Source organism: Thalassolituus alkanivorans (genome assembly GCF_020447205.1).
Classification (GTDB): Bacteria; Pseudomonadota; Gammaproteobacteria; order Pseudomonadales; family Oceanobacteraceae; genus Venatoribacter; species Venatoribacter alkanivorans.
In genome coordinates this window covers 57,672-102,450 of the sequence record NZ_JAJAEL010000039.1, presented here as the reverse complement: position 1 = coordinate 102,450, position 44,779 = coordinate 57,672, and the positions used below count along the sequence as shown (strand labels likewise).

The following is a 44,779-nucleotide window of genomic DNA, read 5'->3' as shown; positions in this document are numbered from 1 at the left end:
GCCCGCACGAGAGGATTCGAACCTCTGACCTCTGCCTCCGGAGGGCACAGCCTTAACAGTCATTAAATCACATCTAATTGATTTTAAAAGGTTTTATTTTTATTTCTTACAAAAAGTATCTTCATACTTATGCATATTTACAAAACTTATGGTCACAAAAGTTGGCACCATAAAATGAGTTTTTTGACCACTACCCTCACCTGGCCTATGCACTTTCTATCAGTTCTCATCAATTTTATGTTCCCGATTATGAAATCCTCCCTGGGGGATAAGCTTGCCTTTATCCTCTAGGGAGGATATTCCAATCTTTATCCTTTATAGAGGATATTCCTGATGAAGATCACATCGCCACGTGGATTGGCAAATGCGCTCCAGTAAGCCCGTAAACAGCAGGCCATAGGTGAACTGGCGGGCATCAAGCAGAGCACAGCGTGCTGCTTTTGAAACCTCGCCTGAAGATGCCAAGATCGAAACACTGTTTAAGTTGCTGTCGGCGCTTAATCTGGAATTGGTTCTGGAACCCAGAAGGATCGCTGTTGGCTGATGAAATTGCCGCAGGAGGATTTTTGCCAGGCGCTTTGCGCATCGCCCGTCCTGAAATACGAGAATCATGGCGGCCCAGGAATAAAAGAAGGTATGGAGTTGTTACGCGGCTCCCAACAGGCAATTCATGACCGTGAAACCTTCTTTAAATTGCAGATAGTGTTCTGGATGCTGGCGGCTATTGATAGCCACGCCAAAAACTTCAGCCTCTTCATTGAACCGGAATCCGCTTTCCGCATGACGCCGATTTACGATGTGCTCTCTGCCTATCCGCTGATGCAGGCAAAGTCGCTGCGAGTAGGATACACCGATCTTTAAAACCGGTGATTTCACGCCGTTCACGGATCTTTCACTTTCAGATATCGGCCGGACATAGTCCGTGAAAGATGCGTGAAAGATGAATACCCATGCGGGTGAATTTTCGTTACTGATAATCAGAGATCGCAAGCAGATAAAAACGTGCGGTGAAAGTCTTTCACTGCTGTGAAAGGTCGTGAAAGAGCTCAAAACACTACGTATACGTCGCCCGGCTTGTAGCGGTTCAATAAATCCGGACACCCGCTAAAGGCGTTACGTCCGGATACTTAACGTTCAGAATGATTTCAGACCAGCGGATCAGTAAGCCGGTCTAACCATTGAGTGCCATGGATGGGATTCATATCCCAGGCAAAAGCTGCCCTGCTGGGTTGGTTTTCCACCAGATGTTTGATGATGTACTGACGGGTTGGCTCTGCTGATCCGTCAGCTATTTCAATCCCCAGAAGTTCAGCGGAAGCCATGTCCTCATCCCAGTCGCAACGTTCCATGTGCCCATCCTCGTAAAGACAGCTGAGGACTGAGGGGATTTTGGCGTAATTCTGCAGAATGTAGCCGATGTCTGCAGCGTCCTTCTTTCTTAGCTCGCGGTCCCGCTCCGTCCATGCGACCATTTTAAGAATGATCATGGCGACAGGATTTGCAACCTTAACCAGGCACTCAGGGGCCTGCGTGATCTTTACTTGCCATGCCTGGAGCAGTGCTTCCGGAAAGCCCAGTGTCGACATTTTAAACTCGCCATCCGGTGGCCAGCTGATGTCGTGATGCGCATCGACCACGTTGCCGAAAGGCAGAATGTCCAATTCCCAGGGCAAGCTGTCTGAATCGACGAAGCCCAGCCGATAGGCCAGCTTCTGATCCACGGAAAGCCCCTGGGCAGACAGTGCTTCTTTTAATGTATTGAATTCCTGCCATGAGGCCACCCGGATCGCAAAGTCCACATCCCGGGTTCCGCGCTCAATATGTGCGCCGAATCCATGGTGCATAACCAGGTCCCGTGCCATAGCTCCGACAATCAGGTAATCAATGCCCAGACCTTTGGCGCAGATATCAACCTTCCGATACATCTCGACCAGACCGCGTGGCAGCTTACCGGTCACATCAATCAAGGTATTCATTCATTACCCTTCTGGCTGCATCCACATTTCTGGGGTCGCTCGTTGACAACAAATCGCTGACGACTATCAGTTCAGGCGCAATATGCTTTGCGCTATCCACTTTCCAGAAGGGTCGGTAGATATCAATGATGAATTCTGGCTTTTCATCGGTTTTCAATTGCCGTAACCGACCGGCTTTCATAAGGGCAGGCAACTGAGCGTCTTCAGCGTAGAGGATGCCGTCTTTTGGGTTCAGGTATCCGGTGAGTTTGAGTGCAGCAATCTCGCCGCTGATCTGATAATCCACATCCGTCGGCAATGCCTGCCACCAATCTAGGTCCTGAGCCGTGAAGCGGCCGATATGAGCCTTATCCCGAATGCTATAGGGGTAGAGTTCTGTCCAACGGTTAGCCAGTTGGCTGGTGTTGATCAGCTCCTGCTGATTCCCGCTGCCCACCAGATACTCGTGGGCAGTCAGATCTTTGATGATGGCACTGACCGATCCCAACGATACTCCAGCCCGTTCAGCAATGGTCCGCATCGAAGCTCTTGCCAGCTCATGGTCGGCCAGCAACGCAAAAACAACTTTCAAACCAGCCGGCTGAAAAGCCTTTCCGGTTTTGATCTCGGCCGGCAGCTGTTTTCTGTTCGATGCAGCGGTCGCGCGCTTCTTTCCAATCACAACGATGTGCAGGCCGTGCTGATGAATAAAGGCATTGCCGGAAGCATCCAGATACTGGATACCCGCTTCCCTCAACTTCGTCGCCTGTGCAGGTGATATGTGATCCATAAAGACAACCCGATGCGCACCATCCCGGCTGAGTAGCTCACCAAACTCCGCTTTGTCAGCTTCCTGAACCAAAGAGAACAGCGGTATGGCTGGTGCTGTTCCGATACTGATACCCAAGCCGTTATTGGACAACGGACTGTTAAGCCCAACGATCTCTACCGGGAGCTGAACGGCTGTGGCCAGAGAATGGATACCATCGTTGAGTGAATCTGAGTGGGGCATTGCCAGCTCCAAATGTTCAATAAAAATGAACGTTCAATGATATTGAACATACTGCAGCACTGCTTAGGTTGCAAGCTGTATATATTCGAGGTGGGGTTCTACCCCACAAACAAAATCTTGCGGCCACCAAACGGGCGGAAGTAATGCACTCCTTCTAACAAAACAGAGTCCTTCAGCTGGTTGCGGATAGTGCGCGGGTCGTACTTGATGCGGGCGGCCAGTTCTTCTGTGGTTAAGTAGGTCTGTGACATAAAGGTCATCCTCTAGTAAAGTAATTCCAACTCATGGAAACCAAAATGATCTCCTGAAGATCATGCTAACCCACAAAAGATCTCCTGCAAGCCATTTTGTTCTGCAGGAGGTAAAAAGGTTCACTGAAGATGATTAAGTGCCATTTGTCTCGCATCATGGGCGAGAAAAAGTTGAAGATTGCTGATGTGGCTCGTGATACTGGTATCAATAGGGGTACTATTACTCGGTTGTATCAGGAAACGGCTGTGCGTGTAGAGTTCGATGTACTGGAAGTTCTGTGTAAATACCTTAACTGCGACATCGCCCAATTACTTGAGATCACAGAAGATCCGGCAGAAGGATTGAGCGAGTGAACGCTGTAGAAATTGAAATTGCGGTATCCAATCTGGCGCAGGAGCCGTTTGACCGGGAAAACTTCCCCTACGAGTTTCTGCGGGCTTTTGGTAACAAAGACACCACCATTAAAAAGCTGAAATCCGGTGAAACCAATAAATCGGATGTTGGCGGTGTACTGCAACGCAATAACATTCATTTGCTGGTCACTGAGTTGGGCGGTGTAACCGTTTCGCTTGATGCATTGCGTAACAGCCCGGCGACTGAAAAGAACAAAGTTAAATATATTCTCGCAACCGATGGTGAAACGTTTGAAGCCGAAGAGCTCAACAGCGGCGAAACGCTGGCCTGCGCTTACAATAAGTTTCCCGATCATTTTGGTTTCTTTTTAACGCTGGCGGGTATCAGCACCGTTAAGCAGATTCGCGACAGCTCGTTTGATATCCGCGCCACCAGTCGGTTAAACCGCTTATATATCGAATTATTAAAAGACAACCCGGATTGGAGCCGGGCCGATCAACGCCACGAAATGAACCATTTTATGGCGCGGCTGATCTTCTGCTTCTTTGCAGAAGATACCGACATCTTCCACGGCACCGATCTGTTCACCGCCACCATTGAACAGATGAGCGCCCGCGACAGTTCTAATACCCACGAAGTCATCAGCGAAATGTTCCGGGCGATGAACACCAAGATCGCCGACCGGGAAAGCTCAGGCCTACGCCCCTGGGCTAACCAATTTCCCTATGTGAACGGTGGCCTGTTTTCGGGCAGTACCGATGTGCCCCGTTTCAGCAAAATCGCCCGCTCCTACCTGCTGCACATTGGCAACCTCGACTGGACTCAGATCAACCCGGATATCTTTGGCTCCATGATTCAGGCCGTCGCCGACGACGAAGAACGTGGCGAACTGGGCATGCACTACACCAGCGTTCCCAATATCCTGAAAGTGCTGAATCCGCTGTTTTTGGATGACCTGCGTAGCAAACTCGAAGACGCCGGTAGCAATCCGCGCAAACTGCTGAACCTGCGCAAACGCATGGCGCGTATCCGCGTGTTTGATCCGGCCTGCGGTTCGGGCAATTTTCTTGTGATTGCCTACAAGCAAATGCGCGAGATTGAACACAGCATTAACGAACGCCGCGGCGAAGCCGGGCGTAAAAGCGATATTCCGCTGAATAACTTTCGTGGTATCGAACTGCGGGATTTTTCTGCCGAAATTGCCCGCCTTGCGCTGATCATTGCCGAATACCAATGCGATGTAGGCTATCGCGGGCAAAAAGAAGCGTTGGTGGAATTTTTACCTCTGAATAACCAGAACTGGATCACCAGCGGCAACGCCCTGCAACTTGACTGGGAACTGGCCTGCCCGGCAGAGGGCACAAGCGTAAAGCTGCTCGCCGATGACCTGTTCGACACCCCACTGGACCAAAGCGAAATCGACTTCGACAACGAAGGTGGAGAAGTCTATATCTGCGGCAACCCACCGTATCTGGGCAGCAAATGGCAATCGAAAGAACAGAAAGCCGACCTAGAAACAATTTTTGCCAAACGGGTAAAAAGCTGGAAGTCGCTGGACTACGTGGCCGGTTGGTTTATGAAAGCCGCCGACTATTGTTCGCGCCATACTGCCAGCGCGGCTTTTGTATCCACCAACTCCATTTGTCAGGGGCAGCAAGTCCCGATTTTATGGCCTGAAATCTTTGCAACCGGCTGCCAGATTGAATTTGCTCATACCTCCTTTAAGTGGGCCAACCTCGCTGCGAATAACGCGGGGGTAACGGTGGCCATTATTGGCATCTCAAACGAGCCTAAAACATCGCGTCGATTATTCTCAATCGCGGAAGATGGGGAAACTATTGAGAAGCAGTGTGAAAATATTAATGCTTATTTGGTTTCTTCCAGTGATGTATCTATTACACCTGAAAGTCGGTCACTTTTTCAGTTAGGGAAAATGCAATTTGGTAATCATCCTTATTATGGTAGTGGGTTAATCTTCTCATATGAAGAGGGAAGGGAGTTATCCTGCAGGTCAAATCAGATTAGTTCTTATATCCGACCTCTGTTTGGTGGGAAGGAGTTTATATCTGGTTCACCAAGAGCGTGCTTGTGGATTTCGGATGATGAAGCAAGCAAGGCGTGTAAAATAATTGAGATTGCTGAAAAAGTTGAATGCGTAAGGCTTGCTAGAAAAGCGGCTAAAAATGATCAGGCAGCCCAGAAGCTAGCGGAAACACCCTGGCGTTTTCGAGATCAAACTACAGCTTGTGAACATATTTTGCTAATGCCGAGGGTAAGCTCTGAAAATAGAGACTACTTGCCTGTAGGTATCGTTTCGAAAGAGGCTATAGTTCAGGATCAAGTACTTGCGCTCTTCGACGCACCTCTCTGGAATATGGCCTTAATCGCTTCCCGAATTCATTTGGTCTGGATCGGTACGGTGTGCGGAAAAATGAAAACAGATTTCCGTTACTCCAATACGATGGGCTGGAACACCTTCCCCGTACCAACGCTGACCGAAAAAAACAAAGAAGACCTGACCCGCTGCGCCGAAGATATTCTGCTCGCCCGTGAGCGGCATTTTCCGGCGACCATCGCCGACCTCTACAAACCTGAAGCTATGCCTGCTGACTTGCGCGCCGCCCATGATCGCAACGACGAAGTGCTCGAGCGTATCTACATAGGCCGCCGCTTCCGCAACGACACCGAACGGCTGGAAAAGCTGTTTGAGATGTACAGCAAGATGACGTCTAAAAAATAAGGAAGTGAACCATGACTGAGAAGTGGGAAAACCAAGCCGTTTTTTCTGAGTTTGACATTGGCTTGAATGATCAGAGCGTTTCACTTTACTCTGGAAATGCCGTGCTATGGGTGGGAGGTTCTAAATTTGATGTTAGTTGTGAATGCTACCTTAAATTAATACCCGAGCCTATCATACAGATAAGTGTTACTAAAGGCATTGGGTATAGACCGATAGAGTTTAATGATGAATTGCGGATGTCTTTTGAAGAAAACCTAGATTTTGAGTTGCTACCTATCCGCCATTGGTATGATTCTGTTTCTGGAGAGAAGAATATCATTGGGGTTTTACGAAATGAACCATCTCTGGTATCAGCAGTTCAACCCAATGCAGATAGAGTGGAATTTCATTTATTCGACTTTGTTAAATTTTGCCGATCTGGCTGTATGTCTATAAGTGACATGGGCAGCCTGAGTCGTATGAAACTTAAATCTGAAAACTATGAGATAACCCTAAACTCGCTCGATAATACTGAAGAAAATATAAAAGCGACAAAGGAAGATGGCGTTGTACGGCTAACCCATATGGGAGTTCTCTGTAAAAATGATGGATCAAATCTTACGTTTGATGAATACATGTCTTTGCAGCTTGAGCTATCTTCTTTTCTCACGTTTCTCAAGGGCGGTCGTACTTGGCCTTGCCTGATTACCGGTTATTCTGGAGGCACATCTGCATTTCGTGCATTATCTGCACCGATTGCCAGCAAAAATGGTCAGTCATGGTTTGATCCATATAGTGCTAGTGATGCGGAGAATTTATATCCACTTTTCAGTTCGCTATGGGCTAAGTCAGTTGAATGGAAATCATGCTTGACAGGTGTCATATATTGGTATGCGCAGAGTAATACCAGGGGCGGAAATCCAGGTATCGATGCTTGTATTATTCTGGCACAGACAGCGGTTGAGAAGTTAGCCTACCAATATCTTGTTGTTGATAGGAATATAATTTCTCCTAATGGATTTGATAAGCTTATGGCTTCCGATAAAATCCGGATGATAGGTTCTTGTTTGGGTATTCCCCTGCATATTCAACCTGTTACCGAGAATATTTATCGCGAGTCAACCGTTACTAAATGGTGTGATATTCCGCATGCATTAACAGATATTCGTAACTCTCTTGTTCATCCTAAAAATAAGAAATATCAGGACTCCATTCAAGAATGTTATTTAGAGGCTCTGAGACTTTTTATGTGGTTACTTGATCTAAGCGTGTTGGCTGTATGTGGATATATGGGGCAATACAAAAATCGATTAGAGGTTCCGTATTGCCCTAGAACCCCTGTGCCTTGGGTTGCTAAGGAGTACTAAAGCGGTGACTACTCTACCGATTATCCCAATCAGCGAATCCCTCACGGTCGAATTTAAAAGCGACCGCAAGCGCCTGTCAGATGATGAACTGGTACAGGCTTTGGTGTGCTTAGCCAATACCGAGGGCGGTGAGTTGTGGCTGGGAGTCGAGGATGACGCCACGCCAACGGGCCTGCATCCAGCCCATGCGAACTTAACTGGATTACCTGGGTTAATCGCAGCGCGTACGTCACCTGCGCTGCAGGTGACAGTTGAGTCGTTTGATGTGAGTGGTGTGACAGTTGCCCGTATTCTGGTGCCTAAGGCAACACACTCTGAGGTGGCCACTACCTCAGGCCAGTACCTGCATCGCCGCATTAAACAGGATGGCACGCCTGAATGTGTCGCTATGCTGCCGCATGAGCGCACCAGTCGATCTTCAAGCATCGGTATTTTTGATGCTTCAGCTCAGGTTGTGGCAGGGGCAACCGTTGCCGATTTTGACCCGATTGAACGCGAGCGTCTGCGCCAGGCGGTGCAGTATTACGGTGGCGATCGGGTATTGCTCGAATTGGATGATGATCAATTAGATGCCGCGCTTGGGTTTACTGCCCGGTCGGCCTCCGGTGAGCGCCTGCCAACTCTGACCGGCTTATTGGTCATTGGTCGTGAAGCGGCGATTCGGGATTTTGTGCCAACCCATGAGCTGGCGTTTCAGGTGCTTGAGCAGGAAGACGTTCGGTTTAACGAGTTCCGGCGGTTTCCTTTATTGAAAGCACTTGAGTGGTTAGAGACTAACTTCCGCCCTTATAACCCTGAGCGTGAAATCCAGGTGGGCCTGTTCCGAGTACCTGTACCTATGGTGGACTTGGGTGCATTCCGCGAAGCTGTAGCGAATGCATTGGTGCATCGTGATTATCATCGCCTTGGGGCTGTGCATGTGCGCTTAAACGATAGCAGCCTGACGATCAGTAACCCCGGTGGGCTGGTGGATGGCGTCACTATCGGGAATCTTCTGAGTACTGAGCCACGTCCGCGCAACCCCAGACTGGCCGATGTCATGAAACGTATTGGTGTGGTTGAGCGCTCGGGTCGTGGGGTCGACAAGATCTATCGGGGCATGCTGCGCTTTGGTCGCCCGCAACCTGACTACAGCCGGACGGATTACAGTAACGTGATACTGCGTCTGGAAACGGTGGAGGCTGATGAAGTCTTTCTGCGTTTAGTGATAGAGCAAGAAAGCCAGCGAGGCAGCCTACCGGTAGATAGCCTGATCGTGCTGTCTGCGCTGCAAGGCCTGAAGCGTATGAACGCGGAAGAGCTGGCAGAGCTTGTTCAGCAGGATGTCGCGGTTGCCAAACGCACCGTCGAGTCACTGGTTGAAGCGGGACTGGTCGAGGCGCATGGAAAGACCCGGGGACGAACCTATACCTTATCAGCGGCCATCTATCAGGCGAAAGGAGATAAGGTTGGATACACCCGTCAGGCAGGTTTCACACGGCTTCAGAATGAGCAGATGATTCTGAGTCATGTTCAACATCATGGTCAGATTCAACGCTCAGAGGTAATGGAGCTATGTCACCTGAACAAAGATCAGGCTAACCGCCTTCTGAAGTCCCTACGTGAGGATGGAAGGCTTGAAATGCATGGCACAACCCGTGCAGCCTATTACACCGCAGGTAGTAGAGATACATGATTGGTTAGCGCGGTATTGCGCGGTATTGCGCGGTATTGCGCGGTATTGCGCGGTATTGCGCGGTATTGCGCGGTTGAGAGTGGTTTCGCTCAGTCAACGTGACCGCTCAGATACAAACACACATTGCGGGCACGAGGCCCGGTTTATCAGCCAAGGTAACTTTTAAGAATTCAGGCGAAACGTATGAATAAACATGTTCCTTCTGTGTCGGTGTCTTACGCACAGAGCGGTAAGACGAATAAATCCAACGAGCTGGGTATGCGCCCGATGCAGGAGCGCGCCTATGAGTACCGGGGCGAGCAGTATCTGCTGATCAAGTCGCCACCGGCGTCGGGCAAGAGTCGCGCGCTGATGTTTATCGCGCTGGATAAACTGCATAACCAGCGGTTGCGTAAGGCGATTATTACCGTGCCGGAGAAGTCTATTGGCTCCAGCTTTGCCGATGAACCACTGACGAAGTTCGGCTTCTGGGCAGACTGGCATGTCGAGCCTAAATGGAACTTGTGTAACAGCCCCGGCGAAGGCAGTAAAGCCGATTCGGTAGGCAGTTTTCTGGCCGGAGACGATCAGATATTGGTGTGTCCCCACGCGACCTTCCGTAATGCGGTTGAGAAATTTGGCATTGAAGCCTTTGATGACTGCCTGATTGCAGTGGATGAGTTTCATCATGTATCGGCCAATCCGGAAAATCGCCTGGGTTCACAATTAGCCGAACTGATGGCCCGTGATAAGGTGCATATTGTCGCTATGACTGGCTCGTATTTCCGCGGCGATGCCGAAGCCGTACTCGCCCCCGAAGACGAAGCTCGCTTTGAATCGGTTACGTACACTTACTACGAACAGCTCAATGGTTATGAGCACCTGAAGACGCTGGATATTGGTTACTTTTTTTATGCAGGACCTTACGCGGATGACTTACTGAAAGTGCTCGACCCGGATGAGAAAACTATTATTCATATTCCGAGCGTTAATTCCCGCGAGAGCACCAAAGATAAAATCCGCGAAGTGGAACATATCATTGAAGAGCTGGGGGAATGGCAAGGCACGGACGATAAAACTGGTTTTCAGTTGGTAAAAACAAAGTCGGGCCGCATCTTAAAAATCGCCGATCTGGTTGATGATGCTCCGGGACAACAGGCAAGAATACAGGCGAGTCTGCGAGCCCCTGCTATGAAGCAGGACCGTGACTATGTCGATATTATTATCGCGCTGGGCATGGCGAAAGAAGGCTTTGACTGGATATGGTGTGAACACGCCCTCACTGTGGGTTATCGCTCCAGCCTGACTGAGGTAGTACAGATTATTGGCCGTGCCACCCGAGATGCTCCGGGCAAAACCAAGGCTCGATTTACCAATCTGATTGCCGAACCAGATGCCAGTGAAGAGGCGGTGACCGAGGCGATTAATGATACGTTAAAAGCGATTTCGGCGAGCCTGTTGATGGAGCAGGTGTTGGCTCCACGCTTTGAGTTCCGCCCTAAGAACCCTACCAACGAACCAGCGCCCGGATTCGATTACGGAGATGGCGGTTATGATCCTGAGAAAACTAACGTCGGCTTCAATCACGATACTGGTCAGTTCCAGATAGAGATTAACGGTCTTGCGATGCCAAAAAGTGACGAGGCAACACGTATTTGCCGCGAAGATCTGAACGAGGTGATTGCGACCTTTGTACAGGATAAGCCGACCATCGAGCGCGGCCTGTTTGACGACGAAGCTGTACCGCAAGAGCTGACTCAGGTTCGTATGAGCAAGATCATCAAAGAGCGCTATCCAGAACTTGATGATGAAGATCAGGAGGCTGTACGCCAACATGCGATTACCGCGTTAAACCTGATTCAGCAGGGTAAACAGGTTGCGCTGGATATCGCCGGGCAGGACGACGTGCTGATTGACCCGGTAGCACCTGGAGAGCCGTCTCCGAATACGGCGCTGATTCAGGGTATTCGTAAGTTTTCGATGGACGTGCGTGAGCTGGATATTGACCTGATCGATAGTATCAACCCATTCAGCGAGGCGTATTCGATTCTGTCGATCGCCATGAATGAAGACACGTTAAAGCAGGTCGCAGCGGCGATTGCGGCAAAGAAGACCCGCCTGACCCCAGAAGAAGCGAAAGAGTTGGCTGTGCGGGCAATAAAATTCAAGAAGGAGCGCGGACGGTTGCCGTCTATCAGTGCGCAGGATGCCTGGGAAAGAACAATGGCCGAAGGCGCAGCTGCCTTCGTACGATTTAAAGATGAGGGTCGCTACGATGGATCTTGATGATCTGCGTGCAGAGCTTGATGAGTATGCAAAACCAGAGAAAAAACAAACGCTGTCAGCGAAAGAGCAGCGTATTGTTGCTGGCTTTGAGGATATTCAACGCTTTTACGATGAGCACAACCGTATTCCGCAACATGGTGAAGGTGGCGATATTTTTGAGCGTTTATATGCCACGCGTTTAGATCGTTTGCGTGCATTACCAGAATGCGCGGAGTTATTAGCGCCTCTGGATCACCAGGGGATACTGAACGGAACTGCTGAATCGACTTCGTTGGATGCTACGACCAGCGTAAGAGAAGAACCACCGGGTTATGGTAATGATGAATCTTCTGACCCCAGCGATGATGAGCTGCTGGCTGAGCTGGGTGAGATTGCTGGTGGTCCATTAACCGAGCTTAAGCATGTGCGCAGTGCGGCGCAAAAGCGCGAAGTTGACGAAGTTGCAACGCGTGAAGCCTGTGAAGATTTTGACAATTTTCAGCCGATTTTTGAACGGGTGGAGCGCGAGATTAAAAATGGATTACGCGTGGCCCGGCGATTTAAAGAAGATGCCAGCATTGAGCAAAGCAATCTGTTTATTCTGGGTGGTCAGATGGCGTATGTCGCAAAAGTCGGCGAGACCATTAAAGCACCAAACGGAGACAATGATGCCCGCTTACGCGTGATTTACTCCAATGGCACTGAGAGCAATATTCTGCGTCGGTCGCTACAGCGTGCGTTGTATAAAGACGATACTGGCCGCCGTGTGACCGAGCCTGATGCAGGCCCTTTGTTCAGCGACCAGTGGGAAGATAAAGACGTTGAAAGCGGAACGATTTATGTGTTGCGCAGTCAGTCAGATCATCCGACTGTTGCCAGCCATCGTGACCTGATTCATAAGATAGGTGTTACCGGTAGTAAGGTAGAAGTCCGTATCGCCAATGCCGAAAACGATGCGACTTACCTGCTGGCTAAGGTTGATGTTGTTGCGACTTATAAACTCGTTGGTATTAACCGCACTAAACTCGAAAATCTGCTGCACCGAATATTTGCACCGGCCCAGTTAGATCTGGTTATTCCTGATCGTTTTGGCAAGCCAGTTAAGCCTCGGGAGTGGTTTTTAGTTCCGTTAACGGTGATTGACGAAGCGGTTGAACGAATCAGATCCGGTCGGATAGATGGCGTGGTGTACGATCCAGAGAAGGCCGAACTGCGGGATCTGAGTTAACCAGCATAGGCAAAGGAGGCCAGATGCAGGACAACTCTGCACGACAACTCGCCAGGAAATATATCAGCGCGCGTCATAACCATGCAGCCTGGCGGTTGCTTGCTTCGCCGCGCGCGCCACTGATTGCCGGATGCTTGTCCATTCTTTTTGCTGGGGCCCAGGATGGTGTCGCGGAAGAAGATGCCTTGCAGGCCCTGTCAGATATGCTGGCGTCCTTTGCTACTCAGGATGAGTTTAATATCGATGCGGAAGATGTGTTGCAGCAGGCCGGTCGTGAGCTGCGGGAATGGATCAAACGCGGACTGGTTATTGAGCGTGGGCAGCGTATTTATGAGACCGATGCAATGCGCAGTGCGATGCATTTTATTGAGTCTCTCGATAACCGCATCATGACTTCTACCGCCTCCCGCTTGTCGGTTGTTCAGCAGCAGATTGAGCAGCTTGAAACTGGTATGAACCCCGACCCTGCCAGTCGTGTCGCGTCGATTAAGCGCAAAATCCGTCAACTTGAATTTGAATTGGCCGATGCCGAGGCAGGTAATATTCCCGTTTTCTCGGAAGCTCAGGCTATTGAAGCAATACGGGAAGTATTTGCACTTGCAACAGGTTTAAGTGCTGATTTTCGCCGGGTTGAAGATTCCTGGCGAGAGGCTGATATGCAGTTGCGACAAAAAGTGGTGGCTGAAGGCACACACCGAGGAGACATATTGGACCGGCTTCTTGATAGTCAGGAAGCTCTTCTTAACACATCCGAAGGGCAAGTCTTTGACGCATTTCTGCGCCAGCTGCGTGAAACGATCCGACTTGAAGAAATGAATCATCGCCTGCGTACGATACTTGCACACCCCGCTGCGCGTAAGGCTCTCAGCAGGAGCCAGATAACGGACCTGAAATGGCTACGTCTTAAACTGACTCAGGAAAGCCGCACTGTTATCGCAGCGAGATCACGCAGCGAGCAGGATGTCCGTAGTTTTATTAAAACCGGATTGGCCAGTGAACATCACCGCGTCGGTATTTTATTGGCAGAGGTTTTTAAAGCTGCACAGGCCATGGATTGGAATAAACAAAAAGTCAGGCGGCAGGTGTCTGCGTTACCCGCGCTTGGATTTACCGCCGGAAACCTTCCGGTGATAGAACGCCTGCGCTATCGGGCAGCACCACGCGGTGATGACCCGGCACTGGATTTCTCGCCAGCCGAAGTTGGCCTTGAAGGTATTGATGACGAGTTCTGGACAGCATTGGATGGCTTGGACCGTGAGGCGTTAATTGTCAGTACGCTTGAGCGTATCCGGGCTGCAGGTAAGCCTGTGACTTTTTCAGAATTACTTGATCTGCTACCGCCAGCTCATGACCTTGAGACGCTTGCCTTGTGGATAAGCATGGCCAGAGAGGCAGACATTAAAATTCTTGCTGAAGATACGGAGCGTTTTGAGCTAACTGATGAAGAAGGCCGGCACTGGGAGTATAAGGTGCCCAGAGTCTTGATGGACGAGCAATCGTTAGCTGGAGTGGATTGGGATCTCTGATGAAAAGCATATTTGATGAACTGACCGCGGCAGATCATGAAACGTCTGAAGAGGCTGTCGATCATGTGGCCACTCAAACGCCAGACATAGACCCGGATCGTACTGCTTCGTCGCTGCGCGATGCTGCTAAGCAGTTGCTGGCGGCGGGCTTGATTGAGGCAGCAACTGCTGGTCGTTTATACCAGCAGTTGCTGACTTCGATTGCGGATGTTAACCAGATTCTGGAGCCATTGGATCTGTGCGCCCGAGCCGATGATGTGCGTGGTCTGGTGTATCTTGCCGTGCGTAAAGAACAGGATGATGGCGGAGATGAATGGTCTCATCCATTGGTTCGTCGTCAGCGTCTGACGCTGGAGCAATCTTTGCTGGTGGCGATTTTGCGCCAATATTTTATCAGCTACGAACAGGATAGCGGTATTGGCCGGGGCGAAGCACGGGTAACGCTGGATGAGCTGATGGCCCAGTTGCAGGTGTACCTTGGTGATCCAGGCAGTGAAAGCAAAGAGCGCAAGCGCCTTGGTAATCTTCTTGATCAGTTAAAAGGTCATGGTCTTGTAGGCATTCCGGATGCGCATGGTCGGGTAGAGATTCGGCCTATGATTGCGCACGTTGCCAATCCTGAAAATCTAAAATCATTACTGGCTGACTTTATTTCCATGAGCAAAGAGGGCCAGACTGCTGACGAGATAGATACCGACACAGATAGCGGAGAGCACAGATGAGCACACAGGAAGTCATGCCCGGATTTGAAGTGACCTATCGCCTGTCGAAGCTTGAACTGTACAACTGGGGTGGATTTCCTGGCTCGCAGGAGGTTGAATTTGACCCGCTGGGCACAGCTATTGTGGGGCCGACGGGCAGCGGTAAAACCACACTGATTGATGCTTTGATGACGCTGCTGACAGTCAACCCTAAATACAACCTTGCTTCAACGGGCGGGCACGAAAGCGATCGTGATCTTGTTTCTTATGTGAGAGGTGTGTCCGGGGCTGGTAATGGCTCGGTGTCTCAGGAACACGTTTTACGTCAGGGGAAGGTAATTTCTGGCCTGTGTGCGACTCTGGATAATGGTGCAAAAACCGTAAAACTTGGTGCGGTGTTTTCAATAGATGATACGAGTTTTTCGGCACAGGATCTGAAAAAGTACTGGATATTTTCTCAATCAGAATCTGTTAATGAGAAGGCTCCTGAATCAGATAGCTTGATAACCCTTCGTCAGTGGCTTGAAATCTATGATCAGGGCGGCAGCAAAGCGTTAACGCGAGAAGGCAAAATAAGTTCAAGCCTTACCGTTTTTACCGCTAAGAAAAATTATCTTGCCAGAGTGCGGGATTACTTTGAGGTTGGCCAGAATGCATTTGACCTGCTGAATCGTGCTGCAGGGCTAAAACAACTCAACAGCATTGATGAGATATTCAGAACATTGGTGCTGGATGATGAATCACAGTTTAGGCAGGCTGCCGAAGTTGCCAACAGCTTTGATGATCTGAAAATTATTTACGAGGAACTGGAGCTTGCCCGGCGTCAGATTGCTTCTCTTGAACCCGTAAAAAAATACTGGCACCAGTATGAGCAAGCCAATAGTAACCGTAATGATATGCGACATTTACTCGCCGTATTTCCCGTATGGTTTGCTGAAGGTATGCATAAACGCTGGAAAGAAGAAGCAGGTCGTTTGAAGCGTCTTTCTTCAGAGTGTGCGGCCAGAAAAGCAGAGTTGGATGAAATATACCAGTTAAAATCAGCAGAAAAAGACGAACTTCATGCTCGTTATTTACGTTCTGGTGGTAATGATCTTCAGACCATTGAAGAACATATTAGGCTGCTTGAAAAAGACCTTTATGGCTGTCGGGGGCGTGCGGATGTATATCTGAAAAAAGTGCAGGCTCTGGCTTTGAACGAGGACCTGACCCGAGTAGCCTTTGAGCGCAATCAGGCACGTCTGGATGACATTGTCGCGAAACTTGATCAGGATCTTACTCAGGCAGAGCATAATCATTTTACCTCTGGCTCCGAGTTAAAGGGGGTAGAGAAACAGTACGTTGAGCTAAAAGAAGAGATACAAGAAGCGGAGAATGCACCGGGTTCCAATATTCCAGGGCAGTTCCTGCGATTCCGGTCTGCGCTCGCCGAAGGTTTGGACTTGCCGGAGTCGGAGTTACCCTTCGTTGCCGAGATGATTCAGGTAAAACCGGATGCAGCAGACTGGCATGGTGCTATCGAACGGGCCATTGGTAGTCACCGCTTACGTATCATGGTGCCTGAAAGCAATATTAGGTTTGCTTTGCGCTGGGTGAATCAACGCAACAACCAGTTGCATGTCCGGTTGTATGAGGTGAAAGCTGCCTCCGGTCAGTCTGCCTTTTACGAAGATGGTTTTACCCGGAAACTAGACTACAAAGTACACCCGTACAGAGAGGCCGTAAAAGAGCTTCTTGCGGGTATCGACCGGCATTGTGTATCAACCGCTGAGGAATTACAGCACACGCCTCATGCCCTGACCCGGGAAGGGATGATGTCGGGTAAGGCGCGTTTCTTTGAAAAACAGGACCAGAGACGTCTGACAGATGACTGGATGACTGGATTCGATAATACGATTCGTCTTATGCAGTTAAAAAGACGTTCAGAAACTCTGGCAGACCAGCTTGCAGAACTTCAGGCGGTAGAAAGAAAAAAGCGTTCAGATAAAGAAGAATGCCAAAGACAGTTGGCATTTGCACAAACGCTTAAAGACGTCACCTTCGACAGCATTAATTTTGAATTATTAGAAACGCAGATCAGATTGCAGAAGGAGCGTCTGGAGCATCTGATATCACCAGGCTCGGATGTCGCACAGATGAAGGTGCAGTATGACAGGGTTAAGCAGGAATGTGCCGATATCGAACAGCAGCGAAATACACTGATATCCGAACAAGGGTGGACTGATAATCAACTTAGTACGGTTGAGGCGGAGGTATCAAGGTTATTTATGCTGGCCGAGTCTGGACTGAAAAATGATGATCGTGAAGTTATCGATCGTTATTTTAAGACGATTGCGAAAGTAGGTAATGATCTTATTGCTACGGCTGAACTGCATAATATGAAGTCTTTGGAAGAGACAAGTCTTCTTGATGTGCGTCAGCGTCAGGAAAAGCTGGACAGGCAGGTTGAGGATCTTTCGAAACAATTAGTCAGGGCGATGGAAGTTGCCAAACGCGAGGACCGGGGCGCCTTGGTCGAGGCTGGCTCTGATGTAGAAGATGTCTCTGCTTATCTTGAACGTCTGCATACATTGACTGAAGAAGCCTTGCCGGAAAAACAGAAGCGTTTCCGCGAGTACCTGAATCGTTCATCCGACGATAGTGTCACTACCTTACTTGAAGGCCTGGAAGGGGGCGTGGCAAAAATCCGCGACAAACTGGAAGATGTTAACTACACCTTGCGGCAAGTTGACTTTCAGCCGGGGCATTATTTGCAGCTTATTGCCAATGATGTTGTTCACGAAAGTATCAGAACCTTTTCCCGCCAGATGAGAGAGTTACGTGCAGCTCAGCTGGCTGCTGATGATGGTGAAAGTCATTATCAAACATTGCAGGTCGTGGTAGCTTCATTGCGTAATCATTATGAGAAGAGCCACACTGCCGCAGCAAAGGCGTTACTGGACCCTCGCTTCAGGTTGGAATTTAAAGTGAATGTTATTTCCCGCAGTAGCGGTAAAATTCTGCATACCTTAAGTGGCTCTCAGGGCGGTAGTGGCGGCGAAAAGGAAATTATTGCTTCCTATGTTCTCACCGCGTCACTCTCTTATGCGCTTTGTCCTGATGGCAGCAGCAAGCCGCTGTTTGGCACCATTGTTCTTGATGAGGCTTTTTCCCGTAGCTCGCATGCGGTAGCCGGAAGAATTATCAGTGCATTAACTGAGTTTGGTCTGAGCGCGTTGTTTGTGACACCAAATAAAGAAATGCGTTTGCTAAGAAGTCATACCCGCTCGGCGATTGTTGTGCACCGTAAGGGGAACCATTCAAGTTTAACGACATTAACCTGGAAAGAACTGGAACAGGCTGCTAATCAGCGCCGGGCAGAAGGAGAGCGCCGGGATGTTATCTCCTGAAACTCTGATTGTGAAACTTTCGAAACAGTGGCATCAAGCGGATATTAGGGAGGCTCGCTTGCTGTCGTCTTCTGGCTGGCCTATTGAGCTTAACATTGGTAAGCCGACCGCTCAGATGGCGGTAAAGAATACGGCGAAAGTAAGGCACCATATCGAGCGCTGGAGAAGCATTCAAGTCGGCGAAGTAATCAGTACTGAAGTTAAATACCGTGATTTTTCTGAGCCTGTTGTTGTTCCTGTGTTCTGGCGGTTAAGGCAGCCCAGTGAATGGATATCTGCGATTAATGACCCGGAAATTACCGCTGAATTTCAAAAGCTAAGTCATATTATATCGGCCGCTGATCCAGAGTATCACCGAATCCTGATCCGTCAGCGTGCCCTGTGGCTAAACAAAACAGCCAAAGAAGTGACTGCTGTTTTGCAGTTGGTTGATAAATTGAGTCCTGGAATGGCTTCAGGTCGCCCTTTGCGGTTGTTGTCCGGGCTGGGGGTCGATACAAAGTTCTTTGAACGACATTTTACCCTGATTGAGAAGCTTCTTGATGTTCGTTACACCGGAGCTGTAGCAGAAGTTGGGTTGCAGGCATTTCTTGGAGCCCCTCCGGAAAAAGACCATTGGCTTTTGGTTAAACCTCTTTCTTCAGGAATCCTTCCTTTCAAGCGTATCCGGCTAACTTCGAAGGAGTTGGAGACCTTGGATCTTCCAGCGCATCGAATTCTTCTGGTCGAAAATGAACAGTGTGAGCATTTGTTGCCTGATATTCATGACTGCATTGCGATACTGGGAGCGGGCTTGGATTTGGGATGGCTAGCTGGAGACGCCTGGCAAAGTAAAAAACTTCTGTACTGGGGAGACATTGATACCTGGGGGCTTTTGATGCTCTCACGCGCTCGGGAAGCTCAGCCAGGGCTGCGCAGCATTTTGATGAATCCTGCTGTTTATGACAGCAATAAAGACCATGCGGTATCAGAACCAGTGAAAGCTCAGGATAGTAGTCCTCCGAACCTGACTACTGAGGAGAAGGTCTTGTATGAGCGACTTGTGAATTCCGATAAGGGGCGCCTGGAACAAGAGTTTATTTCAGAAGACCTGATTAAGGATGCTCTTAGTGGCTTATAAAATAGTAGGGCAACAGTCATAGTCGCAAGGCCGTTTAACTGCCACGAGTCAGTGTGGGCACAAAATAGCCACATTTTGGACACAAGCAGGATTTTGTTAGTAACTACTATTGCCAGAACGGCCTAAGGAATGGCCCGCCCGAGAGGATTCGAACCTCTGACCTCTGCCTCCGGAGGGCAGCGCTCTATCCAGCTGAGCTACGGGCGGTTTACGTATGAGCAACTTGAGGCTCAGGTCGTAAGTGCCCGCATTGTATACGTTTTTTTCGGGCGGCTCCATAGGTGGAGCTGGTGCGGCAAAACAAGCGGCAGAGCGGCGGTTGTCAGCGCTCTGCCGCGGTCATTACAGCGCCTTCATTACAGCACCGGGTTACCGCAGTCGGCCGGGATGGTAAGGGTCTTGCCATCCAGCTGAATACGGCAGTCGCTGCTTACGTTGTCTGCAGCCTGCATGGCTGGCAGGTTGGCTGTGGTCAGCAGGTCGGCAGCATCAGCCCGTGGTGTGGTGGCAACCACCTGATTACCGGGCAGCGGACCGCCGTTACGCAGGTGGGCATACATCTGGTCGAGTGCCTGGCCAAAGTAATAATGCAGGCCGACGTAGCGGGTTTTATAACCCGGAAACAGGCCATTCAGCAGGTCGAGGTGGTGGGCATTGAGCACTTCGACATAGCGCAGGTCGTTATTGGCTTTGCTGCCCTGACTCTGGTTAATGGCGAAGTACGGCCGTGATGAATGATTCAGCGGAATAATGGCATCGGCACGCCCATGCACAATGACCGTCGGTACGTTCAGCTTACGCGGGTCAGCGCTTACTTCGGCGATACCAGCCGCTACACGCTGGGCTTTGGTCTGATCAGTAGCGTTAGCTCCTGAAGCCAGGTCGCGCAGGCACAGGTGTCCGGCGAGGTTCTGGTCGGTGCTGGCGGCGCGATCTTCGCTGCCGGTTTTATTGTCGATCAGCACGATACCGCCGGTTGGTGGAATACCGTTGCCTGAGGCAAACAGGTCGGCCAGCTGGGTGGTGGTGGCGGAAGTCGGCGCCAGGGGCCCAAATGCCATTGAGAAGTCGCACAGATTATCGCTTACACCAAAGCGGCCATAAGCATTGGCGTAGGTAACGGCAATGGATTGCGGCACTTTGATGGTGCTGTTGGCGTGCTGGGTAAAATCCTGTTCCGGCACCAGGCCGTAATCGCGCAGCTGCTGCTGTGCATCGGCTGCCAGTTCGGCATCGTTGGCACCGCTGATCAGACCGGCGCTCTGCAGCGCATGGCAACGGGCAGCGCTGCCACTGCCCACGGCGGCAGCATCGGCACCCACACTGGCGCAGGGCTGCAGCACACTGAGCAGGCTGGTGTAGTCGTACAGGCTGCGGCCAAGCTGATTCCACTGATAACTGCCCTGCTGCACACTGTAACCGGTAGCCAACGCCTGAGCTGGCTGTACATTAGGTTCCGATACCACCACAGCATCAATCAGGCCGCTGCTGTCGAGTTCTGCGGCACGCAGTGAAGCGCCACCACCGTTGGATACACTGGCGGCAATCACCAGCGTGTTGTTGCGGCGCAACACCTGCAGGTTTTTACCGGCATCATTTTCACGGCCGAAATTCTCCGGCAGATTCAGCACATACATCGCGGCTTTAGCCGCCTGCAGCACAAACAATCCCCAGTCTTTTTCCGGGTTGGCACCAGAGTGCGCGTGTTTATAAGCCACACGGGCAGGATAAGTGGCACTGAAATCATCCAGCCCGGCATCGCTGGCGGTAAAGTGCGAGGCCGTACCAGCTGCCGTTGCGCTGGCCAGAGTACCGTCGGCCAGTATCACGGTATCGGAATCCAGATCGTGTGCGCCGTTACCGGTGCCTTTATCGGTCAGCGCTACCGCGCAGCCGTTATTCAGACCCCATTCGGCCGAGGTGCCGATGGCTCCGTATACCCCGCGCGAACCGGATGAAGCGCCCACCACCAGACAGGCATTATGCGGATCAAAGCTGGCAGGAATCTGCACGGCAACGGTCACGTTACGCTGCACACCGCCGCCACTGTCGGTGAGGAAAACGTATTCTTTACCGGCGATTTTTCCGCCGTGGGCCTGCACTTCTCCCCGGTAAATATTAGGGCCGTACAATCGCCCGAAGCCGCCTTCGGTGGTCGTATCAAGCAGCGCGCGGTAATTGCTGTAAATGGCTTTACGGCGCAGCTCTGCGGCCGTCGGATGTTGCGCGTCGGCATAGGCCGGTGCAGCACCCTGTAAACCACTGACGCCAAGGCCGGCAGTCAGCAGATCATCACTGACGCCATCGTATTCCACCGCCGTCAGTGTGCCCTGAATAAAATCCGGGCGGATATTAAATGGGGTGTTATTGTCATCGCCGCCACAGGAGGCCAGCAGAACAGCACCGGTGAGGGTCAGCAGGTGAATGGGGTATCGGGCAAACATAGGCAATCTCCGTTGTGTTTATTGTTTTCCGGATACCCGCCGGGACAGCACCTCCGCCGGGTATAAACGGTACGGCGAAATCAGAGGCGCAAACCGCCATCAACCTCGACAATGCGGCCACTGATATATTCATTTTCCAGCAGGTATTGCAGCGTGTGGGCAATATCATCAGCCTCGCCCATGCGCTGCAGCGGAATCTGACGGGTCATTTTTTCCAGCGCTTCCGGTTTCATATGCGCGGTCATATCGGTGGCAATAAAACCCGGTGCAATAGCGCAGACACGCACGTTGTAACGGGCCAGTTCTTTCGCCCATACCACCGTCATCGACGCCAGTCCGGCCTTGGCCGCCGAGTAATTCGATTGCCCCATATTGCCGGCCATGGAAATACTGCAGATATTAACGATGCAGCCGCCCCGCTTCTGGCCAACCATCTGTGTGGCCGCCGCACGGGTGCAGAGAAAAGGCGCGGTCAGATTAACGTCAATAACCGTCTGCCACTGGCTGAGACTAAGGCGTTCCGTTACTTCGCCATCACGTACTTTCAGCAGCAGACCATCGCGCAATACGCCGGCGTTGTTCACCAGTGCATCCAGCTGACCAAAGTCGCGCACGATAGCGGCAAAGGTATTTTCCACCTGTTGTTCGTCCGCCACATTGCACGGATACGCCGCACAAAAATCCGTGCTGTAACCATGTTCCTGCGCGGCTGCCGCACAATGGGTAAGCGCTTCGTTAAGCTTGTCGGCATTTACGTCCAGCAATGCGACACGGGCACCGCGGGCAACAAGACGGCAGGCCATCGCCAGACCGAGTCCCTGGGCGCCGCCGGTAATAGCAACCACTGCATTGGCAATATTCATGAGCTCTCCTTTATCGGTAATAATTAACTGCGTACTGCTGGCCGCAGCTGCAGACGCATAGGCTGCGAACGGAAAATCGCTGCGGGCATCGGTCGCAGGTCATCAGCAATTAATGGGGTAAATGGCAGAAAACGCAGCACATCGCGTTCGAGATCAACGCCCGGTGCCAGCTCACATAATTCCAGCCGCGCTGTACCATCGGTTGCACGCTGCAGGCGGAATACACAGCGCTCGGTGATATACAGCACACGCTGATTACGGCTCAGTGCATAAGCACCGTTAAAGGTCAGGTGTTGTACCTGGCTGACAAACTTGCCCAGCCCTTCACTGCGCTGGCAATCAACCTCGCCATGATGAATCTGCGGTTGCACACCGCCGGCAAAAAAACTACCGAGGAAAAACACTTCGCGGGTGTTCTGGCTGATATTAATAAAGCCGCCGGCACCCGCCAGGCGTGAGCCAAAACGACTGACATTTACGTTGCCGCAGGCATCGGCTTCGGCCAGACCAAGAAACGCCTGATCCAGACCTCCGCCATCATAAAAATCAAACTGCGCCGGCTGATCAACCACCGCCTCAGCATTGGCGACCGCACCAAAACTTAAACCGCCGGCGGGCAGGCCACCGATACCACCGGGCTCAATGGTGAGCGTCAGCTGGTTTAAAACCTTTTCTTCGCTGGCTACCCGCACCACACTTTCCGGCATACCAATGCCCAGATTCACCACTGCCTGATCACGTAATTCCAGTGCCGCGCGACGGGCAATAATTTTGCGGATACTGAGTTCATCGCTGGGCAGATGATCCGACACACGCACGTCACCGCTGTAGGCCGGATTATAAAATTCAGCAAAGGTCTGAAAATGCTGATCGCCACTGGCGAGCACAATGTGATCGACCAGAATACCGGGAATAACCACCTGCGACGGATGCAGCCGGTGCTGCGATGTCAGACGCTCAACCTGCACAATCACTTTGCCACCGCTGTTACGTACGGCCTGTGCCAGCGCCAGACTTTCCAATGGCAGCGCTTCTTTTTCCATGGTGATATTGCCGCGCGCATCGGCAGTGGTGCCGCGTAAAAATGCAACAGTGATAGGAAAGCTTTTATAAAACAGAAATTCTTCTTCACCGATGCAGTGCAGCTGCACCAGAGATTCCGGACTATTGGCATTAATACGTCCGCCATCATGACGCGGATCGACAAAGGTATGCAGACCAACCCGGCTCAGCAGGCCAGGTTTTCCGGCAGCGATATCACGGTATAAATGCGAAATAATGCCCTGTGGTAAATTGTAAGCCTCTATTTTTCCTTCCACCGCCAGTTTTCCCAGCGCCGGAACCAGCCCCCAGTGACCACCAATAACCCGCCGGACCAATCCTTCGTGGGCAAAATGGTTCAGCCCTTTTTCTTTACCATCCCCCTGTCCTGCGGCATAGACCAGCGTCAGCAACTGAGGGGAGTGCTCCTGCAAAAAACGTTTTTCCAGAGCGATGGCAAGTTTCTCCGGAAAACCGATACCCACAAAACCGGAGGTCGCCAGCGTATCGCCATCCTGCACAAGAGCAGCCGCTTCAGTGGCACTGATAAGTTTCGGAAAATCCTGATAGGACACAATAAAGACTCCGGAAAACTGAAAAATGGCAGAAAAATAACGCTCTGCAACATCACTGAATTCTAGTTTCCGGCAATACTGATAAATACCGTACTTTGGTACGACCAGCGAAAATAAATGAAAAATAAAATCATAAAAAAGCCGGACATATTACTGCCCGGCCTTTTTTATTATGAAAAATTAATTACAACGGCCAGCCTGATACACACCAGTGCTGCCTGATTTAACCCAGGTGTACACGCCGGATACCGCTCCCAGAGAATCATTCCCGCCAGTGCTGTAATACCCCATGCTGTAATACGCACGCCCGGCCTGCTGGTGTGCAAGGTTGGTGCTGTACCAGTCATTGCAGGTATCGGGTTGCGGATCGGGGTCAGACGTACCATTACAGGCTGCCGGTTTTTGGGCATACCAAAGCCCCGCTTCACCTTCGGTCAGGGTAACACTGCCCCAGCTGTCGTAAGCGTAACCAATATCCTGCTGGTCACCATTACTGACAGCCCGCAAGCTGAAACTTCCGCCTGCAACCGCACGTCCGGCACTGATATGCGCAGCCGGACTGGCGCTTATTTCGCTGCAGGTTTCCAGAGGTGCATCAGGGTCAATCACTGTAATAATGCGGCGTACCGATTTACTGCCCGCGTTGTTTTCTGCACTGTAATCGCAGTGGTATTCGCCAACAACGGCGGTATTTACATTACAGGTGGCAGTAACCGTTAATGTACCACTGGCATCACTGCAGCCGGCACCGGCATCACTGAATACGGCTCCCAAATTCAGTTGTTGTGGATTATCGCCATAAATAACACATACCGGCTTACCTGTAGTGCCACCGCCATTACCTGTCTGGCGGTTAAAGAAATCCCAGATAATATCCGGATAGCTGGGGCCAACCCGTACCGACCACTTACCATTATTCCCGTCTTCACCACCAACCCAGTAATGGCCATGATCGGTATCCTGAGTGTTGGGCGTAGCCGCCGGGCCATTCAGAAAAACCGTTTCAACTACCGATGCACTGCCGCTGCTGCCATCCAGTGTGTAGGTATTGTGTACACAGCCATAATTATTCTGGTAATACGGCGAACAGTCCTGGCTATCTGCCAAGGCTGCCGTCGGATTAGTAAAACCGCTGGCACCAAATACCTGCAGGTGGGCATCGCGGATATTACGCCCGGCCTGTGCCAGTACGGTGCAGTCATTTTCATTTTGCAGCACCATCAGAGGAATAATCCGGTTACTGTCTATTTCGTTGCGCATATCCTCAGCCACCCGTGCAACCGAGTGAAAAGTGGCATAACCCGGACACTGGCCACTGAGCGATACCGAAGCAGAATCTTCACCATAAGGCAGACCGGCAACCGTTGCTGCGGCAGTCCAGTATTCGTTATGTGCCGTTGCTGCGACAACGGTCATGGCACCACCGGAAGAAAGACCGGTAATAAAACGGCGCTGCGGATCAATGCTGTAATCCGCTTCAACACTTTCTGCAATACGTTTTAAATCTTCTACTTCACCACCACCCTGATGGCGTTCGTTATCGAACCAGAAACCCCAGCAGTTTTCATTACGCAGGCCGTCGTAACGGGTAATAAAAGGAGTAACCAGAATAAAACCATAACGGTCGGCAGCTTCCGTCAGCCCCCAGTCGTTCAGTACATCATTCTGATTCTGTTTGCAGCCATGCAATGCCATTACCATCGGCGCAGCACTGCTCAGGCCATCCGGCTGATACACACTGTACTGACGATTTTTGGAACCACTGTAGCTTTCAGCGGAAAAGGTATAATCGGTTCTGGTTCCGGCTTCAGCCAGCATACTGCCTCCCAGTAACAGGGCGGCGGTATAAAACCAGGTTATTTTTTTAATCATGATTCTGCTCCATCGTTATATTTATTGGTGCGCACACAAAGAAAGCTTTGGTGTAACTTCATACTAGGAAGCGATGGCAGCAGGCACATCTTACTTTGGTAGGTTCTCCTCCGGTCATATCCGGCGAACAACACAGTAAAAAAAAGCCCCTGGCGAATAAGGAAGGAGAGCTGACACAAACAATGCCAGGGGATGCGACGGGCGCGAAAAATCTGAGCCGGGGGAGACAAATCCCCGGCTCAGTAAAGAACATCAGAATGCCAGTTTGGCGAACAGATGCAGACGACTGAGTTTGCGGTCTTCAGTCAGGGCATTACCTTCAGCCTTGGCCTTGGTCGCAGAAATAATTTCGGCACCATAGCTTAATGGCTTGTATGGGTTGTAAATCAGGTTGGCATGTACCGAGCTGAAATCACCCATGTCTTTACCGTCAATTTCGCTGCTGGTCTGGGCATAGCGCAGGGTAGAACGCAGGGTATCGGTAAATACATGCTGGTAGGCGACTTTAAAGCCGGTCTGTTCCGACAGTTCAATGCTATCGCCAGAGAAATCATAGGCTGCTACATCACCAAAGTTCATATAGCCACCAAGCCCCTGACCGGAGATGACTGCAAATTTAACGTTATCTCCTCCCAGATTAACCCGTCCGGAAAAACGCGCCGCAAGGGCCATCGCAGAATCGTCTTTAACGCCGGTATCGTCATTCAGTTGCTGTGCTAAAACACCGGCAGACAGATGTCCAAAAGAAGTTTTCATGGTGTATTTAGCCACCAGATCCGGCATTACCGGGTCTGCGGAGTTTTTCGGTTTTTCTGCTGCCAGATCAAGAGTCGCATCACCCATCTGGACGCTGTAACGGATCAGGGGCTGACGGGTAAAAATACGTGCTGCCGGGCCACCAAAATCAGCTGTTTCGGCCAGCGCGCCCAGATCCATAAAGGTGGACCAGGTCTGACCGATGGTCAGGTTATTATGCTGCATATAGGCATGACGCAGGTTAAACACATTCTGGCTCGGGCCCGAATACATATCGCCTTCGATCACTGCTTTCAGATCACCCACCGGAGTACCGGTGCTTTTTGAGGTGAAATTCAGGCGTGATTCCCAGGCTGACATATACAGATCGCCTTCTTCATCATCGGCTTCATCGGCATTCAGTGTCAGCAGTGCCTGCTCCCGCAAGCCACCCGTGGCGTCATTTTCAGAATTAAACAGCATGTCTGCTTTTACATAGCCGCTGAAGGTATTTTCAGTTTTAACTTCCGCCTGTGCGGCAACCGCACCAAACAGAGCTGCAGTACATACCGCCAGCGCCAGACGGTTGGCCTTATTGTTATTTTGCATCATGTCTTCCTACCCTTTAGATGATGTGAAATTACGGATCACAAACAACCAGTCTGTATCCGCACAGTGCAGGTAATTCCTGCGGAGCACGATTAATATAGGGCGGGGAAAGTAACGGGTATCCCGTAAAATAGTAGGGACTGTTGTGGTTTATGAGCAGAAAATGCCAATCTGCGCCAGACCGTACTTATCATTGAAAATTCGTTACCAAAACAACCTACTTTAGTAGGTAGAGGGGGTGTTAGTGTATTGCCTGCAGGTCAGGACGACGGTTAGAGTCATAGCCGGATAACGATAAAAACAAGGCGGGCCCATGTATCAGATACTTATTGCGGACGATCATCCGCTGTTCCGTACAGCGTTGCGTGGTGCGCTTGCCGAGCTGAAAGAACCCTGCAACATCAGCGAATGTGAGACTTTCGATCAGGTTCAGGAAAACCTGCGCTCAAGCGATACCGATCTGTTGCTACTCGATTTAAAAATGCCCGGCAACAATGGCCTTATGGGGTTAATGCGTATACGCAGTGAGCACCCGCAACTGGCGGTTGCTGTTGTCAGCGCCAGCGAAGACCAGTCTGTTATCGGCAGTATCCGCAGCATGGGGGCGCTGGGATTTATTCCCAAGGCATCATCACCAGTGGAGATCCGCGCTGCCGTTGAGCATATTTTTTCAGGTGGTATCAGCTTTCCCGAATTCAGCCATACAAAATCTGATCTGGCCGAAAAACTGCGCCAGCTCACACCGCAGCAATTACGCGTATTACAGTTTATTGCCGAGGGTGCACTGAACAAACAGATTGCCTATGCCCTGAATATCAAAGAAACCACGGTTAAATCCCATATCAGCGATATTTTCCGCAAACTGAATATTAATAACCGCACTCAGGCCGCGCTGATTGTGCAGGAGCTGGCGATTCCTGACTGAAAACCCGATCCCTCTAAGCGTAATCTGGTCTATGGAAAGAGCTTCCTGTATCTAAACCCAATGCCGAGTAGCATTGCTCCAATCAAAATAATACCATCTGTGTGGATATGGCCTTCCCGTTCAAAGGCGGAGTTGGCGCTGATCTGATGATTTCTTATTTCAGGCTGAAACACCTGATGAACTTTTCTGATGCCAGGATGCGTATGACGATACTTAAAGAAGAATCCGCTCTGTTTGAGCGTTGGAAGGGAAGCAGAAAGGGGTTTGTCGCCGATGGCGTTGTATGCGAAGAGGATTACTTAAGCGCGCCCCTTAAACTTTGCTTTGTGCTAAAAGAGGTTAACGACCTTAGTGGTGGAGGCTGGGATTTGCGAGAATTTATTCGCAACGGAGCCCGTCCGCAAAGTTGGGATAATATTACACGCTGGATTCGCTGCATTGAAAGCTCCGGGCTGGATATTCACTGGAAGGATCTGAAATCCGTGACAGAAGATCAGCGGAAGTCAGTCCTGACGCGTATATGCGCGATGAATATGAAAAAATCACCAGGTGGACACACGACTGAGCGGGCGAGCTTTCAAGCAGTGGTTGCCGAAGATCGTGAATGCATACGCGAACAGTATGCCTTGTATCAAGCGGATCTTACGATTTGTTGCGGAACTGGATGGGATTTACGTTGGGCTCTGGGACTCGATGATGTGGAGGTTCTGGAAACCACGAGAGGTATCAAATGGTTCCTTAACGCGGAGCAAAAACCAGTCATTATGTATTCGCACCCCGAGGCCCGTGTACAAAATTCGCTTCTGGTGTATGGCTTAGTAGATGCCGTACGAGAAGTTTTTCGTAACCAGAGTGTCGGTCAGATACCTGCACATTAGTTGTCCGTTAAATCTCGCGGATGTAGATCGGCAAGAAAGCAGACCCCTTCTTCGACGAATTACTCCCTATACCCCATTATCTGATTTAACACCGCACGCAACGCCATCGCCTTAACCGGTTTTTTCAGCAGCTGATAATCCAGCGCCTGAATGCGTTCTTTTACTTCGTCGGTATAGTCGGCGGTAATGACCAGACAAGGTACCGGCTGCTGCCAGTGTGGTTGCAGTGCGGCCATAGCGTCCAGTCCGGTTTTACCGAAGTCCAGATGATAATCAACAATCGCCAATGCCGGAGTACGCCCCTGAAGCTTCTGTAACGCTTCTTCGTCGTTAATTGCCGCCACAACCTGATAACCCCAATCAGAGAGCAGCTCGCTCATACCTTCGGTAATCTGCCGCTCGTTATCAATACACAGAATCAGCTGATCCGTCGATAAACTGACCTGTGCTGCGGCAGGAGTTTCCGGCTCAGGCAGCTGCTCAGTAATAGGAATAGCCATTGTGAAGACACTGCCACGGCCAAGTTCAGACTGCGCCTGAATCGGGTGCTGTAACAGTTTGCACATACGCTGCACAATCGACAGCCCCAGACCCAGCCCCTTACTGCCATTATCCCCCTGACTTTCGACCCGGTGAAATTCTTCAAAAATCATATGCAGGTCATCCGGCGGAATACCACGACCACTGTCCAGTACCTGCAGGCGCACATGATCACGACTGCGGCGAACGCCGATCAGTACACGGCCACGGTCGGTATAGCGCAATGCGTTGGCCAGCAGGTTCTGCAGAATACGGCGTAACAGAACAGGATCTGACTCGACCATCAGCTGGCAATCAATAAAACGTAACTCAATACCTTTGCGCTGAAATAACGGCCGGAATTCTTCAACCAACGAGCGTAAGACAGAAGACAGGCGGAATATCTGCACATTCGCACGCACAATATCGGCATCCAGTTTGGATATTTCCAGCAGTTCATTCAGCAGCGATTCGGCAGAGCTGAGTGAGTGTTCCATATTCTGTGCTACCGGCAGAATATCGGTGCTGAGTTCCGGACAGCGGCTTGCGGCTTTCTGTAACTTATTGATGATGGATGCAGAAAATAACGACGCCGAATTCAGCGGCTGTACCAGATCGTGACCGGCTGCGGCCAGAAAGCGGGTTTTATTACGGTTGGCACGCTGCAGGTCAGCATTAAGAGCCGTCAGTTCCTGCGTCCGTTCCTCAACCCGGTCTTCCAGAATTTCGTTGGCCTTACGCAACTCATCTTCAATATTGCGGTATTCGGTAATATCACTGTATACCGTGATATACAGGTTGGTTGAGATCGGATTGCCGATTAATTCAATATAACGGCGATCGGCGGCGCGGCGTACATAATGCAGCGACATTCGGTTTTCAATCTCGCTCATGCGCATCTGCACCTGAGCTTCCACATCACCTTCACCATAACCACCGGAGCGGGCAATAAAGCGCACCACCATTTCTGCAGAAAGCCCTACGTATAAATAACCCGGGGGAAAATCATAAAGATTGGCAAAGCGCTGATTCCAGGCCACCAGGTTATGATTTTCATCGACGACGGTAATACCCTGTACCAGACTGTGCAGTACGGAGTTAAGCAGGTCGCGGTTAAACAGTACAACTTCGCTCACCTCTTCCATCAGGCTGTTAAGGTGGGCGAATTGCGGCGATTTATCATCCACCAGATTGTGCAACAGCAAATCGGAACCACGCCGACCAAGCACAGAACTGAGTAAGCGGTCGGCCGCTTTCAGCATCGATTCGCTGACCACGCCACGGGTAATCAGCCGCCCGGTTACCGGATTGGAAAAGTCTTTAAACAGGGCATCGATTTTTGCCGGATTAATAAAGCGCTGTAGCAGTGCTTTAAGATCATCGGTACGGATTGCATAACGCCGTGGAGCAGCACTGCGCTGGCCCGGCGATGGTTCTACAAAACGCTGTGCCTGTTCAATGTCGGAAAAACCCGGTTTGTAATACAGCGAGAATATTACCAGAGCCAGGGTATTGGCCATCAGACTCCAGAATGTGCCATGCACCACCGGGTTCATATTATCAAAGCCAAGCAATGCCTGGGGACGTAAAAACTCAAGCCCGAAAGGGCCATCCATAAAACCGCTGTGAACCCAGCCTGCATTAGCTAATACAGGTAAGAACAAACAGTAGAACCACAACAGAAATCCACTCAGCAAACCGGCATAAGCGCCCATGCGGTTCGCTCCCTGCCATATCAGACCAATCAGAATCGGAGGGGCAAACTGAGCAATAGCGGTAAACGACAGAAGACCGATTTCCGACAGGCTATGGAACTGCGACAGCATACGGTAATAAACAAAAGCAAAAGCCATAACAATAACAATGGCAATGCGGCGGATATTCAGTACACGTTCTTTAATATCCCGCGAGTCGCCCTGCAGACGCAGCTTGATCAGCAATGGAATAATGATTTCGTTACAGATCATGGTGGCCAGGGTGATAGAGGCAATAATCACCATCGAGGTTCCGGCCGACAAGCCACCAACGTAGGCAAAGGTGGCCAGCTCAGTCTGACCAAATGCCAGTGGCAGCTGTAAAGTAATAAAGTTAAAGGATTCCAGCACATCGCCGTGCATAAATGCAGCCAGTGCCAGCGGCAGCAGAAACAGGTTAATCAGCAACAAATACAGCGGAAACATCCAGCGTGCTGTTTTTAAATCCTGCTCACTGCGGTACTCCACCACAGCGACGTGAAACTGGCGCGGCAAAGCAATAATCGCAATACCACCGATAAGGGCATGGGTAAGATAAACGCTTGGGTTCTCGTAGGTAGTCAGTACTTTGTGCAGGTGTTCATTGGCTAATGCTTTGCTGAACAGATCGCCGAAGCCATCATACAAACCATAAACGGCAAAAATACCCACGGCACTCAGGGCAAATAATTTCACCAGCGATTCAAAGGCAATAGCCAGCATCATGCCCTGATGGCTTTCACTCGAGTCCACTGTGCGGGTACCAAACAGAATACTGAAAATGGCCATAACGGCGGCAATAAACAGTGTCGGATCGCTGTACCAGCTGAGCTGAACAGAGGTGGTGTCAGTAATAATCTGAAAGCTTCCCGATACCGCCTTAAGCTGCAGGGCAATATAAGGCACTATACCAAGAATACTGAGTACCGAAATCAGTACAGCCAGTCCACGGCTATGACCAAAGCGTGCTGAAATAAAATCCGATATGGTGGTGCTGTTTTCCTGCCGACGGTAATTAAAACAATCGCGCCCAGGTAGGTTGGTGCCAGCAGCCAGCCATGCCGAACGGTCTGCTCAACCGTTCCATAGAAGGCCCAGGTGGTACAGAATATTGCCAGAGTCAGGCTGTATACATAGGGCTGCCATGAAGACTTCCGGATACGGTCACCCAGAATAGCCAGAACAAACAGAAAACCCACATAAGCCAAAGAAATAAGACCAACCAGCCATATACTGCTCAGATAATCGATCAAGTGGCACCTCATCTTATTCTTTCAGTCCGCTCCTGCACCATATAACAGGCCAGGCGTTTCGTCACAGCTATAGTGACAATTATGGCTGACTATTTCCGTATTTTTTGTGCATGGCGATATCTGACTGTCCGCCACCTACTTTAGTAGGTATTGCACTTATTTTAATTGTCCCTACCAAAGAAGGATGGAGTGAAAGCCAACCGGTTCATATAGTTTTTTTAATCCTGATCTGTCAGATAACTGACTTTTCAGATTAAAGGAAAATAATAAATCCGGAGTCTGATATGAAAACCATGATCAAGCCATTACTGACGGCTTCCGCTCTTGTACTCTGTGCCGCTGCGGTTCATGCAAAACCTGTATTACTGAAAACACCCATTGCTTTCGGCTCCAACCTGCCGGCCCTTGGAACCCCGATCACCTGGGTATCTGAGCAGCTGCCTCTGGTATCCGGCGGTCAGATTAAAATGAAAATTTACGAGCCGGGAAAACTGGTTGCGCCACTGGAGATTCTGGATGCAGTGTCCAGCGGTAAAGTGAACTCCGGTTATTCTATTGCCGGTTACTGGGCAGGAAAAATGCCGGCTGCTGCAATCTTTTCTACCATTCCGTTCGGCCCTGAAGCTCCGGAGTTTGCCGCGTGGATGTATTACGGCAATGGCCTGAAGCTGTACCAGAAAATGTACGATGACGGCGGCTACAACGTACACGTTGAGCCCTGTGCCCTGATCAGTCCGGAAACATCCGGCTGGTTTAAAAAACCGGTAAACAGCGTCGATGATCTTAAAGGCCTGAATATGCGTTTCTACGGCCTTGGCGGCGAAGTTATGCAGAAACTGGGAGTATCCACCTCTCTGATTCCGGGTGGTGAAATTTTTGGTGCTCTGGAAAAAGGCGCAATTGATGCCACCGAATTCTCACAGCCAGCCATCGACGAAAAGCTGGGCTTCTATAAAGTGGCCAAATATAACTACTTCCCTGGCTGGCATCAGCAGGCCACAGTATTCGAACTGCTGATCAACAAAGATACCTGGAACGGCATGAGCGACAGCCAGCGCGCACAGATTTCCACAACCTGTAAGGCATCCGTAACTAACTCCGTAGCGGAATCTGAGTACATTCAGTTTGAAGCCATGAAGAAAAATGCCGAAGTCCGTGGTGTAGAAATCCGTACCTGGCCAAAGGAAATGATGGATCAGTTCCGTTCAGCATGGGAAGAGGTGGTTCAGGAACAGCGTAAAGATCCGACCTTTGCCGTGGTTTATGACGATCTGAAAAACTTCCGCGACAACTACAAACTCTGGTCAAGCCGCGCCTTTATCAACCGCGACTGAATCCTGCCTTAAACCGGTACAGAACCCTGTGCCGGTATTTCTGTTTTTAAACGGGTAATGTTATGAATAATGATCTCCGGCCACCTTCGACCGTGCTGCTGGCAGATGCGGTCGATCGTGTATTACGTAAAAGCTGCGAATACCTGTCCTGGGTATACGCCATTCTTATTGCCGTTATTCTGTTGCAGATAACCCTGCGCCGTGGTTTCAGCGCTGGTCTGATTGCACTGGAAGAACTGCAATGGCACCTGTATGCCATTGGCGTACTCTTTGGTGTTATTTACGCACAGGCGACCAACAGTCATGTACGGGTAGATGTCCTGCAGGCACGCTTTTCTGCCAGAGCGAAAAGCATGACTGAAATAGCCGGAATTCTGTTACTGGCGATGCCTTTTCTGTTCGTCGTGTTTATTCACAGTCTGGATTTTGTTGCCGAATCCTGGCGCATCAATGAGCGCTCTCTCGCCCCTGCCGGTCTGCCCTGGCGCTGGCTGATCAAGTCGATGATCCCTGTTTCAGTCGGCCTGATGATGCTTACCTTTATCAACCATCTGTATCGCGAGTCTGTATTACTGATACGGGGTAATAACCATGGAAATTAATGAAATTCTGATAGTGGCGATGTTCGCCAGCTTTATCCTTCTGCTCTTTTCCGGATTTCCTATTGCCTGGGTTCTGGGTGGTGTCGGCACATTGTTTGCCGCTCTGGCGTATATGAGCGACATGTATCTCGATACCATGATAGGTATCGACTTTAATTCCATCGGCCTGGTCGTCAGCCGTATTTATAAGATCATGGACAACTGGATTCTGGTTGCGCTACCCATGTTTATTTTTATGGGAAATATGCTGGATAAATCCGGCGCGGCAGAAAACCTGATGCAGTCCTTTCAGGAATTATTTGGCCGGGTACGTGGCGGTCTGGCTATTACTGTTATTCTGATCGGGATTATTCTGGCCGCCTCTACCGGTATTGTCGGTGCTTCTGTTGTGCTGCTGGGGGTAATGTCACTACCCGCCATGCTCAAACAGGGCTACTGTAAAACCGTTGCCGTTGGTACCGTTGCCAGCGCTGGTACACTGGGCATTCTGATTCCGCCCAGCATTATGCTGGTTATTATGGCGGATCAGCTGGCACTGTCTGTCGGCGATCTGTTTATGGGAGCCGTCGTCCCCGGTCTTCTGCTGGGCGTGCTGTATATTGTCTATGTGCTGGGCTGGGGCATCATCCGCCCGCATTCCATGCCACTGGCAGAAGATGTACAGCCGGTAACATGGAGAGTCTGGGTTAACGTTATGCGTTCCGTGCTCCCCACACTGCTGATGATTATTGCGGTGCTGGGCAGTATTTTTACCGGTATAGCAACGCCAACCGAAGCGTCTGCTGTTGGTGCCGCCGCCGCGATTCTTCTGGCCTGGCATAACGGCCGCCTGAATATCAATGTGGTGCGTGAATGCCTGCACAATACTTTCAGCGTCAGTGGTTATATTTTTGCGATCTTTATCGGTGCAACCATGTTTGCGCTGGTGCTGCGCGAGCTGGGTGGTGATGAGTACATTGAATCTTTCCTGACCTCTTTGCCCTTTGGCCCTTATGGCATCATTCTGTTTGTGCTGGGCATTGTTTTTCTTCTGGGTTTTGTACTCGACTGGATTGAAATTACACTGATCGTATTACCGCTGGTCGCTCCGGTAATTAATGCTCTGGAAATTTCTATTAATGGCTATGGTGTGATTGATCAGCCGATTATGGTGTGGTTTGTCATGCTGGTTGCCGTGACGTTGCAGACATCCTTCCTGACACCACCGGTTGGCTTTGCACTGTTTTATCTGAAGGGTGTATGCCCGCCAGAAATCAAACTCGGTACAATTTACCGTGGTGTTATTCCGTTTATCGTACTGCAGTTACTGGGCCTGACACTGCTGATTATGTTCCCGTCACTGGTGAACTGGTTCCCGGCCATGGTTTACGGTCAGTAAGCCGTTGCTGCTATCCCCGGAAGCCTTTGGCTTCCGGGGATATACCAATCTTTTAAATCTTTCCTTCCGGAAAAATACAGGCAATCAGCAACAGACGCTGCTGCCCATTCCATGATATTTACTTTCCTGCGGGCGCACATTACCGTCATGCATTTACTGTCCCGACAGTGAGTATTATATGCGCAGGAGTCTGTTATGCCGGAAATAGCCCAAACCCCCGAGCCACCCTACTACGCTGTTATTTTCAGCAGTCACCGCACCGAAGGAGATAACGGTTACGCTGAGATGGCTGCACGCATGATTGAGGCAGCAGCAAGACAGCCGGGGTTTCTTGGTATTGAATCAGCAAGGGAAGGTCTGGGTATTACGGTATCGTACTGGGACAGTCTTGAGGCTATCCATCGCTGGAAGAACGACGCCGATCATAAAGAAGCACAACGCCTTGGCCGCGGGCAATGGTATTCTGGATTTCGGGTGCGGATAGCAAGAGTGGAACGAGAATACGGAATGTAATGCGGCATCAGGTAACAGTAAAAATGTTCACTCTGAGCCGCTCAGCGGAAACATGCCGGATTTATTCAATAAAGGTGGTCTGCGAAGCCGTCAGCGACGACAGATGAATGTTCCAGTGCTGCATACCTTTACGGCTGTAAACATAATGGCCGCTGAGTGAATTCAGAGGCTTAATACTGGATATCGGAGTGCCGTTAAGAATCATCATTGCCAGACGTGAAGCAGTAACGCCTTCCTGATAAGCCGAGACGGTAAAGCCACCGGCGGCTTTATGCTCACCAACAAAAATATCCCACAGTGAAAAAATCGGCACCTCCGCCTGTCCCCAGGCTTCATTCATCAGCGCCTCCGGGCTGACATGCTGCCCGTTATGATCGTGAATGGTGTGATGGGTGCCGACAATAACAGCATCAATACCGCGCTCAGAAGCAGAGCTTATTGCATGCAGCCATTGCTCGCGGTTATTGGTCATCAGCACATCGACCTGCGTACCATGAATAACCATCGTACGGGCATCACCAAAAAACTCACCGATGGCATTATTCATGGTCGGTGAGTCATCGGTAAGAATCAGAAAATGTTTGTCGCGTTTCAGAACCTTACGCATATGGCGGACGTTCTGCACAAAGAATGGCCGCTCCAGTACACCGGTAATTAACGGGTTATCGATAAACGGATACTGGGCGCGGCCGCCATTAACACCAAGAAAGACCACTGGTATACCCATTCCGGCAATGCTTTCAGCCATCAGCGAGAATGCATTATCGTCACCGATGATCACCAGTTCCGGAGCCAGGCGACGTATGCTTTGCTGTATTTCGGCAGCTTTTTCCGGCCAGTCACTTTTAGCCAGCTGCTTGGTGTCCATTGAATATGCCGTCAGCTGACATTTCTCGCCCATATTATCCTGCAGTGCCTGCAGATACTGCGCATCCCAATTATATTGCGGATGATAACTCTGAATAACGGCCACCTGTTGCAGTGGCCCGGCATTGCTGCTTGCACAGCCAATACAGAGTGCCAGCAGCATATAACGGCTTACTGTTCTTATTGCCATAGTATTCTCTCCGGCAGAAATTAACTCCGGAGTTAACCATGTGGCTGCTGGCCTCAGTATCCTGATTTAGTAGGTGAAGGAGGGGTTAATTGAAGGTAAAGAAAGCGGCCCGGGAATCTGAATTATTTCAGACCATTATCCAACGCCAGCCGACAGATCTGCACCGGCCCGGCGGCGGATTCGGCGCGACAGACTGTCGATCAGAATATTAAGTGCGGCGGCGACCACAATCAGGAAGAAGGCCTTATCGTAACGGATTTCTTCAAACGCAGAATCAATATAAAAACCCAGGGTGGCAATACCGAGAATTCCCATCATCGCGCTTTCGCGCAGGATGACTTCCCAGCGATAAAATAAAAAGGCAAGAAACCCAGGATATAAGCGTGGCGTATGCAGATACAGGTAACGGTTAATCCCCTTCGGATCATCGGCACGCTGTGGCTGCTGTTCGCTGTGGTTGGCGAGCAGGAACGCAATTAAACCACCGTTATGTAATGCCAGCGCCAGCACCGCCGGTAAGCCGGAAGGCCCGAGCAGTAACAGCAGAATAAAGGCGATCATCATTTCCGGCGTAGAGCGCATAATCAGCAGTAATAACCGCCCCGGCCAGCGCATGGCCCTGCCACTGATCGCCTGACTGGCCAGCGGGTAACACAGCAGCGCAATTACACCGGTCAGCACCAGTGCAATCTGGGTAAGGTACAGCGTCTGCAATAATGCCGGCCAGGCCACCTGACTGAATTCGAGCCAGTACCAGGCCGCAGCCGCGCTCAGATCACCCTGCTGTAATGCCCGTGGCCAGATATCCTGACTGATAAACTGCCACGCATAGCTGCTGCCCAGTGGCGGCGACTGGGGTAACAACCAGAGCGCCAATGCCGCATAGACAGGTAACAACCAGCCACGTAACCAGAAGCGGATACTGGCAATTAATATAAAAAACACCCAGAGCAAAGCTGCGGCTTCGCTGTACTGCCCCTGTTTAAAAGCGGTTTCCAGATGAAAGCCAAGTGTTGGCAAACCAATAAAACCAAGAATGGCGCTGGAGCGTAAGGCACACTCAAAGCGATAGCGGCAGTAGCTGCGCATCTCGCCCAAGCTCTGTGGAATTAAGGTGTAGGCATAGCGGCTGATGCGGCTGCTGAAAGGTGAAACAGCCAGCGCAGGCTCTGGCGCCTGGCGATCAAACATTTCAGCAAATACTTTGGCAAACACACCGGTATAAGGAATTAAAATCGCCAGCAAGCCGGTGGTGGCACTGAGGCCATAGAGCTGCATAAATAACAGCCCCCAGAATATTTCGTGTACCGAACGTACCGCCGCCGCCAGCATACGCACCGGCCGCCAGTGATAAAACACCGCCAGCATTAAGCCCAGCGGTACTGAAATGATCAGTGCCAGTAAGGCAAAGGCAACGGTCTGGCCCAGCGCACTGAACAGCGTACTGCTGTCAGCCCAGTACGGGGTAATAAAGCCCCAGCCAATACGTCCGAGTTCACGCCATGGGTCAGTCGGATAAAGCGCCAGATCGGCCAGAAATATACAAGCCAGGGCAATCGCAATAAATAACAGGGAAATACGGCGCAAACGACGACCGCTGCTGTGCGCCGGGCGCACGCCGGGCAAACGGTTCAGCAGCATTAAAGCGTCGTTATCAGGCCGCATAAAAAGCGTCCAGATCGTTGCTGCTTAACGCTGCGGCCGGGCCATCGTAAACCAGTTCACCCGCGCGCAACGCCAGCACTCGATCAAAATGGGCAAGTGCCAGACGGCGGTTATGCAGGCTGACCAGCAGGGTGTTATGACGTTTGATTAATAACTGCAGAATATTTTCGGCCTGCAGCGGGTCGAGGGCAGAGACCGGTTCATCGCCAAGAAATACCGGCTGCTTACGATACAGCGCGCGACCAACGGCCACCCGCTGACGTTGCCCACCGGATAACCGGTCTGGCGAATGCCAGAGTTTATCTTCTAACCCAAGCTCGTTACACAGCTGCTGAATTTCGGCACGTGGGGTATTAAATGAGCGGATTAAATTCAGCAGATTATAAACACTGCTGTGGCGCTCCAGCCCGCCCATAAAAATATTGTTATACACCGACAGCATATCCACCAGCCCGCCCTGTTGTGGGCAGAGGGCAATCTGCTGTGGCTGCTGGCGGTACAGAACATCCAGCAGGCTGGATTTACCGGCACCGGAGGGGCCGATAATGGCTATTTTTTCGCCCTGACGAACAGTCAGGTTAATGTCATGAAGAACGCGGTGCTTACCCAGCGTCAGATCAAACTGCTGTAACTGAAACAGGATAGCGGCATCCGCGTTCACACTCATGGTTATCAGTCTTCCAGCAGGCCAATCGCACGGGCGGTATTTTCAATCGGCGCGTAATCGTCGTTACTGGCCGGTACAAAAGATTCACGCGGGAAGCTGGCGAGCAGATCTTTATCTTTCATTTCCAGCAGGGCTTTACGCATTTTTTCTTTAAAGCCTTTACCGAAACGGGCATCCACATCACCACGGATAGTCCACTGATAATCCGGATAGGTTGGTGTGGTCCAGATCACCTGAATTTTTTCCGGGTCGATATTGCCGGCCGCCAGCTCGTTATCCCAGACGGTGTAATTAACCGCACCGACCTGATAAGCACCGGACTGCACCTGAGCAATGGTACGGCTGTGATCGCCGGAGAAACCAACGCGCGAGAAGATATCCTCTGGTGCCGCGTTAAATTGTTCGCGCAGATAAAACTCCGGCATTAAACGGCCGGAAGTAGAACCTTTGGAACCAAAGGTAAAGGTTTTGCCTTTCAGTGCTGCGGAGAGTGTTTCTTCTGCACTCAGGCCCGCGCTTTTATTGGCAATAAAATAGGTTTTAAAGAACTGATCTTCATAGCCCTGAGCAATGGCTTCAGAACCGGCCACCAGCTTGCGCGCCTGCACGCCGGATAAACCACCAAACCAGGCCAGCTGTACCTGATCGTTACGGAATGCGGTAATAGCGGCGGCGTAGGATTTTACCGGAATGTACTTCACCTCAGCGCCGGTCTGTGCCGAAAGATAATCGGCCACTTTATTAAAGCGTTGCTGTAAGCGCGATTCATCTTCATCCGGAATGGCGGTAAATACGAAGGTATCGGCGAATGCGGAAAAGGCACTGAGCAGCAGGCCTGCTGCTGCGGCAAACTTAAAGGTCTTTTTCATGGGGTTACTCATTATTTTTCAGGTAGTCGTTAATCTCAGCAGCTGAACCACGGAATTCGACCGGGCCTTTTTTCTGCGTCAGCTGGTATTCGTACATCGGGTCGTAATAGTCGCTGAGCATAATGCGGATCCACTCGCGGTGCAGGCTGTTATCGCCCGTTTGCTCGTGTTCGTTCAGTGCCTGTTGCAATAAATCATCAAGCTGCTGATAGCGCACACCACCAAGGCGACGCTGAATTTTCTGCAGCGATTTGGTCAGATCGTCACGGAAAGCCGCAAAGCCAGCCTCTTCGCCTTCAGCCAGCTGCCACTCCTGCAGTTTATGCAGAATATAATTACGGAAGCTGTGCTCAACCCGCTGTTCCAGCGAGGCTTCAACAATAATCAGTGGCGCGGCCAGCATACGCAGACGCAGACATTCCGGAATCGCACAGCGGCCAATCAGCATGCTTTCGTCTTCGAGCAGAATACGACGCCCCGGATGCGCATGATCCTGACGCAATAACGCCACCGCGAGTTTGTTTTCAAAATCAATCTGCGATGGTTGCCCGGCCGGGCGTTTGCCAAAAGTGCTGCCGCGATGATGAGCAATACCTTCAAGGTCAATACTGTGCGGCAAAGCATTTAATAAATCGGTTTTAGCGCAGCCGGTATGACCCGCCAGTACGCGGAACTGGCCATCGGCCGCAATACGCTCCAGCGTATCAATTAAAAAACGCCGCATGGCTTTGTAGCCACCGGTAATGCGCGGGTAATCACAGCCGGCTTCTTTCAGCCACTGCTGTACGATCTGACTGCGCAGGCCGCCACGGAAACAATAGAGATAACCATCAGGATGCTGACGGGCAAATGCCAGCCATTGCTCCAGCCGCTGTTGTTTTACCTTGCCGCCCACCAGCTGATGGCCCAGCACAATAGCGGCATCCTGACCCTGCTGTTTATAACAGGTCCCGACTTTCGCCCGTTCGGCGTCGGTCATCAGCGGCAGGCTGACGGTATGCGGAAATGCGCCCTTTTTAAATTCCAGCGGCGCACGGGTATCCATCATCGGCGTGTCGGTTAGAAACAGGCGGATAAAATCCTGTGTATCGGGACGGCTCATGCCTGAACCTCAACACGGTAATCGCTGCGTGCGGCGGTTAATTCACCAATGCACTGTGCGTATACCCCGGCGGCTGTTAATACCTGTTCCAGCGCTGCGGCTTGCTCTGGCTGTACGGCAATTAATAAACCGCCGCTGGTTTGCGGATCGCAGAACAACGCTTTCTGTTCAGCGGTTAACGGCGCCAGTTTATCGCCATAGGAATCAAAATTACGCGTGGTGCCGCCGGGCAGACAACCCTGGGCAATATAATCGCGCACCGGTGGCAGCAGCGGAATATGTTGCTCGTACAACACGGCATTCACACCACTGCCTTCGCACACTTCCAGCAGGTGCCCCATTAAACCAAAACCGGTAACGTCGGTAATGGCTTCCACACCCTCAAGCTGTGCGACGTCGGCGCCGACTTTATTCATCTGGCACATCACGTCACGGGCAAGGAATTCATGCTCCGGGCGCAGTTTTTTCTGCTTCTGCGCGGTGGTCAGAATGCCCACACCCAGTGGCTTGCTCAGATAGAGTTTGCAGCCTGCGGTTGCGGTGTTGTTCTGCTTCAGTTTGTCTTTCTGTACCAGACCGGTCACTGCCAGACCAAAAATCGGTTCCGGCGAATCAATACTGTGACCACCGGCCAGCATAATGCCGGCATCGGCGCAGGCCTGACGGCCACCGTCGACCACGCGCTGCGCGACTTCCGGTGGCAGCACATTTACCGGCCAGCCAAGAATCGCAATCGCCATTAACGGTTTGCCACCCATGGCGTAGATATCGCTGATGGCATTGGTCGCGGCGATACGGCCAAAATCGAAGGGATCATCGGCAATGGGCATAAAGAAATCGGTGGTGCTTAAAATCACCTGACCATTACCGATATCGTAAGCGGCAGCGTCGTCTTTGCTGCTGTTACCCACCAGCAGATTGGCATCGGTGGGCAATGTCAGCTGCGAGGCAAGAATGCTGTCGAGCACTTTAGGTGATATTTTGCAGCCGCATCCGGCGCCATGGCTGTATTCGGTCAGACGGATATTGTCGGCAGAAACCTGTGAACTCATATTGCCCCCGGTAAAGAAAACTGGGGCCGAATGATACGTTAATGTACCGTTCAGGCACAGGGAGTATGATCCGCCGCCTTTGCCTTTACCGGTCTGCAAACCACGATGAATTTCCAACGCCCTACGCTTCTTTTGCCAATCCTCAGTCTGGCAGTGATAACGCTCAGTGCATGTTCTGTCGCACCACTGACAACCCCGACCAGCGCCCGCTCACTGGGCAAAGGTAATGTCCAGCTCAGCGCCTATGTCGCACCGGCAACCTCTGTCAGTTTCGCAGCGGCTTTGGGGGAGAACACTGACGCCGGTGTCGCCATTGAACAGCAGATCACCATAAACCAATCCATATGGATTAAGCACAGTCTGTTAAATCAGGCACAGGGCTGGTCAGTAGCCGGATTGGCCGGGCTGTTCAGTGCCACCGATCTGGCGAACAGCAAGGGCTTTTATCTGGGGCCATTGTTCAGCTACAGCAAAGGTAAGGCGGAGTGGTACGGTAATCTGCGCTATAACCGGGTTTACTGGGATGGGCCAGACAACCTGTCGAGCGAAGATAAAGACGATCTGTGGTTCGACATTGTTTCAGACAGCAGCGTTTACGCGTACTGGCAAGCCGACGTCGGCATGAAAATACACCGCAAGCGGATCACCTTTAATCTTGGTGCCACCTGCCTCGAATTGGGTGGCAGCTCCGCTTGCATGCCGATTATGGGTGCTGGCCTGACCTACTGAGCGCTGGCCGTTTTCATCAGTGCCTTTACCTGCGCGGGCATCTCGCCCGCCTGCCATTTGTCGTACAGCGCCTGCAGCTCACCACTGGCGATCAGCTCGGGAATACGGCGGTTATATTCGCTGATCAGATACTCCGACACCGGCCCTTCAGCAAAGGCGACATACACATCGCGGCCGTAGGGCACATCCTGTACCTCGAAATAATCCATGCCCACACCGGCCTCTTCCAGCGCCAGCTGAATGGCATCCCATTCATCGACCAGCAGATCAATTTTACCCTGCTGTAACCATTGCAGCCCTTCAGCAGTGGTGCGGAATTCACGCAGTTTAAAATTACGCTGTTTGGCGGGAATCACGTCATAACCTTTCAGCCACCCCACGGTTTTGTCTTTTAACGTATCAAGCCCCTTCCAGGTTATGCGGGCCTTGAGTGGGTAAACAACCGACAGGTATTCCACATCGATGGCATAACGGGGATAAAGCAGTGGTTCACTGCTGTTGCGGGTCTCTCCGATGATGGCGTTATACACCCGGTATTCGGTCACCATCTTCAGCGCCCGGTTCCAGGGTACCGTTGCCGGTTTAACACGGATACCAGCAGGCTCGTACACCGCGCGCAAAATATCCCAGTACAGGCCGGTGCCATCTTTATTGGTAAACTCCGGCCATTCCGGTGCCACCACGTTTACCATTTTGATATGACTGGCCGTAAAACCAGCCACAGAATCGGCGCCGGCGTTAAGCGCCAGCCCAAGCAAGACACAAAAACACCACGCACGCATAACCACCTCCTGTTATATACAGGTCGACAGACCAATCCAT

35 protein-coding genes and 1 tRNA gene are annotated in these 44,779 nt (G+C 51.0%); 18 read left to right on the top strand and 18 right to left on the bottom strand.

Features of this window, described 5'->3' with window-relative positions; translation table 11 throughout:
* Positions 1-507 precede the first annotated feature (507 nt).
* Complete coding sequence (locus LGT44_RS15800; protein WP_408033936.1) at positions 508-861, top strand: HipA domain-containing protein; 354 nt, start codon at positions 508-510, stop codon at positions 859-861.
* Positions 862-1,145: 284 nt separating this feature from the next.
* On the opposite strand, the gene LGT44_RS15795 is transcribed toward LGT44_RS15800, so the two are convergent.
* The 3 genes from LGT44_RS15795 to LGT44_RS15785 all read right to left on the bottom strand — a co-directional run bounded on the left by LGT44_RS15795 (position 1,146) and on the right by LGT44_RS15785 (position 3,218).
* The gene (locus LGT44_RS15795) at positions 1,146-1,976 is read right to left on the bottom strand and encodes a nucleotidyl transferase AbiEii/AbiGii toxin family protein (RefSeq protein ID WP_230330390.1); all 831 of its coding nucleotides are present in this window, start codon (positions 1,974-1,976) and stop codon (positions 1,146-1,148) included.
* Positions 1,960-2,967 (bottom strand): type IV toxin-antitoxin system AbiEi family antitoxin, encoded by a 1,008-nt coding sequence (locus tag LGT44_RS15790; protein ID WP_230330389.1) that lies wholly within the window; start codon positions 2,965-2,967, stop codon positions 1,960-1,962. The genes LGT44_RS15795 and LGT44_RS15790 overlap by 17 nt, the downstream gene beginning before the upstream one ends.
* A gap of 98 nt (positions 2,968-3,065) precedes the next feature.
* On the bottom strand, positions 3,066-3,218 hold the full coding sequence (locus LGT44_RS15785; protein ID WP_230330388.1) for a hypothetical protein: 153 nt from the start codon (positions 3,216-3,218) through the stop codon (positions 3,066-3,068).
* A gap of 129 nt (positions 3,219-3,347) precedes the next feature.
* Between LGT44_RS15785 and LGT44_RS15780 the strand changes: the two genes are divergently transcribed.
* From LGT44_RS15780 to LGT44_RS15735, 10 genes are all read left to right on the top strand, one after another.
* Entirely contained in the window at positions 3,348-3,572 is a 225-nt protein-coding gene (locus LGT44_RS15780; protein WP_230330387.1) for a helix-turn-helix domain-containing protein, read from the top strand.
* Positions 3,569-6,313, top strand: a complete 2,745-nt coding sequence (locus LGT44_RS15775; protein WP_230330386.1) for a class I SAM-dependent DNA methyltransferase — start codon at positions 3,569-3,571, stop codon at positions 6,311-6,313. Before LGT44_RS15780 ends, LGT44_RS15775 begins: the two co-directional genes overlap by 4 nt.
* A gap of 11 nt (positions 6,314-6,324) precedes the next feature.
* Positions 6,325-7,659, top strand: a complete 1,335-nt coding sequence (locus tag LGT44_RS15770) for a hypothetical protein (protein WP_230330385.1) — start codon at positions 6,325-6,327, stop codon at positions 7,657-7,659.
* 4 nt (positions 7,660-7,663) lie between these two features.
* Positions 7,664-9,334 (top strand): ATP-binding protein, encoded by a 1,671-nt coding sequence (locus LGT44_RS15765; protein WP_230330384.1) that lies wholly within the window; start codon positions 7,664-7,666, stop codon positions 9,332-9,334.
* Positions 9,335-9,517: 183 nt separating this feature from the next.
* On the top strand, positions 9,518-11,599 hold the full coding sequence (locus LGT44_RS15760; protein ID WP_230330383.1) for a DEAD/DEAH box helicase: 2,082 nt from the start codon (positions 9,518-9,520) through the stop codon (positions 11,597-11,599).
* Complete coding sequence (locus LGT44_RS15755; RefSeq protein WP_230330382.1) at positions 11,589-12,806, top strand: GIY-YIG nuclease family protein; 1,218 nt, start codon at positions 11,589-11,591, stop codon at positions 12,804-12,806. Before LGT44_RS15760 ends, LGT44_RS15755 begins: the two co-directional genes overlap by 11 nt.
* A 23-nt stretch (positions 12,807-12,829) precedes the next feature.
* Positions 12,830-14,332, top strand: a complete 1,503-nt coding sequence (locus tag LGT44_RS15750; protein WP_230330381.1) for a DUF3375 domain-containing protein — start codon at positions 12,830-12,832, stop codon at positions 14,330-14,332.
* Positions 14,332-15,054: a DUF4194 domain-containing protein gene (locus tag LGT44_RS15745; RefSeq protein ID WP_230330380.1), complete on the top strand. Its 723-nt coding sequence runs from the start codon at positions 14,332-14,334 to the stop codon at positions 15,052-15,054. The genes LGT44_RS15750 and LGT44_RS15745 overlap by 1 nt, the downstream gene beginning before the upstream one ends.
* Positions 15,051-18,422 (top strand): ATP-binding protein, encoded by a 3,372-nt coding sequence (locus LGT44_RS15740; RefSeq protein WP_230330379.1) that lies wholly within the window; start codon positions 15,051-15,053, stop codon positions 18,420-18,422. Before LGT44_RS15745 ends, LGT44_RS15740 begins: the two co-directional genes overlap by 4 nt.
* On the top strand, positions 18,409-19,542 hold the full coding sequence (locus LGT44_RS15735) for a DUF3322 domain-containing protein (RefSeq protein WP_230330378.1): 1,134 nt from the start codon (positions 18,409-18,411) through the stop codon (positions 19,540-19,542). The genes LGT44_RS15740 and LGT44_RS15735 overlap by 14 nt, the downstream gene beginning before the upstream one ends.
* A gap of 130 nt (positions 19,543-19,672) precedes the next feature.
* On the opposite strand, the gene LGT44_RS15730 is transcribed toward LGT44_RS15735, so the two are convergent.
* From LGT44_RS15730 to LGT44_RS15705, 6 genes are all read right to left on the bottom strand, one after another.
* Positions 19,673-19,749 (bottom strand) — tRNA-Arg (locus tag LGT44_RS15730).
* Positions 19,750-19,898: 149 nt separating this feature from the next.
* Entirely contained in the window at positions 19,899-21,986 is a 2,088-nt protein-coding gene (locus LGT44_RS15725; RefSeq protein WP_230330377.1) for a D-(-)-3-hydroxybutyrate oligomer hydrolase, read from the bottom strand.
* A gap of 80 nt (positions 21,987-22,066) precedes the next feature.
* A complete protein-coding gene (locus LGT44_RS15720; RefSeq protein WP_230330376.1) occupies positions 22,067-22,849 on the bottom strand; it encodes an SDR family oxidoreductase in 783 nt (260 codons plus the stop codon).
* Between the two features lie 23 nt (positions 22,850-22,872).
* Positions 22,873-24,465, bottom strand: a complete 1,593-nt coding sequence (locus LGT44_RS15715) for an acyl CoA:acetate/3-ketoacid CoA transferase (RefSeq protein WP_230330375.1) — start codon at positions 24,463-24,465, stop codon at positions 22,873-22,875.
* Between the two features lie 180 nt (positions 24,466-24,645).
* Entirely contained in the window at positions 24,646-26,337 is a 1,692-nt protein-coding gene (locus LGT44_RS15710; RefSeq protein ID WP_230330374.1) for an extracellular catalytic domain type 1 short-chain-length polyhydroxyalkanoate depolymerase, read from the bottom strand.
* A 252-nt stretch (positions 26,338-26,589) separates the two neighbouring features.
* Entirely contained in the window at positions 26,590-27,684 is a 1,095-nt protein-coding gene (locus tag LGT44_RS15705; RefSeq protein ID WP_230330373.1) for a DcaP family trimeric outer membrane transporter, read from the bottom strand.
* 310 nt (positions 27,685-27,994) lie between these two features.
* On the opposite strand from LGT44_RS15705, the gene LGT44_RS15700 reads away from it, so the two are divergent.
* The gene (locus LGT44_RS15700) at positions 27,995-28,606 is read left to right on the top strand and encodes a response regulator transcription factor (protein WP_230330372.1); all 612 of its coding nucleotides are present in this window, start codon (positions 27,995-27,997) and stop codon (positions 28,604-28,606) included.
* Between the two features lie 107 nt (positions 28,607-28,713).
* Positions 28,714-29,484: a hypothetical protein gene (locus LGT44_RS15695; RefSeq protein ID WP_222428508.1), complete on the top strand. Its 771-nt coding sequence runs from the start codon at positions 28,714-28,716 to the stop codon at positions 29,482-29,484.
* 59 nt (positions 29,485-29,543) lie between these two features.
* On the opposite strand, the gene LGT44_RS20205 is transcribed toward LGT44_RS15695, so the two are convergent.
* Both LGT44_RS20205 and LGT44_RS15685 read right to left on the bottom strand, forming a co-directional pair.
* On the bottom strand, positions 29,544-32,642 hold the full coding sequence (locus tag LGT44_RS20205) for a hybrid sensor histidine kinase/response regulator (RefSeq protein WP_230330371.1): 3,099 nt from the start codon (positions 32,640-32,642) through the stop codon (positions 29,544-29,546).
* A gap of 26 nt (positions 32,643-32,668) precedes the next feature.
* The gene (locus LGT44_RS15685; protein WP_230330370.1) at positions 32,669-32,989 is read right to left on the bottom strand and encodes a hypothetical protein; all 321 of its coding nucleotides are present in this window, start codon (positions 32,987-32,989) and stop codon (positions 32,669-32,671) included.
* A gap of 284 nt (positions 32,990-33,273) precedes the next feature.
* Between LGT44_RS15685 and LGT44_RS15680 the strand changes: the two genes are divergently transcribed.
* From LGT44_RS15680 to LGT44_RS15665, 4 genes are all read left to right on the top strand, one after another.
* Positions 33,274-34,323 (top strand): TRAP transporter substrate-binding protein, encoded by a 1,050-nt coding sequence (locus LGT44_RS15680; protein ID WP_145467921.1) that lies wholly within the window; start codon positions 33,274-33,276, stop codon positions 34,321-34,323.
* A gap of 62 nt (positions 34,324-34,385) precedes the next feature.
* Positions 34,386-34,925: a TRAP transporter small permease subunit gene (locus tag LGT44_RS15675; protein WP_145467919.1), complete on the top strand. Its 540-nt coding sequence runs from the start codon at positions 34,386-34,388 to the stop codon at positions 34,923-34,925.
* Entirely contained in the window at positions 34,915-36,303 is a 1,389-nt protein-coding gene (locus LGT44_RS15670) for a TRAP transporter large permease (RefSeq protein ID WP_230330369.1), read from the top strand. Before LGT44_RS15675 ends, LGT44_RS15670 begins: the two co-directional genes overlap by 11 nt.
* Before the next feature lie 195 nt (positions 36,304-36,498).
* Positions 36,499-36,816: an antibiotic biosynthesis monooxygenase family protein gene (locus LGT44_RS15665; RefSeq protein ID WP_230330368.1), complete on the top strand. Its 318-nt coding sequence runs from the start codon at positions 36,499-36,501 to the stop codon at positions 36,814-36,816.
* Between the two features lie 61 nt (positions 36,817-36,877).
* Here LGT44_RS15665 and LGT44_RS15660 read toward each other — a convergent pair whose 3' ends face one another.
* From LGT44_RS15660 to selD, 6 genes are all read right to left on the bottom strand, one after another.
* Complete coding sequence (locus LGT44_RS15660) at positions 36,878-37,873, bottom strand: ABC transporter substrate-binding protein (protein WP_230330367.1); 996 nt, start codon at positions 37,871-37,873, stop codon at positions 36,878-36,880.
* Positions 37,874-38,008: 135 nt separating this feature from the next.
* Complete coding sequence (locus LGT44_RS15655) at positions 38,009-39,538, bottom strand: PhnE/PtxC family ABC transporter permease (protein ID WP_230330366.1); 1,530 nt, start codon at positions 39,536-39,538, stop codon at positions 38,009-38,011.
* Positions 39,528-40,205 (bottom strand): ATP-binding cassette domain-containing protein, encoded by a 678-nt coding sequence (locus LGT44_RS15650; RefSeq protein ID WP_230330365.1) that lies wholly within the window; start codon positions 40,203-40,205, stop codon positions 39,528-39,530. Before LGT44_RS15650 ends, LGT44_RS15655 begins: the two co-directional genes overlap by 11 nt.
* A gap of 5 nt (positions 40,206-40,210) precedes the next feature.
* Positions 40,211-41,074 carry a putative selenate ABC transporter substrate-binding protein gene (locus LGT44_RS15645; RefSeq protein WP_230330364.1) on the bottom strand — a complete coding sequence of 288 codons (864 nt, stop codon included), beginning with the start codon at positions 41,072-41,074 and terminating at the stop codon, positions 40,211-40,213.
* A 4-nt stretch (positions 41,075-41,078) separates the two neighbouring features.
* A complete protein-coding gene (gene mnmH, locus LGT44_RS15640) occupies positions 41,079-42,176 on the bottom strand; it encodes a tRNA 2-selenouridine(34) synthase MnmH (protein ID WP_230330363.1) in 1,098 nt (365 codons plus the stop codon).
* Positions 42,173-43,228 (bottom strand): selenide, water dikinase SelD, encoded by a 1,056-nt coding sequence (gene selD / locus LGT44_RS15635; protein WP_230330362.1) that lies wholly within the window; start codon positions 43,226-43,228, stop codon positions 42,173-42,175. The genes mnmH and selD overlap by 4 nt, the downstream gene beginning before the upstream one ends.
* Before the next feature lie 105 nt (positions 43,229-43,333).
* Between selD and LGT44_RS15630 the strand changes: the two genes are divergently transcribed.
* Entirely contained in the window at positions 43,334-43,957 is a 624-nt protein-coding gene (locus tag LGT44_RS15630) for a hypothetical protein (RefSeq protein WP_230330361.1), read from the top strand.
* On the opposite strand, the gene LGT44_RS15625 is transcribed toward LGT44_RS15630, so the two are convergent.
* The gene (locus LGT44_RS15625) at positions 43,951-44,739 is read right to left on the bottom strand and encodes a substrate-binding periplasmic protein (RefSeq protein WP_230330360.1); all 789 of its coding nucleotides are present in this window, start codon (positions 44,737-44,739) and stop codon (positions 43,951-43,953) included. The two genes, LGT44_RS15630 and LGT44_RS15625, sit on opposite strands and share 7 nt — an antisense overlap.
* Between the last annotated feature and the right edge of the window lie 40 nt (positions 44,740-44,779).

Excerpts from the sequence above, each read along its gene's own strand:
- LGT44_RS15795 (WP_230330390.1), bottom strand. The coding sequence starts at position 1,976 with ATGAATACCTTGATTGATGTGACCGGTAAGCTGCCACGCGGTCTGGTC.
- LGT44_RS15790 (WP_230330389.1), bottom strand. The coding sequence starts at position 2,967 with ATGCCCCACTCAGATTCACTCAACGATGGTATCCATTCTCTGGCCACA.
- LGT44_RS15785 (WP_230330388.1), bottom strand. The coding sequence starts at position 3,218 with ATGTCACAGACCTACTTAACCACAGAAGAACTGGCCGCCCGCATCAAG.
- LGT44_RS15780 (WP_230330387.1), top strand. The coding sequence starts at position 3,348 with ATGATTAAGTGCCATTTGTCTCGCATCATGGGCGAGAAAAAGTTGAAG.
- LGT44_RS15770 (WP_230330385.1), top strand. The coding sequence starts at position 6,325 with ATGACTGAGAAGTGGGAAAACCAAGCCGTTTTTTCTGAGTTTGACATT.
- LGT44_RS15760 (WP_230330383.1), top strand. The coding sequence starts at position 9,518 with ATGAATAAACATGTTCCTTCTGTGTCGGTGTCTTACGCACAGAGCGGT.
- LGT44_RS15755 (WP_230330382.1), top strand. The coding sequence starts at position 11,589 with ATGGATCTTGATGATCTGCGTGCAGAGCTTGATGAGTATGCAAAACCA.
- LGT44_RS15750 (WP_230330381.1), top strand. The coding sequence starts at position 12,830 with ATGCAGGACAACTCTGCACGACAACTCGCCAGGAAATATATCAGCGCG.
- LGT44_RS15745 (WP_230330380.1), top strand. The coding sequence starts at position 14,332 with ATGAAAAGCATATTTGATGAACTGACCGCGGCAGATCATGAAACGTCT.
- LGT44_RS15740 (WP_230330379.1), top strand. The coding sequence starts at position 15,051 with ATGAGCACACAGGAAGTCATGCCCGGATTTGAAGTGACCTATCGCCTG.
- LGT44_RS15735 (WP_230330378.1), top strand. The coding sequence starts at position 18,409 with ATGTTATCTCCTGAAACTCTGATTGTGAAACTTTCGAAACAGTGGCAT.
- LGT44_RS15725 (WP_230330377.1), bottom strand. The coding sequence starts at position 21,986 with ATGTTTGCCCGATACCCCATTCACCTGCTGACCCTCACCGGTGCTGTT.
- LGT44_RS15720 (WP_230330376.1), bottom strand. The coding sequence starts at position 22,849 with ATGAATATTGCCAATGCAGTGGTTGCTATTACCGGCGGCGCCCAGGGA.
- LGT44_RS15710 (WP_230330374.1), bottom strand. The coding sequence starts at position 26,337 with ATGATTAAAAAAATAACCTGGTTTTATACCGCCGCCCTGTTACTGGGA.
- LGT44_RS15705 (WP_230330373.1), bottom strand. The coding sequence starts at position 27,684 with ATGATGCAAAATAACAATAAGGCCAACCGTCTGGCGCTGGCGGTATGT.
- LGT44_RS15700 (WP_230330372.1), top strand. The coding sequence starts at position 27,995 with ATGTATCAGATACTTATTGCGGACGATCATCCGCTGTTCCGTACAGCG.
- LGT44_RS15695 (WP_222428508.1), top strand. The coding sequence starts at position 28,714 with ATGGCCTTCCCGTTCAAAGGCGGAGTTGGCGCTGATCTGATGATTTCT.
- LGT44_RS15680 (WP_145467921.1), top strand. The coding sequence starts at position 33,274 with ATGAAAACCATGATCAAGCCATTACTGACGGCTTCCGCTCTTGTACTC.
- LGT44_RS15675 (WP_145467919.1), top strand. The coding sequence starts at position 34,386 with ATGAATAATGATCTCCGGCCACCTTCGACCGTGCTGCTGGCAGATGCG.
- LGT44_RS15670 (WP_230330369.1), top strand. The coding sequence starts at position 34,915 with ATGGAAATTAATGAAATTCTGATAGTGGCGATGTTCGCCAGCTTTATC.
- LGT44_RS15665 (WP_230330368.1), top strand. The coding sequence starts at position 36,499 with ATGCCGGAAATAGCCCAAACCCCCGAGCCACCCTACTACGCTGTTATT.
- LGT44_RS15660 (WP_230330367.1), bottom strand. The coding sequence starts at position 37,873 with ATGGCAATAAGAACAGTAAGCCGTTATATGCTGCTGGCACTCTGTATT.
- LGT44_RS15655 (WP_230330366.1), bottom strand. The coding sequence starts at position 39,538 with ATGCGGCCTGATAACGACGCTTTAATGCTGCTGAACCGTTTGCCCGGC.
- LGT44_RS15650 (WP_230330365.1), bottom strand. The coding sequence starts at position 40,205 with ATGAGTGTGAACGCGGATGCCGCTATCCTGTTTCAGTTACAGCAGTTT.
- LGT44_RS15645 (WP_230330364.1), bottom strand. The coding sequence starts at position 41,074 with ATGAAAAAGACCTTTAAGTTTGCCGCAGCAGCAGGCCTGCTGCTCAGT.
- mnmH (WP_230330363.1), bottom strand. The coding sequence starts at position 42,176 with ATGAGCCGTCCCGATACACAGGATTTTATCCGCCTGTTTCTAACCGAC.
- selD (WP_230330362.1), bottom strand. The coding sequence starts at position 43,228 with ATGAGTTCACAGGTTTCTGCCGACAATATCCGTCTGACCGAATACAGC.
- LGT44_RS15630 (WP_230330361.1), top strand. The coding sequence starts at position 43,334 with ATGAATTTCCAACGCCCTACGCTTCTTTTGCCAATCCTCAGTCTGGCA.
- LGT44_RS15625 (WP_230330360.1), bottom strand. The coding sequence starts at position 44,739 with ATGCGTGCGTGGTGTTTTTGTGTCTTGCTTGGGCTGGCGCTTAACGCC.